General features: G+C 65.4%; 50 protein-coding genes, 1 tRNA gene and 13 pseudogenes (2 of these 64 only partly in view). 31 read left to right on the forward strand and 33 right to left on the reverse strand.

Annotated elements, in window-relative coordinates:
• Positions 1-743: the 5' portion of a DUF1570 domain-containing protein gene (locus KZO24_RS15405; RefSeq protein ID WP_486486567.1), read on the reverse strand. Its footprint begins 496 nt before the window's first position; the window shows 743 of its 1,239 coding nt (coding positions 1-743); its start codon is at positions 741-743; its stop codon lies beyond the left edge, outside the window.
• A gap of 148 nt (positions 744-891) precedes the next feature.
• Positions 892-1,566, reverse strand: coding sequence for a YiaD family glycine zipper/OmpA-like lipoprotein (locus tag KZO24_RS15410; RefSeq protein WP_008832505.1), 675 nt, complete (start codon positions 1,564-1,566; stop codon positions 892-894).
• 221 nt (positions 1,567-1,787) lie between these two features.
• On the opposite strand from KZO24_RS15410, the gene KZO24_RS15415 reads away from it, so the two are divergent.
• Positions 1,788-3,119 carry a hemolysin family protein gene (locus KZO24_RS15415; protein ID WP_285019654.1) on the forward strand — a complete coding sequence of 444 codons (1,332 nt, stop codon included), beginning with the start codon at positions 1,788-1,790 and terminating at the stop codon, positions 3,117-3,119.
• A 401-nt stretch (positions 3,120-3,520) separates the two neighbouring features.
• On the opposite strand, the gene KZO24_RS15420 is transcribed toward KZO24_RS15415, so the two are convergent.
• From KZO24_RS15420 to KZO24_RS15460, 9 genes and pseudogenes are all read right to left on the reverse strand, one after another.
• On the reverse strand, positions 3,521-3,937 hold the full coding sequence (locus KZO24_RS15420; protein ID WP_271182571.1) for a DUF3035 domain-containing protein: 417 nt from the start codon (positions 3,935-3,937) through the stop codon (positions 3,521-3,523).
• 16 nt (positions 3,938-3,953) lie between these two features.
• Positions 3,954-4,460: a signal peptidase II gene (gene lspA, locus KZO24_RS15425; RefSeq protein WP_271182572.1), complete on the reverse strand. Its 507-nt coding sequence runs from the start codon at positions 4,458-4,460 to the stop codon at positions 3,954-3,956.
• 8 nt (positions 4,461-4,468) lie between these two features.
• Positions 4,469-7,438: pseudogene (ileS, locus tag KZO24_RS15430) on the reverse strand (isoleucine--tRNA ligase).
• A gap of 229 nt (positions 7,439-7,667) precedes the next feature.
• The gene (locus KZO24_RS15435; protein ID WP_271182574.1) at positions 7,668-8,597 is read right to left on the reverse strand and encodes a bifunctional riboflavin kinase/FAD synthetase; all 930 of its coding nucleotides are present in this window, start codon (positions 8,595-8,597) and stop codon (positions 7,668-7,670) included.
• Positions 8,598-8,608: 11 nt separating this feature from the next.
• Positions 8,609-9,094 carry a dihydrofolate reductase gene (locus KZO24_RS15440; protein WP_271182575.1) on the reverse strand — a complete coding sequence of 162 codons (486 nt, stop codon included), beginning with the start codon at positions 9,092-9,094 and terminating at the stop codon, positions 8,609-8,611.
• A gap of 11 nt (positions 9,095-9,105) precedes the next feature.
• Positions 9,106-10,164 carry a 5-(carboxyamino)imidazole ribonucleotide synthase gene (locus tag KZO24_RS15445; protein WP_271182576.1) on the reverse strand — a complete coding sequence of 353 codons (1,059 nt, stop codon included), beginning with the start codon at positions 10,162-10,164 and terminating at the stop codon, positions 9,106-9,108.
• A gap of 130 nt (positions 10,165-10,294) precedes the next feature.
• Positions 10,295-10,749 (reverse strand): annotated as a pseudogene (purE, locus tag KZO24_RS15450) (5-(carboxyamino)imidazole ribonucleotide mutase).
• A gap of 27 nt (positions 10,750-10,776) precedes the next feature.
• Positions 10,777-11,463: a 2,3-diphosphoglycerate-dependent phosphoglycerate mutase gene (gene gpmA / locus KZO24_RS15455; RefSeq protein ID WP_211150728.1), complete on the reverse strand. Its 687-nt coding sequence runs from the start codon at positions 11,461-11,463 to the stop codon at positions 10,777-10,779.
• A gap of 61 nt (positions 11,464-11,524) precedes the next feature.
• Positions 11,525-11,719 (reverse strand): hypothetical protein, encoded by a 195-nt coding sequence (locus KZO24_RS15460; protein WP_008830757.1) that lies wholly within the window; start codon positions 11,717-11,719, stop codon positions 11,525-11,527.
• 128 nt (positions 11,720-11,847) lie between these two features.
• Here KZO24_RS15460 and KZO24_RS15465 point away from each other — a divergent pair.
• The 5 genes and pseudogenes from KZO24_RS15465 to KZO24_RS15485 all read left to right on the forward strand — a co-directional run bounded on the left by KZO24_RS15465 (position 11,848) and on the right by KZO24_RS15485 (position 16,782).
• Positions 11,848-11,922: transfer RNA gene (locus KZO24_RS15465), tRNA-Thr, on the forward strand.
• Between the two features lie 190 nt (positions 11,923-12,112).
• Positions 12,113-14,894 (forward strand): annotated as a pseudogene (locus KZO24_RS15470) (TonB-dependent receptor).
• Positions 14,894-16,024: a phytase gene (locus tag KZO24_RS15475; protein WP_271182578.1), complete on the forward strand. Its 1,131-nt coding sequence runs from the start codon at positions 14,894-14,896 to the stop codon at positions 16,022-16,024. The pseudogene KZO24_RS15470 and the gene KZO24_RS15475 overlap by 1 nt, the downstream one beginning before the upstream one ends.
• Positions 16,025-16,103: 79 nt before the next feature.
• Positions 16,104-16,412 carry a hypothetical protein gene (locus tag KZO24_RS15480; protein WP_486486568.1) on the forward strand — a complete coding sequence of 103 codons (309 nt, stop codon included), beginning with the start codon at positions 16,104-16,106 and terminating at the stop codon, positions 16,410-16,412.
• Entirely contained in the window at positions 16,336-16,782 is a 447-nt protein-coding gene (locus KZO24_RS15485; protein WP_486486569.1) for a lytic transglycosylase domain-containing protein, read from the forward strand. The genes KZO24_RS15480 and KZO24_RS15485 overlap by 77 nt, the downstream gene beginning before the upstream one ends.
• 161 nt (positions 16,783-16,943) lie before the next feature.
• On the opposite strand, the pseudogene KZO24_RS15490 reads toward KZO24_RS15485, so the two are convergent.
• A pseudogene (locus KZO24_RS15490) lies at positions 16,944-17,826 on the reverse strand (UTP--glucose-1-phosphate uridylyltransferase).
• Between the two features lie 157 nt (positions 17,827-17,983).
• Between KZO24_RS15490 and murA the strand changes: the two are divergent.
• The 3 genes from murA (at position 17,984) to KZO24_RS15505 (ending at position 20,212) form a co-directional block, all read left to right on the forward strand.
• Entirely contained in the window at positions 17,984-19,267 is a 1,284-nt protein-coding gene (gene murA, locus KZO24_RS15495; RefSeq protein WP_008832548.1) for a UDP-N-acetylglucosamine 1-carboxyvinyltransferase, read from the forward strand.
• 17 nt (positions 19,268-19,284) lie between these two features.
• On the forward strand, positions 19,285-19,533 hold the full coding sequence (locus KZO24_RS15500) for a hypothetical protein (protein WP_271182581.1): 249 nt from the start codon (positions 19,285-19,287) through the stop codon (positions 19,531-19,533).
• A 181-nt stretch (positions 19,534-19,714) separates the two neighbouring features.
• Positions 19,715-20,212, forward strand: a complete 498-nt coding sequence (locus tag KZO24_RS15505) for a metallophosphoesterase family protein (protein ID WP_486486570.1) — start codon at positions 19,715-19,717, stop codon at positions 20,210-20,212.
• Positions 20,213-20,312: 100 nt separating this feature from the next.
• Here the strand turns inward: KZO24_RS15505 and KZO24_RS15510 are convergent, their stop codons facing one another.
• Positions 20,313-20,546 carry a ribbon-helix-helix domain-containing protein gene (locus tag KZO24_RS15510; protein WP_271182583.1) on the reverse strand — a complete coding sequence of 78 codons (234 nt, stop codon included), beginning with the start codon at positions 20,544-20,546 and terminating at the stop codon, positions 20,313-20,315.
• Between the two features lie 178 nt (positions 20,547-20,724).
• Between KZO24_RS15510 and KZO24_RS15515 the strand changes: the two genes are divergently transcribed.
• The 3 genes from KZO24_RS15515 to KZO24_RS15525 are packed head-to-tail and all read left to right on the forward strand — an operon-like array spanning position 20,725 to position 22,394.
• Positions 20,725-21,105, forward strand: a complete 381-nt coding sequence (locus KZO24_RS15515; RefSeq protein ID WP_271182584.1) for a PadR family transcriptional regulator — start codon at positions 20,725-20,727, stop codon at positions 21,103-21,105.
• Positions 21,095-21,661 carry a DUF1700 domain-containing protein gene (locus KZO24_RS15520; protein WP_008832543.1) on the forward strand — a complete coding sequence of 189 codons (567 nt, stop codon included), beginning with the start codon at positions 21,095-21,097 and terminating at the stop codon, positions 21,659-21,661. Before KZO24_RS15515 ends, KZO24_RS15520 begins: the two co-directional genes overlap by 11 nt.
• 22 nt (positions 21,662-21,683) lie before the next feature.
• On the forward strand, positions 21,684-22,394 hold the full coding sequence (locus KZO24_RS15525; protein WP_486487186.1) for a GIN domain-containing protein: 711 nt from the start codon (positions 21,684-21,686) through the stop codon (positions 22,392-22,394).
• A gap of 191 nt (positions 22,395-22,585) precedes the next feature.
• Here KZO24_RS15525 and KZO24_RS15530 read toward each other — a convergent pair.
• Positions 22,586-23,531: pseudogene (locus tag KZO24_RS15530) on the reverse strand (L-threonylcarbamoyladenylate synthase).
• 49 nt (positions 23,532-23,580) lie between these two features.
• Between KZO24_RS15530 and KZO24_RS15535 the strand changes: the two are divergent.
• Positions 23,581-24,420, forward strand: coding sequence for a DUF815 domain-containing protein (locus tag KZO24_RS15535; protein WP_271182587.1), 840 nt, complete (start codon positions 23,581-23,583; stop codon positions 24,418-24,420).
• A 218-nt stretch (positions 24,421-24,638) separates the two neighbouring features.
• Here the strand turns inward: KZO24_RS15535 and KZO24_RS15540 are convergent, their stop codons facing one another.
• Positions 24,639-26,030, reverse strand: coding sequence for a PQQ-dependent sugar dehydrogenase (locus KZO24_RS15540; protein ID WP_486486571.1), 1,392 nt, complete (start codon positions 26,028-26,030; stop codon positions 24,639-24,641).
• A gap of 61 nt (positions 26,031-26,091) precedes the next feature.
• Between KZO24_RS15540 and KZO24_RS15545 the strand changes: the two genes are divergently transcribed.
• Positions 26,092-26,574, forward strand: a complete 483-nt coding sequence (locus tag KZO24_RS15545) for a GAF domain-containing protein (RefSeq protein WP_037521322.1) — start codon at positions 26,092-26,094, stop codon at positions 26,572-26,574.
• Between the two features lie 136 nt (positions 26,575-26,710).
• Positions 26,711-27,382 (forward strand): glycine zipper 2TM domain-containing protein, encoded by a 672-nt coding sequence (locus KZO24_RS15550; protein WP_271182589.1) that lies wholly within the window; start codon positions 26,711-26,713, stop codon positions 27,380-27,382.
• Positions 27,383-27,460: 78 nt separating this feature from the next.
• Here the strand turns inward: KZO24_RS15550 and KZO24_RS15555 are convergent, their stop codons facing one another.
• The 6 genes and pseudogenes from KZO24_RS15555 to KZO24_RS15580 all read right to left on the reverse strand — a co-directional run bounded on the left by KZO24_RS15555 (position 27,461) and on the right by KZO24_RS15580 (position 33,320).
• Complete coding sequence (locus KZO24_RS15555; protein WP_069708610.1) at positions 27,461-28,423, reverse strand: ParB/RepB/Spo0J family partition protein; 963 nt, start codon at positions 28,421-28,423, stop codon at positions 27,461-27,463.
• Positions 28,420-29,187: a ParA family protein gene (locus KZO24_RS15560; protein WP_486487187.1), complete on the reverse strand. Its 768-nt coding sequence runs from the start codon at positions 29,185-29,187 to the stop codon at positions 28,420-28,422. Before KZO24_RS15560 ends, KZO24_RS15555 begins: the two co-directional genes overlap by 4 nt.
• A 6-nt stretch (positions 29,188-29,193) precedes the next feature.
• A complete protein-coding gene (rsmG, locus tag KZO24_RS15565) occupies positions 29,194-29,835 on the reverse strand; it encodes a 16S rRNA (guanine(527)-N(7))-methyltransferase RsmG (RefSeq protein ID WP_271182590.1) in 642 nt (213 codons plus the stop codon).
• On the reverse strand, positions 29,832-31,679 hold the full coding sequence (gene mnmG / locus KZO24_RS15570; RefSeq protein ID WP_271182591.1) for a tRNA uridine-5-carboxymethylaminomethyl(34) synthesis enzyme MnmG: 1,848 nt from the start codon (positions 31,677-31,679) through the stop codon (positions 29,832-29,834). The genes rsmG and mnmG overlap by 4 nt, the downstream gene beginning before the upstream one ends.
• 67 nt (positions 31,680-31,746) lie before the next feature.
• Positions 31,747-33,022 (reverse strand): annotated as a pseudogene (gene mnmE / locus KZO24_RS15575) (tRNA uridine-5-carboxymethylaminomethyl(34) synthesis GTPase MnmE).
• Positions 33,023-33,059: 37 nt separating this feature from the next.
• Positions 33,060-33,320 (reverse strand): DUF6489 family protein, encoded by a 261-nt coding sequence (locus tag KZO24_RS15580; RefSeq protein ID WP_008832531.1) that lies wholly within the window; start codon positions 33,318-33,320, stop codon positions 33,060-33,062.
• Between the two features lie 101 nt (positions 33,321-33,421).
• Between KZO24_RS15580 and KZO24_RS15585 the strand changes: the two genes are divergently transcribed.
• Entirely contained in the window at positions 33,422-34,120 is a 699-nt protein-coding gene (locus KZO24_RS15585) for a dienelactone hydrolase family protein (RefSeq protein ID WP_271182593.1), read from the forward strand.
• 11 nt (positions 34,121-34,131) lie between these two features.
• Positions 34,132-35,100: a quinone oxidoreductase family protein gene (locus KZO24_RS15590; RefSeq protein WP_271182594.1), complete on the forward strand. Its 969-nt coding sequence runs from the start codon at positions 34,132-34,134 to the stop codon at positions 35,098-35,100.
• Positions 35,101-35,417: 317 nt separating this feature from the next.
• On the opposite strand, the gene rho is transcribed toward KZO24_RS15590, so the two are convergent.
• The 4 genes and pseudogenes from rho to hemE all read right to left on the reverse strand — a co-directional run bounded on the left by rho (position 35,418) and on the right by hemE (position 38,923).
• Positions 35,418-36,674 carry a transcription termination factor Rho gene (gene rho, locus KZO24_RS15595; protein WP_271182595.1) on the reverse strand — a complete coding sequence of 419 codons (1,257 nt, stop codon included), beginning with the start codon at positions 36,672-36,674 and terminating at the stop codon, positions 35,418-35,420.
• Between the two features lie 277 nt (positions 36,675-36,951).
• On the reverse strand, positions 36,952-37,287 hold the full coding sequence (locus KZO24_RS15600) for a hypothetical protein (protein WP_271182596.1): 336 nt from the start codon (positions 37,285-37,287) through the stop codon (positions 36,952-36,954).
• Between the two features lie 13 nt (positions 37,288-37,300).
• Positions 37,301-37,741, reverse strand: coding sequence for a CopD family protein (locus tag KZO24_RS15605; protein WP_008832525.1), 441 nt, complete (start codon positions 37,739-37,741; stop codon positions 37,301-37,303).
• Positions 37,742-37,898: 157 nt separating this feature from the next.
• Positions 37,899-38,923: pseudogene (gene hemE, locus KZO24_RS15610) on the reverse strand (uroporphyrinogen decarboxylase).
• A gap of 346 nt (positions 38,924-39,269) precedes the next feature.
• Here hemE and KZO24_RS15615 point away from each other — a divergent pair.
• The 10 genes and pseudogenes from KZO24_RS15615 (at position 39,270) to KZO24_RS15660 (ending at position 45,680) form a co-directional block, all read left to right on the forward strand.
• Entirely contained in the window at positions 39,270-40,118 is an 849-nt protein-coding gene (locus tag KZO24_RS15615) for a pyruvate, water dikinase regulatory protein (protein ID WP_008829261.1), read from the forward strand.
• A gap of 11 nt (positions 40,119-40,129) precedes the next feature.
• Positions 40,130-40,714 carry a Maf family protein gene (locus KZO24_RS15620; protein WP_211150741.1) on the forward strand — a complete coding sequence of 195 codons (585 nt, stop codon included), beginning with the start codon at positions 40,130-40,132 and terminating at the stop codon, positions 40,712-40,714.
• Positions 40,711-41,564, forward strand: a pseudogene (locus KZO24_RS15625) (shikimate dehydrogenase family protein). Before KZO24_RS15620 ends, KZO24_RS15625 begins: the two are co-directional and overlap by 4 nt.
• Positions 41,561-42,147: pseudogene (gene coaE, locus KZO24_RS15630) on the forward strand (dephospho-CoA kinase). The pseudogenes KZO24_RS15625 and coaE overlap by 4 nt, the downstream one beginning before the upstream one ends.
• 50 nt (positions 42,148-42,197) lie before the next feature.
• A complete protein-coding gene (gene dnaQ / locus KZO24_RS15635; protein WP_271182600.1) occupies positions 42,198-42,881 on the forward strand; it encodes a DNA polymerase III subunit epsilon in 684 nt (227 codons plus the stop codon).
• Between the two features lie 25 nt (positions 42,882-42,906).
• Positions 42,907-43,479, forward strand: a complete 573-nt coding sequence (gene hpf / locus KZO24_RS15640; RefSeq protein ID WP_008829266.1) for a ribosome hibernation-promoting factor, HPF/YfiA family — start codon at positions 42,907-42,909, stop codon at positions 43,477-43,479.
• A 76-nt stretch (positions 43,480-43,555) separates the two neighbouring features.
• Positions 43,556-44,052: pseudogene (locus KZO24_RS15645) on the forward strand (PTS sugar transporter subunit IIA).
• Positions 44,042-44,527, forward strand: a complete 486-nt coding sequence (locus tag KZO24_RS15650) for a PaaI family thioesterase (protein ID WP_036525646.1) — start codon at positions 44,042-44,044, stop codon at positions 44,525-44,527. The pseudogene KZO24_RS15645 and the gene KZO24_RS15650 overlap by 11 nt, the downstream one beginning before the upstream one ends.
• Positions 44,527-44,853, forward strand: a complete 327-nt coding sequence (locus KZO24_RS15655; protein ID WP_271182601.1) for a DUF1491 family protein — start codon at positions 44,527-44,529, stop codon at positions 44,851-44,853. The genes KZO24_RS15650 and KZO24_RS15655 overlap by 1 nt, the downstream gene beginning before the upstream one ends.
• Before the next feature lie 200 nt (positions 44,854-45,053).
• Positions 45,054-45,680, forward strand: a complete 627-nt coding sequence (locus KZO24_RS15660) for a cell wall hydrolase (RefSeq protein WP_271182602.1) — start codon at positions 45,054-45,056, stop codon at positions 45,678-45,680.
• A 91-nt stretch (positions 45,681-45,771) separates the two neighbouring features.
• On the opposite strand, the gene xth is transcribed toward KZO24_RS15660, so the two are convergent.
• From xth to KZO24_RS15675, 3 genes are all read right to left on the reverse strand, one after another.
• Positions 45,772-46,548, reverse strand: coding sequence for an exodeoxyribonuclease III (xth, locus tag KZO24_RS15665; protein ID WP_271182603.1), 777 nt, complete (start codon positions 46,546-46,548; stop codon positions 45,772-45,774).
• The gene (locus KZO24_RS15670; RefSeq protein WP_036525641.1) at positions 46,545-46,877 is read right to left on the reverse strand and encodes a HesB/IscA family protein; all 333 of its coding nucleotides are present in this window, start codon (positions 46,875-46,877) and stop codon (positions 46,545-46,547) included. The genes xth and KZO24_RS15670 overlap by 4 nt, the downstream gene beginning before the upstream one ends.
• A 121-nt stretch (positions 46,878-46,998) precedes the next feature.
• Positions 46,999-47,424 (reverse strand): CBS domain-containing protein, encoded by a 426-nt coding sequence (locus tag KZO24_RS15675; protein ID WP_008830916.1) that lies wholly within the window; start codon positions 47,422-47,424, stop codon positions 46,999-47,001.
• Between the two features lie 132 nt (positions 47,425-47,556).
• On the opposite strand from KZO24_RS15675, the gene KZO24_RS15680 reads away from it, so the two are divergent.
• Positions 47,557-47,853 (forward strand): hypothetical protein, encoded by a 297-nt coding sequence (locus KZO24_RS15680; RefSeq protein WP_008830917.1) that lies wholly within the window; start codon positions 47,557-47,559, stop codon positions 47,851-47,853.
• A 157-nt stretch (positions 47,854-48,010) separates the two neighbouring features.
• On the opposite strand, the gene KZO24_RS15685 is transcribed toward KZO24_RS15680, so the two are convergent.
• The 5 genes and pseudogenes from KZO24_RS15685 to KZO24_RS15705 all read right to left on the reverse strand — a co-directional run bounded on the left by KZO24_RS15685 (position 48,011) and on the right by KZO24_RS15705 (position 51,534).
• The gene (locus tag KZO24_RS15685) at positions 48,011-48,379 is read right to left on the reverse strand and encodes a (2Fe-2S) ferredoxin domain-containing protein (RefSeq protein WP_008830918.1); all 369 of its coding nucleotides are present in this window, start codon (positions 48,377-48,379) and stop codon (positions 48,011-48,013) included.
• Positions 48,376-48,807: an acyl-CoA thioesterase gene (locus KZO24_RS15690; protein ID WP_008830919.1), complete on the reverse strand. Its 432-nt coding sequence runs from the start codon at positions 48,805-48,807 to the stop codon at positions 48,376-48,378. The genes KZO24_RS15685 and KZO24_RS15690 overlap by 4 nt, the downstream gene beginning before the upstream one ends.
• Positions 48,808-48,962: 155 nt before the next feature.
• Positions 48,963-49,410, reverse strand: a pseudogene (locus KZO24_RS15695) (DUF2497 domain-containing protein).
• Positions 49,411-49,462: 52 nt separating this feature from the next.
• Positions 49,463-50,926: pseudogene (locus tag KZO24_RS15700) on the reverse strand (TolC family outer membrane protein).
• Positions 50,927-50,928: 2 nt separating this feature from the next.
• Positions 50,929-51,534 (reverse strand): protein-L-isoaspartate O-methyltransferase family protein, encoded by a 606-nt coding sequence (locus KZO24_RS15705; RefSeq protein WP_271182605.1) that lies wholly within the window; start codon positions 51,532-51,534, stop codon positions 50,929-50,931.
• A gap of 224 nt (positions 51,535-51,758) precedes the next feature.
• On the opposite strand from KZO24_RS15705, the gene KZO24_RS15710 reads away from it, so the two are divergent.
• From KZO24_RS15710 to KZO24_RS15720, 3 genes and pseudogenes are all read left to right on the forward strand, one after another.
• Complete coding sequence (locus tag KZO24_RS15710; protein WP_271182606.1) at positions 51,759-53,279, forward strand: fumarate hydratase; 1,521 nt, start codon at positions 51,759-51,761, stop codon at positions 53,277-53,279.
• 240 nt (positions 53,280-53,519) lie between these two features.
• Positions 53,520-54,847, forward strand: a pseudogene (locus tag KZO24_RS15715) (sensor histidine kinase).
• On the forward strand, positions 54,840-55,155 hold the 5' end (the start) of the coding sequence (locus KZO24_RS15720) for a LytR/AlgR family response regulator transcription factor (protein ID WP_036525632.1). The gene runs 440 nt beyond the window's last position; the window shows 316 of its 756 coding nt (coding positions 1-316); it begins with the start codon at positions 54,840-54,842; its stop codon lies beyond the right edge, outside the window. Before KZO24_RS15715 ends, KZO24_RS15720 begins: the two are co-directional and overlap by 8 nt.

A 55,155-nucleotide genomic window follows, 5' to 3' on the forward strand; every position in this document is an offset into this window, starting at 1 on the left:
TCCAGCGCTGCGGCGCGCTGGCCGCGTCCATTGGCAAGCAGCTCGGTGTAGCGGGTGAACTGGCCTTTGCGATCGCCGCCAAAGGTCAGGTAATGATAGAGCAGCCAGCTCTTGCCGTAGAAGGCGTCGTAGCTGGTGTGCTTGCGCTTGTCGTAATCGGTTGGGTCGAGCAGGTCCGCCGCCTTGACGTCCTGCGCATAGAGCAGTTCCCCCGCGCGGTGACTGGCGGGGCGGCCGAGCCAGAGCCCGCCGTCCGCCTCGAACTTGGCCGAGGCGAAAAACTCCGCCGACCCTTCGCTCAGCCAGCGTGGCATGGCCGAGACGTTGCTGGAAATCAGGAAGTGGTGGGCATATTCGTGCAGCAACACGATCATCGACCAAGTCACTTGCCCGCTGCCGCTCTGCACGGCGGGCACGATCGCCAGCGAGCCCCCTGCCCGTGGCACGTAGAAACCACCGACGAACTTGTTGTCGCCGCCATGAAGCTCGCGCACTTCGCGGGTGTTCTTCACGACATAGACGGTGACCCGGTTCGACGGGCTGGGCTTGGCGACTTTGGAGCCCAGCACATAGGCCATCCCCGCGTGATACCGCTCAAGCTGCTGCGCAAAGCGGGTGATGTCCTTGTCGGAATCGTTGGCGTAGATGACGAAGTGTTCGCTCGACGCCTCGGTCCAGGCCGCCTGCGCAGGCGTAACCGAGAACCACGCAGCCAGCGCCGCCGCCACAATCCTGAAACGCATCAAGTCCCCCCGAACCCTGTTCGCGGCCAGACTACGCCGATATTGCGGCGTTTCAAGTTACTCTATGGAAATCACGTGGTTACGAAGAAGGGGCCGGTGCGGTTTTCCGCGCCGGCCCCTTCCCCGATCCCGCTTCCTGCGGAAGGTCTTACTTCGCCGAGCTGGCGTCGTCGGTGGTGACCGGCGTGATCTTGATCTCGACACGGCGGTTGAGCGCGCGGCCCTCCGGCGTGTTGTTGTCGGCGACCGGGTAGTTCATGCCCATGCCCTGCGTCTGAATGCGCGAGGACGAGACACCTCGGCTGATCAGGTAGCGCGCCACCGAATCGGCACGGCGCTTCGACAGGTCCATGTTGTAGGCGGCCGAGCCGGTCGAATCGGTGTGGCCGTAGACGTCGACGAGGCTGTTCGGATACTGCACCATCGACTGCGCGACCTTGTCGAGCGAGGTCTGGAACGAAGGGCTGACGACGGTGGAATTCACCGCGAACGTCACGTCCGGCAGGTTCACCAAGATGCCGTCGCCCTGCTGGGTGACGTCGATGCCCGAACCGGCGGTCTGTTCCTTCAGCTCCTTGATCTGCTTGTCCATCTGGTAGCCGACGACGCCGCCCGCGACGCCGCCGATGCCGGCACCGACGATGCGTGCGGTCTTGCCGCCGATGACGCTGCCCAGCAGATAGCCAAGGCCCGCGCCGCCTGCGCCGCCGATCGCCGTGCGCGAAACCTTGCGCTCACCGGTGTTCGGATCAGTGACGCAGGCGGAAACCGAAACCAGCGCGAAGACCGCGGCGGCCGAAGTGATCAGGCGCGACTTTTTCATCTCTTGGGTGTCCCTTCCTCTTGATGTGCCCTTATACCGGACATCTGTGCGGTAGTGAACATGAACGGCGAATGGCTTGTGCGCCCTTCAACACACAGCATTACGTACGGTTCCCAGGCCCGCAACAGATTGCCTCACACATTGCAAAGCGTTGCCATGCGGCGTTTGGCCAACACGGGTTCTTCGCGCGGCGCACAATCTCTGCTAGCCGTGAAAGCACTGTGACACCCTTTCCCTGGACCGACGTCCTCATCATCATCGGGCTGATTCTGCTGAACGGCCTGTTCTCGATGTCCGAACTGGCCATCGTCTCCGCGCGCACGCCGCGCCTCAAGATGTCCGCCGACAAGGGCAGCCGGGCCGCCCTGACCGCGATGGAACTGGCAGCCGACCCGGGCCGCTTCCTCTCGACGGTACAGATCGGCATCACGCTCATAGGCATCATCGCGGGCGCTTATTCGGGCGCGAGTCTCGGCCAGCCGGTCGGCGATCGCCTCGCCACGCTCGGCGTGCCGGTCCGTTTCGCAGGCGAGCTGGGTTTCGCGCTGGTGATCATTGCCACGACATACGCCAGCGTCGTCGTCGGCGAACTGGTGCCCAAGCAACTGGCCCTGCGCATGGCCGAGCCGGTTGCGCTGGTCATGGCCCGCCCGATGAGTATCCTGGCGACGGCGATGGGTCCGTTCGTCTGGCTGCTCGACAAGTCCTCGGGCCTGATCCTGCGCCTGTTCTCGATCCGCAGCGGGGATACCGAGCGTCTCACCGCCGAGGAACTCCACATGATTTTCGCCGAGGCCACCCGCACCGGCGTGATCGAGGAGGAGGAGCGCGCGATGATGACCGGCGTGATGCGTCTCGCCGAGCGTCCCGTGCGCGAACTGATGACCCCGCGCAACCAGATCGACTGGATCGACGCCGACGCCGACGAGACCCAGCTGCGCGCCAAGATCGCCGCCTCGCCGCACTCGCTGCTGCCGGTGGTGGCGGGCGAAGGCGCACCAGACAACGTGGTCGGCATCCTCAAGGTCAAGGAAGTGCTCGCCGCGCTGGTCGAGGGCCGGACGGTCGAGGTCCGCGCGATGATGCGCAAGGCCGAGGTCATCCCCGACCAGCTCGACGCCATGGACGCCCTGCGCAAGCTGCAGACCGCCGAAGTGTCGATGGCTGTGGTCCACGACGAATACGGTCACCTCGAAGGCGTGGTGACCCCCTCCGACGTTCTGGCCGCGCTGGCAGGCAACTTCGTCTCGCATCAGGACGAGGGCGACGAGCCCATGGTGACCGAGCGCGAGGACGGATCACTGCTGGTCTCGGGCGCCATGCCCGCCGATTCGCTGGCGGATCGCCTTGGCATCACGCTGCCCGAGGACCGTGATTTCGCGACCCTCGCGGGACTCGTACTCCACGTACTGCGCAAGGTCCCGCGCGAGGGCGAGCACTTCATCGATCAGGGCTGGCGTTTCGAAGTCATCGACATGGACGGGCTCAAGATCGACAAGCTCCTCGTCAGCAGCGTCGAGGATGAGGACGACGGCGTCACCGGTGACGGTTGACAAGCCTGCTGGCCGGCTAAGACATGATTGAGAGGGCACGCGGTGCGACCCGCGTGCCCTTTTTCATGTCCAGAAAGAATTAAGGGCCGGCATCGCAGAACACACCTCGTCATCCCAGCGAAGGCTGGGGCCGCTCGCCGCGCAAAGCCCGACCCTCGACCGGACGCTTTGACGATAGCTAAACCTTGGATCGTCATTGCGAGCGTAGCGAAGCAATCCAGAGCGGCGCCGAACTGCCCTGGATTGCTTCGCTACGCTCGCAATGACGAAGGGTGGGGCAATCGCTATGGCAGTAACAGGCCAGCGGTCCCAGCCTTCGCTGGGATGATGGGTTGTGCCCTGCACGATACGAAAAAGGCCGGACTTTCGCCCGGCCTTTTTCGTATCGTTTCAGCGAGAGATCAGCTGCCCACGGCAGTCTGCGCGTCACGCCCATCGCCTTCCGGCGCGGCGAGAATCGCGCGTGTCAGCTGGCCCTTGGCGACCGTGTAGGTCTGCGGATCGCCCACCGTCGAGCGGATTGACGGATCGGCGGTGCCTGCCATGCTCAGCGCCGACTTCTCGATGTCGCTGCGGGCCTGCGGGCCGCCAAACAGCGCATCGAGCGTCTGCTGCTGCATCGAATCATCGGCCGGGCGAGGCTGGCCCTGCTTCGGCGGGCTCAGCGAGAAGTCGGGCGGCACCACCAGCGGGGTCTGGCGCTGCACGGCGAACTCGTCGGGGCGAGCACGGTTGAACAGGCCGGTGCTGCCGCAAGCGGACAGCATGACCGCGCCCGTCGCGACGAGGAGGAGGGCAGCGGTTTTCTTCATGCGCATCAAATTCAACTCGCGTTTAATCTGCAATCGGGGCGGGTTGCGCCTCTGTCTCGGGCTTGTCGCGCGAAAACAGGGAACGGGCAAGGATAATCAGGACGCCGATGGTGATGGCGGCGTCCGCAAGATTGAAGATCAGGAAGGGCCGCCAGCCTCCGAAATGCAGGTCGGCATAGTCGATGACATAGCCGACGCCGAAACGGTCGCGGATGTTTCCCGCCGCACCGCCCAGCACCATGCCGAGCGCCGCGATCTCCGGCAGCTTGCGCTCGCGCAGCAGCCAGACGAACACGAAAGCGGCAATCGCGCCGGTCATGGCGACCAGCGCCCAGCGTCCCTCGGGCGAACCCGCAGTGAACAGGCCGAGCGAGACGCCGAAGTTCTGCGTCCACGTCAGGTTGAAGAACGGCAGGACGTAGACCTGCCCGATCCGGTCGAGATCGATGCCTTCGGTGATCCAGCCCTTGATGCCCTGGTCGATCGCATAGACGACCACGGCGACCAGCAGGCCGATCACACGCTTCATCCAGGGGTTCATTCCACCGGCTCCACGACGTCGTCGCAGCGGTCGCACAGCGCGCCGTCCTCGGTCACTTCCGGGAGATGGCGCCAGCAGCGGCCGCACTTGTGGTCGGTGGAGGGGTGACGGTCACCTCCTCGCCCTGCCCGCGCGTGACTGTCCCGGTGATGAACAGCTCGGCGAGATCGGCCTCAGGTGCGCTTTCGGGCACCGTGACGACGGCGGCCAGGCTGGAGCCGATGATCTTCTCCCGCCGCAGCGGCTCGATCGCCTCGGTCACAGCCGCGCGCAGCGTGCGCAGTTGGGCCCACTTCGCATCGTCTGCCTCGACCGCCGGAACTTCCGGCCATTCGAGCAGGTGAACGCTGTCGCCGTCCGGATAGCGCGATCCCCACGTTTCCTCGGCGGTGAACACGATCACCGGCGCGGCGTAGCGGATCAGCGCGTGGAACAGCGTGTCCAGCACCGTGCGGTAGGCGCGGCGCTTGGGGTCCGTTGGCGCGTCGCAGTAGAGGCAGTCCTTGCGGATATCGAAGAAGAACGCGGAGAGGTCCTCGTTGCAGAAATCGAGCAGCGACCGGACGTAGGTGTTGAAGTCGAAGGCATCGATCGCCCCGCGCAGCGTCGCGTCGAGCTTGCCCAGCAGCGCAAGCACGTAGCGCTCCAGTTCGGGCATCTCCGACACGGGAAGGCGCTCCGCCTCGTCGAAGCCGTCCAGTGCGCCCAGCAGGTAGCGCAGGGTGTTGCGCAGCTTGCGGTACTGGTCGGCGACGCCCTTCAGGATTTCGTCGCCGATGCGGTGGTCCTCGGTGAAATCCACCGAGAGCGCCCAGAGACGAATGATGTCGGCGCCGTTGGTCTCCATGACCTTGAGCGGGCTGATCGTGTTGCCCAGCGACTTGGACATCTTCATGCCCTTGGCGTCCATCGTGAAGCCGTGGGTCAGCACCGCCTTGTACGGCGCATGGCCGCGCGTGGCGCAGCTTTCCAGCAGCGAGGACTGGAACCAGCCGCGATGCTGGTCGGAGCCTTCGAGATAGAGATCCGCCTTCGGGCCGGTATAGCCTTCGGGGCGCAGCAGATCGGGCCAACGGCCTGATTCCAGAACGAAAGCGTGCGTGGAGCCGGAATCGAACCAGACGTCGAGAATGTCGGCGACGCGCTCGTAATCGTCGGCGTTGTAGCCGTTGCCGAGCAGGTCCTGCGCGGCTTCGTCCGACCAGCCATCGACGCCCTTCGCCAGGATCGCGGCGCGGATGCGTTCGTTGACGGCGGGATCGACGAGGTATTCGCCGGTCTTGCGGTGCACGAACAGCGTGATCGGCACGCCCCATGCGCGCTGGCGCGAGAGCACCCAGTCGGGGCGCCCCTCGACCATCGCGCCGATGCGGTTGCGGCCCTTGTCGGGAACGAAGCGGGTTTCGGCGATGGCCTGCAGCGCCGCCTGACGAAGCGTCGGCGCGTCCATCAGGTTTTCCTCGGCGGGATCGATCGCCCCGCCCTCGTTCTCCCAGCGCTTGTCGGCCGGGGTCTTGGGCGAGATATGCGTCATCGCCTTGTCCATCGGCACGAACCACTGCGGGGTGCAGCGGTAGATCACCTTGGCCTTGGAACGCCACGAGTGCGGGTACGAGTGCTTGTAGTCCGCCGAAGCCGCCAGCAAGCCGCCCGCTTCGCGCAGGTCGGAGCAGATCGGGCCGTCGGGGGCGTTGAACTTCGGGTTGATGACCGAGCCCTGTCCGGCCAGCCACAGCCAGTCCTCGCGGTACTTGCCGTCGGCCTCGACCACGAACTTGGGGTTGATGCCGTTGGCCTTGCACAGATCGAAGTCGTCCTCGCCATGGTCGGGCGCCATGTGGACGAGGCCGGTGCCGCTCTCGGTGGTGACGAAATCGCCCGCCAGCAGCGGACGCGGCTCGGCGAAGAAGCCGCCGAGCGCGTGCATCGGGTGGCGAGCGATGGTGCCGGCGAGGTCGGTGCCTTTGCCGCGCCATAGTTCCGCATTGGCTTGGAAGATAACCTTGCTGTCATGACCAGCCGCTTTCAGCAGGCCAGTCAGATATGCGGACATTCGCTCTTGGAAGGACTTTTGCAGTTCCGCAGCAATCAGGAATTTCCTGCCGAACAATGCACGGCCGACGTTGGCATGAGAAGCTGATTCCTGCTCCCCCACCCAACTACGCCTAGTGAAGACGTCTGAAGAACAACATACTCAACCTCCGGCCCATAAGCCAAAGCCTGGTTCACCGGGATCGTCCAGGGCGTCGTCGTCCAGATCACCGCATAGGCGCCGACCAGTTCGGGCACGGCCGACTCAACGATCTCGAACGCCACGTCGATCTGGGTCGAGGTGATGTCCTCGTACTCAACCTCGGCTTCGGCGAGGGCGGTCTTCTCCACCGGCGACCACATCACCGGCTTGGCGCCGCGATAGAGCATGCCGTTCTCGGCGAACTTGAGCAGTTCGCCGACGATGGTGGCCTCGGCCTGGAAGTCCATCGTCAGGTACGGGTTGTCCCAGTCGCCGTTGATGCCCAGGCGCTTGAGCTGCTCGCGCTGCACGTTCACCCAGTTCTGGGCATAGGCGCGGCATTCGGCGCGGAATTCCTCCGCCGGAACCTCGTCCTTGTTCTTCTTTTTCTTGCGGTACTCTTCCTCGACCTTCCACTCGATCGGCAGGCCGTGGCAGTCCCAGCCGGGAACGTAAGGCGCGTCCTTGCCCAGCAGGGTCTGGGTGCGGACGACCATGTCCTTGAGGATGTGGTTCAGCGCGTGGCCGATGTGCATGTCGCCGTTGGCATAAGGCGGGCCGTCATGCAGCACGAACTTGTCGCGGCCGCGGCGGGCGTCACGGGTCTTCTCGTAAATCTTTTCCGACTGCCAGCGCGCAAGAATGCCCGGCTCCTTCTGGGGAGTCCGGCCTTCATCGGGAAATCGGTCTTCGGCAGGAAGACGGTGCTACGATAGTCGCGCTGTTCGGTCATGATCGCGGGGCACTAGAACAAATGCGCGATCGTTGGAAGTGCGAGGATTCGGTGAGGCTCGCCGTCCCCTGCCCGCGTCACCCTGAACTCGTTTCAGGGTCCATTGTGCCGCAAGCCCGGAAGCTGGAATGGTAAACTGCGACTGCGGCCTTGTGGAGCGACAGTCCGGCACCAACCGCCCGATGGACCCTGAAACAAGTTCAAGGTGACGGGGTGCCTGGCCGCGTCGTCAGAGACCCGCCAGCAGTTCGCGCGCTTTCACGCAGTCCCGGTCCATCTGCTCGATCAGCGCGTCGAGCGAATCGAACTTCGCCTCGGGCCGCAGGAAGTGGTGGAACGCCACCTCGATCTCCTGCCCGTAGAGGTCGCCTGCGAAGTCGAAGAAGTGCGGCTCCAGCAGTTCCTTGGGCGGGTCGAAGGTCGGGCGGATGCCAATGTTCGCCGCACCGTGGACCACGCGGCCATCGGGCATGCGGCCGGTCACCGCATAGATGCCGTAGAGCGGGCGCAGGTAGTTCGCCATGTCGAGGTTGGCTGTGGGAAAGCCGATGGTGCGGCCCAGCTTGTCGCCATGCTGCACCCGGCCCCGGATCGCAAACGGCCGCGTCAGCAGGCGTGCGGCCAGTTGACAGTCGCCGCTCTTGAGCGCCTCGCGGATGCGGCTCGACGAGACGGTGCCGCCCGCGTCGCTGACCGGACCGACGGTGCGCCCCTCCAGCCCGTGCGCCGCGCCGACTTCCCGCAGCAATTGCGGATTGCCGCCCTTGGCGCGGCCGAACGTGAAATCCTCGCCGGTGACGACGCCGACCGCGCCCATGTGACGCACCAGCATCTCCTCGATCCACTGCACGGCGGGCATCGCCGCCATCGCCGAATCGAAGTGCAGCACCAGCATCGCATCCGCGCCGGCGGCCGCGAACAGTTCCTGCCGCTGCTCCAGCGTGGTCAGGCGGAAGGGCTCGGCATCGGGCTTGAAGTGGCGGACGGGGTGCGGGTCGAAGGTGGCGACGATGGCCGGGCGGCCCTGCGCCTTCGCCCAGCCGATCGCCTCGCCCACCACGGCCTGATGGCCTTGGTGGAACCCGTCGAAGTTGCCCAGCGCCAGCACGGCACCGCGCAGGGATTCGGGAACGGGTTGGCGGTTGTCGAGGCGAATCATGGGCGTCTCGGCTATAGGGCGCGTGTGAGAGTCACGAAAGCATGTGCCGGTCGGGCACCGTCCGCCGCATGGGCGTCGCGCGCAATTTCAACCCACTCGGGGCCGACTTCGGGCATTACGGTATCGCCCTCGTAATCGCCCGCGATCTCGGTCAGTTCGATCCGGGCGGCGAGCGGGAGGAAGAGAGCATTGATCTCGGCCCCGCCGATCACCGCGACTTCGCCTTCTCCGGCAAGCGCCAACGCCTCGTCCACCGAATGCGCGACTTCGGCGCCTTCCGCGCTCCAGCCGGTGTCGCGGGTCAGCACGATGTGACGGCGGCCGGGCAGCGGCGCGGGAAAGCTGTCGAAGGTCTTGCGGCCCATCACCATCGGCTTGCCCATGGTCAGCGCCTTGAACCGCTTGAGGTCCGCCGGGAGCCGCCAGGGCAGCGCGCCGTCGCGGCCGATCACGCCGTTTTCGGCGCGGGCGTAGATGAGGAAAACCTGCGGCATCATCTTTGGGGCCATCAGTCGAGGATCAGCCGCGTGACATGGCCCATCTTGCGCCCCGGACGGGCGGCGGCCTTGCCGTAGAGGTGCAGGTGGTTGGCCGGGTCGGCGAGGATCGTCGGCCAGTCGTGCGCCTCGTCACCGATAAGGTTGCGCATCTCCACGCCCTTGGCGGCAAGGCCGGTGTCGCCCAGCGGCAGCCCGCAGATCGCGCGGACGTGGTTCTCGAACTGGCTGGTGACCGAGCCCTCGATGGTCCAGTGGCCCGAGTTGTGGACGCGCGGCGCCATTTCGTTGAAGACGGGGCCGTCCTTCGTCGCGAAGAATTCCAGCGTCAGCACGCCGACATAGTCCAGTGCATCGGCAACCTTGGTGGCGAGGGCCCGCGCGGCAGGCACCTGCTCCAGTAGGTCGGCGGGCGCGGGCACGGTGCTGAGTGCCAGGATGCCGCCCTCGTGGACGTTGTGGGCGCTGTCGAAGAAGCGCACCCCGCCGTCCGCGCCGCGGCACAGGATCACCGAGAATTCGGCAAAGAAGGTGACGAAGCCCTCGTAGATCAGCGGCGTCGCGGGAAGGTCCAGCGCGGCGGCGTCCCCGGGCGTCATGATGCGCCACTGGCCCTTGCCGTCATAGCCGTCGCGGCGGGTCTTGAGGATGCCCGGCGCGCCGATCGCGGCGATGGCCCGCGCAAGGTCTTCGGCACTGTCCACCGGGGCGAAGGGGGCAGGGGTGCCGCCGAGGCCAGTGACGAAGCGCTTTTCGTTCAGGCGGTCCTGCGCGGTTTCGAGAGCACGCGCGTGGGCGAGCAACGGCGTGTCGCCCAGCGCCGCGAGCGGGCCAACGGGGACGTTCTCGAACTCGTAGGTCACCACCGCGCAGTCGGCGGCGAACTTCGCCATGGCCTCGGCATCGTCCCAGGCGGCGCACGTGAACTGGGCGCAGACGTCGGCGGCGATCGAGTCCGCCTCGGGCGCGTAGACGTGGCAGCGGTAGCCAAGCTGCGCCGCCGCCATGGCGATCATCCGCCCGAGCTGGCCGCCGCCAAGAATGCCGATGGTTTCGCCGGGAGAGATCATTACGCCTTTACGCCTGCCTTGTGCCGGTGCCCTTCGACAAGCTCAGGGTGAGCGGACTTAGTGCTGAAATTCTAAAACCCAACCCCGCTCGTGCTGAGCGTGTCGAAGCACCTCAGCCAAGCGGGAAACATCAGACCGGCTTTTCCGCTACACCCGCGGTCTGCGCCGCACGGAAGTCCTTGAGCCGTCCCGCCAGCGCCTCGTCCGAGGTGGCCAGGATCGCCGCCGCCAGCAAACCGGCATTGGCCGCGCCCGCCTCGCCGATCGCCAGCGTGCCGACGGGGATACCCGCAGGCATCTGCACGATCGAGAGCAGGCTGTCCTGTCCCGACAGCGCCTTGCTCTGCACCGGCACGCCGAGCACCGGAAGATGCGTCATCGCGGCAATCATGCCGGGCAGGTGGGCAGCGCCCCTGCCCCGGCGACGATCACCTTGAAGCCTTCGCCGTCCGCGCCATGCGCGAAGTCCACCAGCCGCTCGGGCGTGCGGTGCGCCGAGACGATGCGAGCGTCATAAGCGACGCCCAGCTTGTCGAGCATCTCGGCGGCCTTGATCATGGTCGGCCAGTCGGACTGGCTGCCCATGACGATTGCAACTGGTGCAGTCACGGATCAGCGCTCCGAGAGGTAGTAGCGGTCGAGCACCTTGAGATCGTTGTCGAGCTCGTAGACGATCGGCTGGCCGGTCGGGATTTCCAGACCGGTGATCTCCTCGTCGGAGATACCCGAGAGGTGCTTTTCCAGCGCGCGCAGCGAATTGCCGTGCGCGGCGACCAGCACGGTCGAACCGGCATGGAGGTGCGGCACGATCGAGCCTTCGTAATACGGCAGGACGCGGGCGATGGTGTCCTTGAGGCTCTCGGTCATCGGCGTGTCGATGCCCGCGTAGCGCGGTTCGGCCGAGAGGTCGAACTCGCTGCCCTTGTCCATGACGGGGGGCGGAATGTCGAAGCTGCGGCGCCAGACCTTGACCTGCTCGTCGCCGTGCTTGGCGGCGGTCTCGGCCTTGTCGAGGCCGGTCAGGCCGCCGTAGTGACGCTCGTTCAGGCGCCAGTCCTTGGTTTCCGGGATCCACAGGATGCCGGCGGCTTCGAGCGCGAAATGCAGCGTCTTGATCGCGCGGGTCTGCAGCGAGGTGAAGGCGACGTCGGGCAGCAAGCCCTTGTCCTTGAGCAGCGCACCGGCAGCGCGGGCCTCGGCCTCGCCCTTTTCGGTGACGTCGACGTCCCACCAGCCGGTGAAGCGGTTTTCAAGGTTCCACTGGCTCTGGCCGTGGCGAAGCAGGATCAGGCGAGGCAATGTAGGCTCCCTATACTGTCAAGGACCGACGCGGTCTTGCCGCTGTTCGAGATATGGGCCCCTAGCTTTCCGGCGGCGATTTGGCCAGTGGCGGTTTGCTGTCGGGCGATTCGCCCTCCTCGACCGCTTCGCCGAGCGCGGATACGGCACGAGCCTGCGCCTTGCGGCGACGCAGGTTCTCGCGCAGCTTGGCGGCGAGACGCTCTTCCTTCGTGGGTTTTCGAGGCGATTGCGGCGCGTTCATCGCCCGCTGCATTGCCGCTCCGAAAAAGAAAGCACAAGAGGCGCTTGACAATCGAACGCCGCGCGGACAATAGCGCCCCCTGTCTCGGGGGCTTCTGGCCCGGCAGACAGACGCCCCGGTTACCCGGGCCTGGAATATGTGCTGCTGTAGCTCAGTGGTAGAGCGCGTCATTGGTAATGACGAGGTCGGGAGTTCAATCCTCCCTAGCAGCACCATTCCCTTCCCTTTCTCTCATCGAAGATAGCGCATTGCCGGGGCATTCAGCCACCGCGTCTTCTGGCGTGTTTTGCTGCAATGCGGCGACTGTCATCGAACTGTCTTCGCTCTATCACGCGAGCGTCATGGAACAGGCCTACGGGCCGCCCTCAAGGACACACAACGTCGCTTCAGGGAACCATTCCAGCTATGAATCGCTCGCTCCAGCTCGTCGCCGGGCTGCTTGCCTCGGCCTCCTTCGCCACTATCGCTCACGCCGGTGAAGTTGCCGGTCACGTCAACGACGCTACCGGCACCCGCGCGCTACAGTCGGCCACCGTGCGCATCGTGGAACTCAACCGCCAGGTCGAGACCGACCGCGCCGGTTCCTACGTCTTCGGTGACGTGCCCGCCGGCACCTACACGCTCGAAGCGCGCTACGTCGGTGCGGAAGTGACGACCCAGACCGTCAACGTCGCTGCGACCGGCCGTATCGAGGGCAACTTCGACCTCGCGGCGATCGGCGGCGGCGACATTCTCGTCACCGGCATGACCGCGAACATGACCAGCGCCCTGTCCCGCCAGAAGGCCGCGGACGGCGTGGAATCGGTCCTGACCCGCGACGCGGTCGGCCAGTTCCCCGACCAGAACGTGGCGGAATCGCTGCGCCGCCTGCCGGGCGTCAACATCCTCAACGATCAGGGCGAAGGCCGCTACGTCTCGGTCCGCGGTCTCGACCCCGAACTCAACGGCACCTCGGTCAACGGCGTGCGCCTGCCCGCCCCGGAATCGGATGTGCGTTCGGTCGCGCTGGACGTCATCTCATCCGACACCATCAGAATCGATCGAAGTGAAGAAGAGCTTCACCCCCGACATGGATGGCGACTTCATCGGCGCCTCGATCGAGATCAACACCACCAGCGCCTTCGATTCCAAGAAGAACCGCTACTCGGTCAGCGCCGAGGGCAGCTGGAACGACTATTCGGGCAAGGTCATGCCCAAGGGCTCGTTCGACTTTACCCAGAAGCTGGGTGACGACTTCGGCATCGCCGGATCGGTCAGCTACTACAAGCGCAAGTTCGAGACCGACAACGTCGAGACTGGCGGCTGGAGCCTCGACGACGCCGGCAACGCCTGGGCCGAATCGGTCGAATATCGCGACTATGACGTGGAGCGTACCCGCATCAACGCGGCGCTGTCCGCCGACTGGCGCGTGTCGGACACGACCAAGGCCTATATCCGCGGCAACTGGGCGCAGTTCGACGACCACGAATACCGCCGCCGCACCACGCTCGACTTCAGCGATTTCGAGGACGGCCCGACCTCCAGCACCGACAGCGGCGCGACTTTCGACGGCGACGACGAGCGCATCACCGTCAACCGCGACCTGAAGGACCGCTTCGAGCGCCAGCGCATCCGCTCGGTCTCGATCGGCAGCGACACCGACACCGGCGTGTGGAAGTTCAAGTGGATGGGCAGCTACGCCAAGTCCACCGAGCGCGAGAACTTCTCGATCGACCCGACCCGTTTCCGTGCGCGCTTCACGGAAGGTACCGTGGTCGACATGGATTACGCCAACAAGTACTATCCGACCTACTCGGTGACGCAGGGCGCGGACAGCTTCAACGATCCCAGCGAGTATGAATTCAACCGTACCGAGCTGACCACGCTGTCCGACAGCCGTGACCAGGAATGGGCGATCAAGGCAGACCTCGCCCGCACCTTCGCAGGTTCGAACGGCGACTTCACCGTGCAGGTCGGCGGCAAGGCCCGCTGGCGCAAGAAGTCTTACGACTTCAACATGACCTACTACGAACTGGCCGACGATGCGCCGGACTATACGCTGGCCGACGTGCTGGGTTCGCAGACCTACCGCCTGGTCAACATGGGCCCCGTCGCCAGCAAGGGCGGCCCGGCCGACTACCTGCTCGCGAACCCCGGTTCCTTCGTGGTCAACGATTACGAGACGGACTTCAACTCGGCGACCAGCGACTACTCGGTGCGTGAGGACATCGCGGCCGGTTATGCGATGGCGCGCTGGGACAGCTCGACGCTGCGCGTGATCGGCGGCGTGCGCATGGAGCGTACGTACAACGAGCTGAACGGCCAGTACGTGACCGACAGCGACGACGTCGTGGTCACCCCGGTCAGCTTCACCCGCAGCTACACCAACTGGCTGCCCAGCCTGACGGTGCGCTACAGCCCGCAGCAGAACATCGTGGCGCGTCTGGCGGGTTACAAGACCGTCGTGCGTCCCAAGCTCTCGCAGATGGCTCCGCGCAACACCATCAACGATGACCTCGAACTGGAAGTCGGCAACCCCGAGCTGAAGCCCTATCAGGCCTGGAACCTCGACGCCGGGTTCGAATACTACTTCTCGAACAATGGCGCATTCTCGGTTGGCGGGTTCTACAAGTCGATCAAGGACTACACTTACACCCAGCGCACCCGTGAGGCCGGCACCTATCAGGGCGTCGAATATAGCGAGCTGACGATGCCGGTGAACGGTGACACCGCCGAGATCGTGGGCCTCGAGGCCAGCTTCAGCCAGTCGTTCTCGATGCTGCCCTCGCCGTTCGACGGCCTGCTGACGCAGATCAACTACACCTACACGTACGCCCGCGGCACGGTGCTGGACGGTGACGACGTGGCGCGCCGGATCAACCTGCCCAACGCCTCGAAGAACACCTTCAACGTCGTGCTGGGCTACGAAAAGGGTCCGATCAGCCTGCGCGCTGCCGGCACCTTCCGCGACAAGTACCTCGACGAAGTGGGCGACGATGCCGAGACCGACCGCACCGTCAACCAGCACTTCCAGCTGGACCTCTCGGCCAAGTACAAGCTGACCGACAACATCAAGCTGTTCGCCGACTGGGTGAACGTCAACAACGCCAAGTACTTCGCCTACCAGAACCTCGGCGGCGCCAAGCGCGTGCTGCAGTACGAGGAATACGGCTCGACGGTGAAGTTCGGCGCAAGGATGTCGTTCTGATGAAGCGCAACCTCACGCGCATCGCCGATGTCGTGAAGCTGGGGTCGGGAGCTTTGCTCCCGGCCCTCCTGCTTTCCGCCTGCGCGACGACCTCAACCATTGGCACCACCGGAGCACCCGAAGCTCCCCGTCCCCGCTATCCCGCCATCGACATTCCCGCCGAGGGCGAGACCACGCCGGTCGGCACCGGCAATGCCGATGCGGCGGACGATCCGGCGATCTGGCGCAATGCGGCGAATCCCGCCGCCAGCCTGGTCCTGGGCACCGACAAGAAGGCCGGGCTCTACGTCTACGCCCTCGACGGTACGGTGAAGGACTTCTCGCCCGCCGGTGCGCTCAACAACGCGGACCTGCGCGAAGTGCGCATGGCCGACGGCTCCACCCGCATCCTCGTCGGCGCCAGCGACCGTACCGACCGCGCCGAGCCGCGCATCGCGCTGTTCGGCCTCGACGGTGCGACCGGCAAGCTCTCGGTGCTCGGCTCCGGGACGTTCCTCCCCGCAGACCATGCCCCGGCGGAGGCCTACGGCTTCTGCATGGGTGCTCCGCTCGCGGCGGGCGAACTCGCCCGCGCCTACGTCGTGCTCAAGGACGGTACGGTCGCCGAGAGCCGCATCGTCGAGAACGCCGGCAAGGTTTCGGCCGAGCACTTGCGCGACGTCAAGTTCGCGACCCAGTCCGAGGGCTGCGTCGTCGATGACGTGACGAAGACGCTCTACGTCGCCGAGGAGGACGTGGCGATCTGGAAGGTGCCGCTCTCACCGGCGACGCTGACCGCATCCTCCTACGCCCGCGTCGGCGAAGCGGACGGTCTGGTCGACGACATCGAGGGCCTTGCCATCGCCCGCAACGCCGAAGGCCGCGCCTGGCTCGTCGCCTCCAGCCAGGGCGACAACGCCTATGCGCTGTTTGATCTCGCCACCGGCAAGCCCGCAGGCCGCTTCCGTATCAACGGGGGCGCCATCGGCGGGACCAGCGACACCGACGGCATCGAAGTCGTGCTCGGCGACTTCGGACCGCAGTATCCCGAAGGACTGTTCATGGCGCAGGACGGCGACAACGCCCCCAAGGCGCAGAACTTCAAGCTGTTGTCGTGGCGCTCGATCCGCACCGCGCTGGGCATCCGGTAACCCGACTCTGCCGCATCCGCGTGTGACTCGATCTCGCGGATGCGGTAGAACGGCGACCATGGTGAGGGAAACAGAATCGATGAGGCGGATCGAAGCACTGGCTGTGCTCGTCATCGTTTCCTGCGCGGCATTGCCCGCGGTGGCCCAAGCAGATGTTCTGCAGATCGGCACCTCAGGCGCCGAATGGGTCGCCGGTGGCCCTGCAACCCTCCCCGCCGCATCCGACCTCGCGCAAGTAGATCAGTCGTCGGGCGTCGGCTTCATCGGCAGCACTGTTGCAAAGGCGACCGAGCAGGTCGAGATCGACCCCGATGGAGATCGATTCCGGGCTGCACCCTCAGTCGATTACAGAAGCACTCGACGCGGCAGGCCCGACCCGCTGGCGTGAGCGCGTCGCCCAGCTTGCCGCCAAGTACGACATCAGCCCGACGCTGCTGGAAGCGGTGGTCTGGCAGGAAAGCCGCTGGAACGAACTGGCGCTCTCGCCGGTCGGCGCGCGTGGGCTGGCCCAGCTGATGCCCGGCACCGCCGCGCAGATGGGCGTCGATCCCGCCGATCCCATGGCCAACCTAGAGGGCGGCGCGCGCTACTTGCGCATGCAGCTCGATGCCTTCGGCGGCGATCTGGAAAAGGCGCTGGCGGCCTACAACGCCGGTCCCGCCCGCGTGCTCAAGGCCGGGGGCATTCCCAATATCCGCGAGACCCGGGCCTACGTCGCCTCGATCATGGCGCGGCTGACGGACCCGGTTCGGCAGTAAACACCCACATCGTCATTGCGAGCATAGCGAAGCAATCTAGGGCCGAGTAAACTGCCCTAGATTGCTTCGCTATGCTCGCAATGACGACTGTTCTGATGGTGGCGTCCGCAAAAAACGCGCCACCTTCCGGCAGCGCGTTTTTTACCGTCCGAAGTGGCGGATCAGCCCAGCAGCTTCTGCGCGATCGCGCGTACATCGTCGCGCATATCGGGACGGTCGAGCGCGATAGCCAGCGTCGCTTCCACGAAGCCGACCTTCGAGCCGCAGTCGAAACGGCGCCCGTTGAAGGTTACCGCATGAAACGGCTGCTGGCCGATCAGCTTGGCCATCGAGATCGGTCAGCTGAATCTCGCCACCTGCGCCCTTCCCCTGCGTTTCAAGCAGACCCATCACTTCAGGCTGGAGGATATAGCGGCCCGAGACGATCTTGTTCGAAGGCGCCTCGTCCACCTTGGGCTTCTCGACCAGACCCTTGACCTCGGTGAGATTGCCCCGGCTTTCGCCGGGCGCGATCACGCCGTAGCTCGACACTTCCTCATGCGGCACTTCGAGCACCGAGACGAGGTTGCCGCCCACTTCGTTGTAGGCCTCGATCATCTGCGCCATGCAGCCGGGCGTGCCGTACATCAGTTCGTCGGGCAGGAAGATCGCGAAAGGCTCATCCCCCACGACGGCGCGGGCGCACCATACCGCGTGGCCGAGGCCCAGCGGCACCTGCTGACGCACGGTGACGAGGTTGCCGGGCTGGATGCGGGTCGGCTCAAGCGGGTCGAGCGACTTGCCGCGCCCGGTCATCGTCGCTTCGAGTTCGTAAGCGGTATCGAAATGCTCGACGATCGCGGTCTTGCCGCGGCCCGTCACAAAGACGAATTCCTCGATTCCGGCTTCGCGCGCCTCGTCGACGGCGTATTGGATCAGAGGCCGATCGACGACCGGAAGAAGTTCCTTCGGAATCGCCTTGGTGGCGGGCAGGAAACGGGTGCCGAGACCGGCGACGGGAAAGACGGCTTTTCGGACCGGCTTGCGAAAGTTCGAGTCACTCATGGGTCTGGATAATGCCTCGCTCATGTTGCGGTTGCGTTTAAAGCCCGGAAATAGTCTTAGCGCAACAACCCCATGTTAATCTTACCGAACCCTTAATCCGCCGCGAAATTGCATCCGATCCCGTTGAAGCACGCGCGTTTGGCGCTAAAGGACGGTGATGGACAAGATCATCATCGAGGGCGGCAAGCGCCTTTCCGGCACCATTCCCGTTTCCGGCGCCAAGAACGCCGCGCTCACGCTGCTGCCCTGCGCGCTGCTGACCGAAGAACCGCTGACGCTGCGCAATCTGCCGCGTCTGGCGGACATCGACGGTTTCCAGCACCTGATGAACCAGTTCGGCGTCTCCACCGCGATCGCGGGCAGCCGTCCGGAAGACTTCGGCCGCGTGATGACGCTGCAGGGCACGCGTATCACCAGTTCGGTCGCGCCTTACGACCTCGTACGCAAGATGCGCGCCTCGATCCTCGTCCTTGGACCGATGCTGGCGCGCATGGGCGAGGCGACCGTGTCACTGCCCGGCGGCTGCGCCATCGGCAACCGCCCGATCGACCTGCACCTCAAGGTCATGGAAGCACTGGGCGCGACGATCGAGCTGGCCGCCGGTTACGTGCGCGCCATCGCCCCTGACGGCGGCCTGCCGGGCGGGCGCTACTCGTTCCCGGTCGTCTCCGTGGGCGCCACCGAGAACGCGCTGATGACCGCCGTGCTGTGCAAGGGCAAGTCCACCCTGCACAATGCCGCGCGCGAGCCGGAGATCGTCGATCTGTGCAACCTGCTCGTCGCGATGGGCGCGCAGATCGAGGGTATCGGCACAAGCGACCTCACCATCCACGGCGTCGACCGCCTGCACGGAGCGACCTACATGGTCATGCCCGACCGCATCGAGGCGGGTTCCTACGCCTGCGCCGCCGCCATCACCGGCGGTGAAGTGCTGCTCAAGGGCGCGAAGATCGAGGACATGGAAGCCACCGTGCAGGCGCTGCGCGATGCAGGCGTCCACGTCGAGCCCAAGGCCGACGGCCTCCATGTCGCCTCGGACGGCAAGCTGCGGCCCGTCACGATCTCCACCGCCCCCTACCCCGGTTTCGCCACCGACATGCAAGCGCAGCTGATGGCCCTGCTGTGCATGGCCGAAGGCTCCAGCGTGCTCACCGAGACCATCTTCGAGAACCGCTACATGCACGTTCCCGAACTCAACCGCATGGGCGCGCGGATCGAGACCAAGGGTCGCACCGCGATCGTCCACGGCGTACAGGGCCTCACCGGCGCCGACGTCATGGCGACCGACCTCCGCGCCTCGATGAGCCTCGTGATCGCCGGTCTCGCCGCAAAGGGCCAGACGCAGGTGCACCGCCTCTACCACCTCGACCGCGGCTACGAGCGCCTTGAGGAGAAGCTGGCACTGGTCGGCGCGCAGATCGAACGCGTCGGCGGCGACTGAGGAAACTCCGAAGGCCCATGGCGCGTTTGCCTCTCGAACTGCCGAGAGGAGAGACGAACATGGGCCTCATCAAGTTGGCGGCCGCCGGAGCGGTCGGCTACGCCCTCTACAAATACGCGACCGAGAAGAAGCAGGAAGCCGAGTTCGCAGGCGGCGTGCGCGATTCCGGTCCGGAGCATATGAGTTCGCCGCCCAAGAGCTGGGACAAGACCGACGAAGCGATCGACGAGAGCTTCCCGGCGAGCGATCCTCCATCGACATACTGATCACCAGTCGCGGTCGCTAGAAAGGGCGGGAGAAGCAAAGGCTTTCCCGCCCTTTTGCCATCCGTCGCAAATTCCCGCGGCCTGGCTGATTCCCCGCATCCTGGCTGGAACGAATTGTTTACCTAACCCGTTGAAACCCTTGTCGGAGCGCCGGGATGGCCGCCTCCGGGACGGGAAGAAGATGATGGCGATCCACTTTGTCGCGGACCTGAACTTCAACGGCGAGAGCGCCCTTCACGCGATTCCCTACGGCTTTCCCGATAGCGCCGAGATGACCCGCCGCATCTGCGAGGTCTGGCGTGCCCGCGTGGCCGACGACGACAACGTCTGGATTCTCGGCAATGTCGGAAACCCCGTCCATCTCGGCAGCCTTCCCGGCAACAAGCACCTTGTGCGTGGACCGAATGACCCGCAAGCGTGGAATTGTCTCGCAACGGGCCGCTACGCCAGCGTCTGCGACATGCAGCGCCTCGATACGGCCCACGGAACTCTGACCCTCATCAACGACCCTGCGAAGGCGCTGGAAGGCGATGCGCTCGTACTCCACGGCCATACCCGGTACGCGTGGAGCCGCCCCGGTCACAACTGCGTGGCCGCGCACGGACTGGGATGGGGGCCGGTCAGCCTCGACATGCTGATGCGCAAGCCCGCCGAACCGAGGCTTAGCCGCGCCGCCTGAAGGCGCCATTCGTCATTGCGAGCATAGCGAAGCAATCTAGGGCGACCCAAGACTGCCCTGGATTGCTTCGCTATGCTCGCAATGACGAATGGGAAACACTCTAGCCCAGAGCCGAAGTCGCCAGCCACACCCTGACCGCCCCGGCCAGCCCCGGCGGCGTTTCAGCCTCCAGTCGCTCCGCATCGATCCGCGCGACGAGCGCGTTCACCGGCAACCCCTCATGCGCGGCGGCGCGCTTGAGCAGGTCCCAGAACACCGGCTCGAGGCTGATCGAGGTCTTGTGCCCGGCGATCTCCACCGAACGTTTGACCGGAGGATGGTAAGGCGTGGTCATCGCGCGGCAACCTAGCTGCCCTCCGCCCCGCCGAGAACCCCGGAAATCAGCCGAAGTCCATTGATCGATACCTATCGATAGCAAGGTATCTTGCCTCGACCTGTACTTTTCTAAACAAGGTATCTTGCAACACACAGTAGCTGGTTATATACGATGGACATCCGCAGGAGATGATTCGATGTCCGAAATCGAAATCCAATTGAAGAAAGGGGTGCTGGGGCTCTGTGTCCTGGCGCTGCTCTCGCGGGGGGACAGCTATGCCTACGAGATCGCGAGCCGCATGGCCGACGCGGTCGACATGGGCGAAGGCACGATCTACCCGCTGATGCGCCGCATGCAGTCCGAAGGTCTGGTGAAGACCTACCTTGAGGAATCGCCCTCCGGCCCGCCCCGCAAGTACTATAGCCTCACCGACACCGGCCGCTCGCGTCTTGCCGAGCAGGTCGCCGAATGGCGCGGCTTCACCAAGGCCGTGGACACGCTGCTCGACGATGCCGCAGAGCCGACTGCCGTTCAGGAAGGCCCGATTCAGGAAGGAGAGCCCAGCCATGATGCGTAACGAATTCATCAAGCGCCTGAAGGCGGGCCTCAAGGGCATGCCGCAGGACGCCATCGACGACATCGTCGCCGACTACGAAGAGCACTTCGAAGCCGGCCTTGCCGAGGGCCGCAGCGAAGAGGAGGTTGCGACGGCCCTCGGCAACCCGAGCCGCCTTGCCCGCGAACTGCGCTTCGAAACCGGCTTCCGCAACTGGAAGAGCGATCGCACGCCGTCGTCCGCCTGGGGCGCGATCCTTGCCTTCATGGGCCTCGCCACGATCGACATCCTGATCCTGCTGCCGATCGTGCTGCCGGTTCTGGGCGTGGTCTTCGGCCTGTTCGTGGCGGTGCTGGCGGCCTTCGTCGGCGGCGGCTTCATGCTGATTGCCGGGCCTTTCTCCGGCTTCCCCGGCGGCCCGCTGATCGCGATCCTGCTGGGCCTCGGCACCATGAGTGCTGCGGTCGGCATCGGCGCCCTGCTCACCATCGTGGGCATCGGCGTGGTCAACGCCCTCATGTGGTTCGGCCGCCTGCACTACCGTGTGCTCGAACCCGCCATCCATCCCGAAGACTGACGACGACAAGGAGGACCAAGTGATGCTCAGGAAACTGCTCATCGTATTCGCCAGCGGCCTGATCCTGTCGATCGCCGCCTTCGCCCTCGCCTGGACTTTCGGCGGCGAGAAAATGAAACAGGAATTCGAGACGAAGGGTTGGTACTTCGACGGCGGCGACGATCACCACGAACAGGGTCCGCGCAAGTCCCGCGTGTTCGCCATCCAGTCGGGCAGCCAGCTCGCCATGGAAGTGCCGGTGGACCTTGAGTTCACGCGTGGTGACAAGGCCGAGATGACCGTCGAAGGCCCCGCCAGCGTGGTCGACCGGCTGGTCTGGGCAAACGGCCGCCTCTCGCTTAACGGCAGCGCCCGGATCCATCGTGGCCTCAAGGTGCAGATCACCGCTCCCGAGATCGCCGGGCTGGACCTCGATGCACCGGGCGACGTGGATCTACACGGTCTCGACCAGGAATCCTTGCGCATCAACGCTCGCGGCGCCATCGACCTCGACGCATCGGGCAAGGTCGCCCGGACCTTCGTGACCTCCGACGGTGCCGGCAACATCGACCTCGGCAAGGTGCAGGGCCGCGACGCTACGATCCGCATCAACGGCGTGGGCGACGTCACCATCGGCGCCACCGGCGTGGTCGACGTGGAAATCAACGGCGCGGGCAACGTCACCCTCGTACGCAAGCCCGAGACGCTGCGCAGCCGGATGAACGGCATCGGCGATATCGACCACGACTACTGAGAAACGTTCCACGTGGAACATACGAGGCCCGCATCGTCAGCGACGGTGCGGGCCTTTTCCTTGCCTGCCTGCCTGCCCCTGCCTCCTCGTCATTGCGAGCGTAGCGAAGCAATCCAGGGCAGTCTCAAGCCGCTCTGGATTGCTTCGCTACGCTCGCAATGACGAGGAGTTGGAGGAGCCGACGAAAAGCCTCAGGCTGCCGCCCGGCGCAGGCGATCGTTGATGGCAGCGCCTATATCGCCCTCCGGGATCGGCGCCACGGCGATGCGCGGCTGCGCTGCGGCCGCTCCGGCATGAAGCAGCGCATAGAGCCGCGAGGCCGCCTCGATCAGATCTCCGCTCGCCGACAGGGTTACCTCCCCGCCACTGCGCCGAAACCGATGTGAAATTCGTCAGCCTCTGCCTCGATCGCATCGAGCCGCACCGGCTTGCCCGGCGCGTAATGGCTGGCAAGTTGCCCCGGCGCCTCGATGGCCTGCGAAGTCACCGGCTCGCTCGCGCCGCCGAGTACAGCGGCAATGCGATCCTCGGCGATGGGGCCGGGACGCAGGATCTGCCAGCGCCCCCGTCCCGCAACGCGACGATCGTGGATTCCAGCCCTGCCTCACAGGCGCCGCCATCGACCACCGCATCGACATTCGCCCCGAGCGAGGCGACGACATGCCCTGCCTCGGTCGGGCTGACCCCGCCGCTGCGATTGGCCGAAGGCGCCGCGATCGGCAGGCCCGTCGCCGCGATGACCGCCCGCATCACCGGGTGCGCCGGACAGCGCAGCGCGATCGTAGGGAGCCCGGCGGTGACCGCAGCGGCAATCGGCGCGCCCTTTCGCAATGGCAGAACCATGGTCAGCGCGCCCGGCCAGAACGCCTCAGCCAATGCCAGCGCGCGCTCGTCGAACTCCGCCAGCATCTGCGCCGACGCGAGATGTTCCACGTGGACGATCAGCGGATTGAAACTCGGCCGACCCTTGGCCCGGTAAATCGCTGCTACGGACTCGTCCCGGTCCGCTCTTGCCGAAAGGCCGTAGACCGTCTCCGTCGGAACGGCGACAAGGCGCCCTTCCCGTAACAGACGCGCGGCGGCTTCGATCCCGTCGGGACCGGCTTCAAGCATCTCGGGCTGGCTGGCGTGCTCCATACCCCGTCGCTATAGCCCCACGGCGACGAATGCCAAGGACATGCAAAAGATGACGACCCAGCCCGCGGAGCACACCCAGGTTCTCACCCGCATCGCCGAAGCGCTGGAACGCCTCGTGCCACCCGCCCCGACCGCGACCGACTGGCTCGCGCATCCCGCCTACGTATGGACGGGCAGCGCCGCGCGATCGGTCGCGCAACTCGACGCCCCTGCCCTGACCCTGCTGCGCGGCATCGACACGCAGAAGGACCGTGTGGTCACCAACGTCGAGCGCCTTGCCGCCGGACACGCCGCGCATGACATGCTGCTCTGGGGCTCGCGCGGGATGGGCAAGTCGGCCCTGCTGCGCGCCGCCATACGCTCCGCCGACACGGCGCATTCGGGACGCATCGCGCTGGTGCAGGTGGCCCAGGAAGCGCTCTCCGGCGTGACCGACCTCTTCGCCGCACTCGGCAAGGTCGACCGCAGCTTCCTCGTCTTCATCGACGATCTCGGTTTCGAGGAAGGCGACGGGGCCGGGCCGCGCATCCTGCGCTCGTGGCTGGAAGGCGGCGTCGAGGCACGCCCGGCGAACGTGCGCCTCGCCGTCACGTCGAACCGCCGCGCCATCGTCGGCCGCTCGATGTCGGAGCAGGACGATCCCATCAACGCCCGCGACGCGGTGGACGAAAAGCTGGCCCTGGCCGATCGCTTCGGCCTCTCGATCGGCTTCCACAACTGCGACCAAGATTCCTACCTCGCCATCATCGGCGGCTATGCCGGTGAATTCGGGCTGGAGTGGGAGCCGTCGGACGCGCTGGAATGGTCGCGGCGGCGTGGCGCGCGGTCTGGACGCGTGGCGTGGCAGTACGTCAATGAATTGGCTGGAAGAGCAGGGAAGACGATATAAACGCAGGGGTCAACACCCCTGCACCCCATTACCGTCGTCGTCGTGCGCGCATCACGTTAGCTGAGCGCACGGCGACAACGTGGGGGTCTGGGGCGATGGCCCCAGGACTTCTCTTTCTACTTACTGCGGCAACAGCCGATCGTCTTCCTTCCGGAATCCACCCATCAACTTCGCCGCCTCTTCCGGAGAAGTCGGGTCCTTGATGTCCTCACGCGGCTTCATGTGCTCGGTAACGACGGGCTTGATCGCCGGTGAGGGCTGCGCCCCGGCGACACCACGCGCCAGACGATCCCCGCCGTGTCATCGCTGACGAGCAGCGCGCCGCCCTTGTCCCACGTGACCCAGGTGGGACGGCCGTGGGTATCGCCGTTGTCCTTGAGGAACCCGGTGAGCACCGGCTGCGGCTTCACGTCCTTCGGATTGCCGTTGGCATCGAAAGGAATGAACACCACGTCGTAGCCCGCCGAGGGACGGCGATTCCAAGACCCATGGCGGGCGATGAAGACGCCGTTCTCATAGCCCTTGCCCATGCGGTTGCCGCCATTGGCGAACGTCAGCCCCAGCGCCGAGACGTGGGCGCCCAGCGCGTATTCCGGCTTGCGGGTATATTCGATCATGTAAGTCTGCATCGGCCACTGGACGCGTTCGTCGAAAGTGTCCTTCCAGTAGACCCACGGCCAACCGTACTGCGCGCCGACCGGCACATTGGTGAGGTAGTCCGGCACGAGATCCGGGCCAAGCATGTCGCGCTCCTGCACCGTCGCCCACATCTCGCCGGTCGAGGGGTTCCAGCCCAGACCGTTGGGATTGCGCATGCCGACCGCAAACTGGCGGCGGCGGGCGGTTTGAACGTCGACCTCCCAGATCATCGCACGCCCGGTCTCTTCCTCCATGCCGTTCTCGGCAACGTTGCTGGCAGAGCCGACCGCGACGTAGAGATGCTTGCCGTCCTCGCTCAGAAGCAGGTTGCGCATCCAGTGGTTGCCGGCGGGCGGCAGGTCGATCATCGTGCGCAGCGGCCGCCCTTCCAGCTTGGTCTGGCCGGGCGTGAAGGCGAATTCCAGCACCTTGTCGTGGTTCGCCACGTAGAGCTTGCCGTCGCGGTAAGCGAGGCCCGAGGGCGAGTGCATGTCCTCGCTGCGCAGCGTCGTCTTCAGTTCGGCCTTGCCGTCGCCGTCGGCGTCACGCAGCAGCACGATGCGATCGGGCGAAGCCTCCCCGGCGCCGACGCGGTTGAACATCAGGCCCATGACGAAGCCGGTGATCCCACCCGGCTTGTTCCCGGCCGGAGCATTCGTCTCCGACACCAGCACGTCACCATTGGGCAGCGTGAGCATGGTGCGCGGATGATCGAGCCCTTCCGCGAAGCGGGCAACCGTCAGTCCCTGAGCCGCCTTGGGCGCCTCGCCCGCAGCCCAGCCCACCGGCTTGGCGAGCTTGATGCTGGGGATCCACTGCGCCTTGGGTTCGACCAGCTGCGGGTTCTTGCCTGCCGTCGCATCGCTCGGCAGCTCCGAGGTGTTGGAGTTCAGGCCCCAGTACACGAACCCGGCGGCAGCCAGGACGATCACGGCGGAGGCGATGGCGGTCTTCTTGACGATCGGATTCATGCGCCAAGAGATAGAGCCGCACCGGCTGGCCGACAACAAAGACTTGCGCTAAATGCGCGGCATGTACGACTTTGCCGCAGACGCCGATCTCCCCAAGCCCGAACTCTACAGCGCCCTCGCCCGCGCCGCCGATGCGCTGGTGCAGGGAGAACCCGATCCCATCGCCAACATGGCCAATCTGGCTGCGGTGATCTGGCAGTTCGTGCCCGACCTCAACTGGGCCGGTTTCTATCGCACGGTGGAGGACGAGCTGGTGCTCGGCCCGTTCATGGGCAAGCCCGCCTGCATCCGCATCCCCTTCGGCCGCGGCGTGTGCGGCACGGCTGCAGCGCTGGGCACCACGCAGGTCGTGCCAGACGTCCACGCGTTTCCCGGCCACATCGCCTGCGATGCCGACAGCCGTTCCGAACTGGTGGTGCCGGTACTGCGTGACGGCAAGGTCATTGCGGTGATCGACCTCGACAGCCCCACGCCGGGCCGCTTCGATGACGAGGACGCTGCCGGGATGCAGCTTCTCGCACAGGTCGCCTCGCTGGCCATCTGAGCCCGCACCAAAACGGGACACCGACAGCACATCCGCGCAAGACGCTTGGTTTTGCGCGGATCACGATGCTAAATTTCGCGTTAACTGACGGGGCTGACTTTCATCGCCCCGCGTTTCTCGCGAAAGGGTGCCCTCGATGCGTCTTCCCCTGCATGCCGTCGTCGTTGCGACGCTGTCTCTCGCCGCATCTCCGGCGCTCGCCCATGATGGCCCGCACGGCGAATCCGAAGCCCGTCCCTACGGTTATGATCAGAGCTATGACGGGCGTGGATATGATCGACAAGGCTACGATCCGCGCGAAGCCTGGCTCGCGGATTGCCATCAGCGCCTGTCCTCGCGCGATTCCGGCGTCGGTGGCGCGGTCATCGGCGGCGTGGTCGGAAGCGTTGCGGGCAACCGCATCGCGGGGCGCGGCAATCGCACCGTCGGCACCGTAGCAGGCGCGGCCGTAGGCGCCGTCGCCGGAGCCGCCATCGACAAGGCCGAGGATCGCGGCCGCAACCGCGACGAATGCGAAGCCTATCTCGACGACTATTATGCCCACTACGAGCGTGGCGGCGCTTACCCCGGTTACGCGCCGCAGGGCTACTACCCCGCCTACGGCTACCCGGCGCAGGGTTGCTGCATGGCCCAGCCCATGATGATGGTCCCGCTCGCCCAGCCCAAGCAGAACTGCACCGAGACCGTCGAATACGTCTACGAGGACGTGCCGGTCCGCCCTGCCCGCCGCGTCATTCCCCGCCGCAGCAAGGTGGTCCCGGACAAGCGCGTGAAAATCGTCCCCGACAAGCGAGTGCCGATCAAGTAAATCGGCCGTGCCGAAACGAAGGAACCCAGGACGGCGTAAGCTGCCCTGGGTTCCTTCGTTTTACGCAATGACGAAAGTTCAGATCGCGCCGCCGGTCAGCCGCTGGCAGATCAGGTCGAGCTGATCGAGCGTCGCGTAGCGGATCGTCACGGTGCCGGTCGAAGGATCGGCATCGGCGCTGATCTTCACCGGCAGGCCGAGGAATTCCTCGAGATGGTTCTGCACCGCCGCGATGTCCGCATCCTCCGAACCACTGCGCGCCGCGCGTGCGGAACGGCGGGGCGCCACATCGCCGCGCTGCTTCTTGCGCACCAGCTTTTCCACGTCGCGCACCGACATCTGCTTGGAGACGGCAGCCACCGCTATGTCCTCGGCGTCGTCGCAGCCGATCAGGGCGCGGGCATGGCCCATCGACAAATCGCCCTTCTCGACCAGCAGGATCACGCCGTCGGGCAGAGCAAGCAGGCGCTGGAAGTTGGCGACATGGCTACGGCTCTTGTCGACCATGCGGGCGATCTCGGCCTGAGTCATGCCCTCCAGTTCGGCAAGGCGGTTGTAGGCCCGCGCCTCTTCGATCGGGTTGAGGTCCTCGCGCTGGAGGTTCTCGATCAGCGCCAGCGCCATGACCTCGCGGTCGGACAATTCGCGGACCAGCGCCGGAATCTCGTGAAGCTGCGCCTTCTGCGCCGCACGCCAGCGACGCTCACCGGCAACCAGCTGGTAACGGCCATTATCGAGCGGGCGCACGATGATGGGCTGGATCACACCGCGCTGCGCGATCGACGCAGCGAGTTCCTCCAGCGCCGATTCCTCGAAATAGCGACGCGGCTGATGCGGATCGGGCTTGATGTCGGAGATCGACAGCACCGCCAGACCACCGCGCGTCGGAGCGACCGTGCCGCCCTCGCCCGTCGCCGGGACCGGCTCCTCGCGTCGGCTTTCGCCCAGCAGCGCGCCGAGGCCACGGCCAAGACCCTTGGGCTTCTGCCCGCCCGCCTTGGGCTGGGGTACGCTGAAGCGCACGATGGAGTCGTCGTTCATGCCGCTTTCCTCTTTTCGGGCAATCGGGTGATCAGCTCGCGCGCGAGCGCCATGTAGGCGCGGCTGCCGGCGCAGGCGTGATCGTAGATGAGCGCCGGAACCCCATGGCTCGGCGCTTCGGAGAGGCGCACGTTGCGCGGAATGACGGTCTCGAACACCAGCTTGCCCAGCACCGATCGCACGTCGTCGGAAACCTGCTCGGTCAGGCGATTGCGGCGGTCGTACATGGTCAGCGCGATGCCGATGATGCCGAGATCGGGGTTGAAGCGCTGCTGCACCCGCTCCACCGTCTGCAACAATTGGCTAAGCCCCTCGAGCGCGAAGAACTCGCACTGCAGCGGCACCAGCAGGGTATCGGCGGCATTGAGCGCGTTGAGCGTCAGCAGGCCCAGCGAGGGCGGGCAGTCGATCAGGCAGACGTCGTAGCCGAGGTCCGGGGTCAGCGTGCGCTGCAGGCGATGCGCGCGGTCGTCGGCGCTGACCAGTTCGACCTCGGCCCCGGACAAGTCCACTGTCGCAGGCAGCAGATCGAGATTCGGAATCCGCGTCGGCATGACGCACTGCGACACCGGCACCTTGTCGACGAGCACGTCGTAGGACGACGCTCCGCGTTCCGATGCCCCGACCCCGATTCCCGTGGATGCGTTGCCCTGCGGGTCGATGTCGATCAGGAGTGTCTTCCACCCGGTAGCGGCAAGCGCGGTCGCGACATTGATTGCCGTCGTCGTCTTTCCGACGCCGCCTTTCTGGTTGGCGATGGCAATGCGAGATCACCCGATCTTACCCTTCCCGTCGGCAAGGGTGCCGACAATGATGCCCGCCTGCGGGTCCGTCAGGGACTGTTCCACGTGGAACACATGCCGCCACTTGCGAAGGTCCTGCAATTCTTGACCGGCAGACCGCCCTTTGGGCAACAGGAACACGGTGTCACTTGTGGAAAATCGCGCGGATAACGTCAGCAATTTGTCGAGAGGCGCAAAAGCACGGGCGGAGATGACGGCTGCCTGACGACTTTCGACCAGTTCGAGGCGTTGTCCGGCAATCGAGGCGCGAGTCAGTCCCATCGCGATTCGCGCGCGGTCGAGCCATTCGATTCGCCGCGCGCGCGATTCGACCATCACGACTTCGCATTCGGGTCGAAGCGCCGCGATCACCAGTCCGGGGAATCCTGCGCCGGTGCCGAGGTCCATCCAAGGCGTCGATGTTTCACGTGGAACATGCGGCAGCAACTGCGCGCTATCGACAATATGCCTCAGCCAGACCTGATCGAGACTGGCGGCCGATACGAGGTTCTGGCGCTGGTTCTCTTCCGCCAGCATGGCGACGAGCAGTTCCAGTCGCTCCATTGCCATCGCATCGCATTCGGGCAGCGCACGCAGCCATTCGCGCGCCCCATCTTCGGTCGTGATCACGCGGCCTCCCTGCGGGCATGGACAAGCAGCGCCGCCAGCGCCGCCGGAGTGATTCCCGGAATCCGCCCTGCTGCCGCCAGGGTCGCGGGACGCGCCCTAGTCAGCCGCTCAACCATCTCGCGGGAGAGGCCGGCGATCCGGTCATAAGGAAAATCGTCGCCAAGGCTCAGCGCTTCGCTGGCGCGCAAGTCCCGAAGTTCGCGCTCCTGCCGTTCGAGGTAAGGCGCATAAGCCGCGTCCTCGGCCATCTCCTCGACGAGATCCGCGTCGGCGCGAAGGGCGGGATCGATCCACGGCGACAGTCCCGCAATATCGACGCCGCCAAAGCGCAACCAATCGCGCAGCGGCAGACGCCCGGCATCGGAGCGAACCGGCAGTCCCGCCGCCGCAAGTTCAGTCGAGGCCAAGGGCGCATCTAACGCCTGGCCCAGAGCCGCCCTCGCCTCCTCGCGGCGAGCGAACCAGTCCCGGCGCGCAGCGGTCACGGCCCCGGCTTCGATTGCCAGAGGCGTCAGGCGGGTCGTCGTATTGTTGGCGCGCAGACGCAGGCGATACTCCGCGCGCGCGGTCAACATGCGGTAAGGCTCGCTGACGCCATGCAGCGTAAGGTCGTCGACCATCACCGCCATGTAGCTGTTCGCCCGGTCGAGCGCAGGCGCATCGCGGCCGAGCACAGAAGCCGCAGCATGAAGCCCGGCGACCAGACCCTGCGCGGCCGCTTCCTCGTATCCGGTCGTGCCGTTGATCTGGCCCGCGCAATAGAGGCCGGGAATCTCGCGCAGTTCCAGACTGGTCCGCAAGGCGCGCGGATCGATGTGGTCGTACTCGACGGCATAGCCGGGCACGACCATCTCCACCGTCTCCAGCCCGTCCATTGTGCGCAGCATTTCCAGCTGAACGTCGGCAGGAAGAGAGGTGCTGATGCCATTGGGATAGACGAGGTGCGTCGTCAGCCCCTCGGGCTCCAGGAATATCTGATGCCCGTCGCGGTCGGCGAAGCGGTGGATCTTGTCCTCGATCGAGGGACAGTAGCGCGGCCCCTGCGCCCCGATCGCGCCGGAGAACAGAGGGGACCGATGGAGGTTCGCGCGGATCACGTCATGGCTGCGCGGGTTGGTCCGGGTGATCGCGCAGAACACCTGCGGCACCGCGCGCCGCTGCTCCATCGGCGACATGGTCCAGGCCTCGCCGTCCGAAGGCTGCTCGCCCAGACGTGACCAGTCGATGGTGCGCCCGTCGAGCCGGGGCGGCGTGCCAGTCTTGAGCCGCGCCATCGGCAGCGCCGCATCGCGCATCTGCGCGGCGAGTCGCTGCGCCGATGCCTCGCCGATGCGACCCCCGACCAGACGCTCCTCACCCCGGAACAGCGTGCCGCCGAGGAACGTGCCGGTGCACAGGATCGTCGCGGGCGCGCTCAGCCGGGTGCCGTCAGCAAGATCGACACCGACCGCGCTGCCGCCTTCGAGCACCAGCGCAGACGCTTCACCAGCGACGAGCGTGAGATCGCCCTGCTCCTTGAGCAGCCGCTGGATCGCCGCCTTGAACAGTACGCGATCCGCCTGCACGCGCGGGCCCTGAACCGCACTTCCCTTCGACCGGTTGAGCATGCGATAGTGAATCGCCGCCGCATCGGCCGCTCGCGCGATCAGTCCATCGAAGGCATCGACCTCGCGAACGAGATGGCCCTTGCCCAATCCGCCGATCGCCGGGTTGCAGCTCATCGCCCCGACCGCGTCGAGGTCGAAGCTGACGAGCGCCACGCGCGCGCCCATGCGGGCGGCCACTGCCGCCGCCTCACAGCCGGCATGGCCGCCGCCGATCACGATCACATCGAAGGAGTGCATGACGTCGCCTTACCGCGTCGCGGATTTCACGTCAAAGCACCTCGGCATGTTCCACGTGGAACATCGCTCATTTTCCAATGCAGAAACGGCCGAACAGAGCGTCGAGCATGTCCTCGGTCGTCGCCCGGCCGACGAGCCCGTCGAACGCCACACGCGCGCGGCGCAGGCACTCCGCGACCAGCAACGGGTCGGTCTCATGACGTGTCGCGCGCAAGGCCAGTTCGGCATCGGTCAGGAACGCATGCTGCCGCGCATTGAGGGCCGCATCACCGGGTCGCGGCATCGCGTGCCGCGCAGTCTCGATAAGGTCATCGCGCAGGGCATCGAGGCCCTCGCCGGTCACCGCTGAAATCGCATGGCGCGCCGCCGGGTTCGGGCGAGCCGAGGGTGTGTCGATCTGCGGGGTCACTTCCCACGCCGCGTCAGGCCCCTCCCCGCCGCTCCAAGCCAGAGCACGAGGTCAGCCCGGTCCAGCGCCGCACGGGCGCGATCGATACCGATCGCCTCGATCACATCGTCCGTCTCGTCGCGCAGACCGGCGGTGTCGGCGAAGACGAACGGCACGCCGCCGATGGCGACGGCGCGTGTCAGGACGTCACGGGTGGTTCCGGCGAGTGGCGCGGTGATCGCCGCCTCGTCCTCTACCAGCGCATTGAACAGGGTGCTCTTGCCTGCGTTTGGCGGACCGGCCAGCACCACGCGAAAGCCCTCGCGCAGAGTCTCCGCGCGGGGACGCGAGAGCCAGTCGGACACTTCGGTCGCCAGGGCGTCGATGCGAGCGATGAAGTCGGCAGGGAGGTCCGCGACATCGTCTTCGTCCCCGAAATCGAGAACCGCCTCCACCGATGCCGATGCGGTGAGCACCCGCATGCGCCAGTCATCCACCTGCCGGGACAAGGCCCCGCCCGCCATGGCGATGGCGCTGCGCCGCTGCAGTTCGGTCTCGGCCGAGAGCAGGTCGGCCAGCCCCTCGGCCTCGGCAAGATCGATGCGGCCATTGGCGAAGGCACGGCGGGTGAACTCCCCGGGACGGCGCGGCGCAAACCGGGAAGATCGGCCAGCGCCCCCTCGACCGCAGCGACGACGGCCTTGCCACCATGCAGATGCAGTTCGGCCAGGTCCTCGCCGGTTGCCGTGTTCGGCCCGGGAAACCAGAGAACAAGCGCATGGTCGAGCACTGTTCCACGTGAAACACTCAGGCGCTTATAGCTGGCGCGCCGCGGTGTGGGGATGGCCCCGGCAAGGCTCGACAGCGCCTCCCCGGCCCTCGGCCCGCTTATCCGGATTACGGCGATGGCGGCAGGCGGAGAGCCGCTGGAAAGCGCGAAGATCGTATCGTCCATATGCCCACCCTCCCCTAGCAGGGAGGCGGAGCGGACGCTACTCGCCCTTCTTGGGCTTGGCGCCGCTCATCGCCATGGCCACGCCGTTTTCAAGGAACTGCTGAAACAGCTTCAGCCCCATCTGCCCCATCGGCGCGACCTGCTTGGCCAGTTCGTTCATCTGGTCGAAGTTGGTGGTGCCCTGCATCGCGTTGGTCAGCGCATCGACGTAAGCCTCGTTCGCACGGGTGACGTCGGGCAGGCCGAGGAAACGGCGCGCCTCTTCAGGGGAGCATTCGACCTCGACATTGACCTTCATCGCTCGGCTCCCGCTGAATTATCGCAGCATGACTGACACATGCGCTTGGCAAAGTCCAATCCAAGTGCCTTACTCGCCGCAAAGCGAACAGGAGAACAGACATGGCCACGAACACCGAGATTCCCACCCTCGACGGTGACGGCACCTTCCCTGCTTACGTCGCCGCTCCCGAAGGCACGCCGCGCGGCGCGATCATCGTGCAGCAGGAAATCTTCGGCGTGGACGAAGGCATCCGCCGCAAGGCCGACCAGTGGGCCGCGAAAGGGTATCTCGCAGTCGCCCCTGACACGTTCTGGCGGCAGAAGCCGGGCATCGAGCTGAGCCCTTACGTAGAGGCGGAAATGCAGGCCGCGCTGGGCCATATGATGAGCCACGACTTCGACCTCGGCATGCGGGATATCGAAGCCGCGATCCACTGGATCCGCCGCGAGAAGCAGGTCGAGAAAGTCGGCTTCGTCGGCTTCTGCATGGGCGGCAAGATCGCTTACATGGCCGCCGCGCGGACCGACATCGACGCCTCGGTCGGCTACTACGGCGTGATGATCGACCAGATGCTGAACGAGAAGCACGCGATCGCCCGCCCCCTCATGCTGCATATCCCCACCGCCGACCACTTCGTCAGCCCCGAAGCGCAGAAGGCGATGCACGAAGGCCTGGACGATCACCCGAAGGTCACGCTGCATGACTACGAAGGGCTCGACCATGGCTTCGCCGCCGAGATCGGTGCGCGCCGCGACGAGGTAGGCGCCGAACTTGCCGACGGTCGCACCGAAGCCTTCTTCGCCGCGCACATCGGCTGAGAGGACGGGACATGACCAGCAGCTATCGCATGATCGTGCGCGCCCACGGTGGCCCGGAAGTCATCGAGCGGGAGGACTTCGCGATCCCGTCGCCTGCTCCCGGCGAAGTGGTAATCGAGACCGAAGCGGTCGGGCTCAATTTCATCGATACCTACTATCGCAAGGGCCTCTACCCCGATGCCCTGCCGCTTAGCCTCGGCTCCGAGAGCGTGGGCCGGATCGTCGCCATAGGTGACGGCGTGACCGACCTGGCGGTAGGCGAGCGCGTCGGCACGACGCAGAACGGCGGAGCCTACGCCACGCATCGCGCGATCCCCGCAGCCAAGGCCATGCGCATCCCCGAAGGCATCGCCCCGGAGGTGGCGGCCGCCGTCATGCTCAAGGGGCTGACCGCTTGCTACCTTGCCGAAGACACCTTCCCGGCGAAGGCCGGCGACGTCGCGCTGGTGCACTCGGCCGCTGGCGGTGTCGGATCGCTCCTGGTGCCCTGGCTGCTCGACAAGGGCGTCACCGTCATCGCCCACTCGGGATCGCCCGATAAGGCCGCGCAGGTGCCCGCAGAACATTCCCTGTCCTGCAGATTCGCCGACCTGCCCGCGGCGGTACAAGACATCACCAACGGCGCCCTGTGCCATGTCGTCTACGACGGCGTCGGCGCGGCAAGCTGGGATGCCTCGATCGCGTCCCTGCGCAAGCGCGGCCTGATGGTGAGCTACGGCAACGCCTCGGGCGCGGTGCCGCCCATCGGGATGCTCGACCTGATGCGGGGCGGATCGCTCTACGCGACAAGGCCGACGCTGGCGGACTACATCGCTACGCCCGAAATGCTGGCGACGAATGCGGAAAAGCTGTTCGGGCGGATCGCCTCGGGCGTGCTGGCGCCGAAGATCGGGCAGACTTTCGCTCTGGCGGATGCTGCGGAGGCCCACCGGGCACTGGAGAGCCGGGCGACTACGGGGTCTACCGTTCTCATTCCTTGAAGATATTGGAAGATAAGGGAATCTGGGGCCCCTTCGACAAGCTCACAGGACTCCCATACCCCGGAAATGTCGGCGTTGAGCGTGCAGCAGGGTTGTGCGCAATAGCTTTACCCACCTCGTCATTGCGAGCGAAGCGAAGCAATCCAGAGCAGTTCGGAACCGCCCTGGATTGCTTCGCTTCGCTCGCAATGACGAAGGGATGGTTCGTAGAGGTTTTGCATCGCTGGCTTTGTCGATCTCGAAAATGAAAAAGGCGCCGCTGCACGCGCAGCGACGCCAATTTCGGGGTCTGGGGCAACGGCCCAGGACCTTCCCTTTTACTGGTTCATCGTCGAGAAGAAGTCTTCGTTGGTCTTCGAATCCTTGATCTTGTCGAGCAGGAATTCCATCGCGTCGATGGTGCCCATCTGCATGAGGATGCGGCGCAGCACCCACATCTTGGTGAGCTGATCCTTCGCCACGAGCAGTTCTTCCTTGCGGGTGCCGGACTTGCCGACGTCGAGCGCCGGGAAGATGCGCTTGTCGGCCACCTTGCGGTCGAGGACGATTTCCGAGTTACCGGTGCCCTTGAACTCTTCGAAGATGACTTCGTCCATGCGGCTGCCGGTGTCGATCAGGGCCGTCGCGATGATGGAGAGCGAGCCGCCCTCCTCGATGTTGCGCGCGGCGCCGAAGAAGCGCTTGGGGCGCTGCAGGGCGTTGGCATCGACACCGCCGGTCAGCACCTTGCCCGAGCTGGGCACCACGGTGTTGTAGGCGCGGCCGAGGCGGGTGATCGAGTCCAGCAGGATGACCACGTCGCGCTTGTGCTCGACAAGGCGCTTGGCCTTTTCGATCACCATTTCGGCGACCTGGACGTGGCGCTGCGCGGGTTCGTCGAAGGTGGAGGAGATGACCTCGCCCTTCACGCTGCGCTGCATGTCGGTGACTTCCTCGGGGCGCTCATCGACGAGCAGGACGAGGAGGAACACCTCGGGGTGGTTGTCGGTGATGGCCTTGGCCATGTTCTGCAGCAGCACGGTCTTACCCGTACGCGGCGGCGCCACGATCAGCGCGCGCTGGCCTTTGCCCTGCGGCGAGACGAGGTCGATCACGCGGGCCGACTTGTCCTTGACCGTGGGATCGAGGGTGTCGAGGCGCAGGCGTTCGTTCGGATAGAGCGGCGTCAGGTTGTCGAAGTTGACGCGGTGGCGCACCGCGTCGGGATCGTCGAAGTTGACGCTCATCAGCTTGGTGATGGCGAAGTAGCGCTCGCCTTCCTTGGGGGCACGGATTTCGCCTTCGACGGTGTCGCCGGTGCGCAGGCCCCATTTACGGACCTGGTTCGGCGAGACGTAGATATCGTCGGGCCCGGCGAGGTAATTCGCCTCTGCGTTGCGCAGGAAGCCGAAACCGTCGGTCAGCACTTCGATGGTGCCCTGTCCGATGATTTCCTCGCCGTCTTCAGCCACTTCCTTGAGGATGGCGAAGATCAGATCCTGACGGCGCAGCGTGGAGGCGCTTTCGACGCCCAGTTCCTCTGCCATTTCGACCAGCTCGGCCGATGACTTCTTCTTGAGTTCTTTGAGATGCATTTTCGTGAATTCCAGATGGATTTGTAGTGTCGGCCGGCGGGATCGATGGGCTTGGGGAAAGCAGATCCAGGCAGGAGACAAAGGCTCGCGCCCTGTTGCCGGAACGCCGCTCAGATACGCATTCGCGGCGGCTCGGTCAACGAGTCAATCCGCAGGGCGGCAGGCCGGTGGGGTGAATCGAAATCGAGGCGCGAAAGCCCACCCCAACCCCTCCCGCAAGCAGGAGGGGAGCGAGACTTGCTGAGCCGAAGGCGAAGCTAGTCGCAGCGGGGTGGGCCTAGCGAGCGCCCTCGTACTTGTCCTTCCACGCCTCGAACTGCCCTGCGAGCGGGTCCAGCTGAGCATGACAGCGCGCCTTGTCGGCCTGATAGGTCTGTGCCCCGTACCCCGGCGCCTCGAGGATCGCGTCCAGCGCGGCAGTGATGTCCAGTTGCGGGGAACGCGCCTGAATCCGGCCGAAGTAGTACAGCGCGCCGCCGTCCACTTTCGTCCGCAAGTCCCCCTGCACCTTCCCGGCCGCAACCGAGAGATAGGCCAGACAGTGAAGATCGTCCTGCTCCGCCTGCGGCAGCGCGGAGAGAGACAACGCGGCGGCAAGCAGGGAAACTATCATAACCTCACTCCGTTCAGAACGGCTTCACGACCACCAGAATGACGATCACCACCGCCGCCAGGCCCGGAACCTCGTTCAGCAGGCGCAGCTTCTTGCCGGTCAGCGGCCGCTCGCCGCGCGCCAGCTTCTTCGCATAGCCGACCAGCCAGCCGTGATAGCCTGAGAGAGCCACCACGAAGAGCAACTTGGCATGAAGCCACCCTTGATCGAACGCACCGATCGAAAGCGCTGTAAGCACCCCCAGAACCCACGTGAGCACCATCGAGGGCGTCAGGATGATCGACCGCAGCTTCGCCTCGCGATCGACCCAGCGCGCCTCTTCCGCCGAGCCGGGATCGCTCTCCTGGTGATAGACGAAATAGCGCGGCAGCATGAACAGCCCCGCCATCCAGAAGATCACGAAGATGACGTGCCCGGCCTTGAGCCAGGGATAGAGACTTGCGAGAATTGCCATGGTGGAAGCCCTTTAGCGCGTCGTCATGCCAGTCTCAACCAAAGCCTTGAATCGTCATTGCGAGCGGAGCGAAGCAATCCAGAGTCGCGTAAACCGCCTTGGATTGCTTCGCTCCGCTCGCAATGACGAAGGGTGGTTCAATTCAATCCCGTCGCGCTCAACGCTCCCAGCTGCGAACGATCGCCAGCAACTGCTCGACATTCGCGATCGGGGTGAACTGGCCGATGCCGTGGCCGAGGTTGAACACGTGGGGACGGTCCGCGAAAGCGTCAAGCACCGCGCGGGCCTGCCGGTCGAGGTCCTCGCCGCCCGCCAGCAGGAGCAGCGGATCGAGATTGCCCTGTACCGGCAGCCCTTGGGGAAGTTCGCGCGCAGCCCAGATCGGGTCGATGGTCTCGTCGATTCCGACCGCGTCGACTCCGGTTTCGCGGGCATAGGCGGGAAGTTTCTCGCCCGAGCCCTTCGGGAAGCCGATGATCGGAGTCTCGGGGTGACGCGCCTTCACGGCAGCGGTGATTGCGGCATTGGGGGCGATCACCCAGCGCTCGAACTGCGCGGGCGAGAGACTGCCTGCCCATGAATCGAACAGCTGCACCGCTTCGGCGCCGGCCTCGATCTGGCCGCACAGGTATTCCACGGTCACCTGAGTCACCGCATCGATGATTGCTTCGAAGGCGTCCGGATCGCGATAGGCCATGGCGCGGGTGTCGTGCTGGTCGCGACTCCCTCGCCTGCCACCATGTAGGTCGCGACGGTCCAGGGCGAACCGGCGAAACCGAGCATCGTCTTGTCGTCATCAAGCTGGGCGCGAACCTTCCGCACGGTCTCGTAGATCGGCGAAAGACGCTCAGGCACCCGAGTCAGCCCCTCCAGCGCATTGTCCACAAGCCGCGGAGTCAGTTTCGGCCCCTCTCCGGCGAGGAACTGGAGGTCCTGCCCCATCGCGTAAGGCACGATCAGGATGTCGGAAAACAGGATGGCGCCATCGAAGCCGAAACGGCGGATCGGTTGCAGGGTGATCTCGGCGGCGGCGTCCGTATCGTAGACGAGCGCGAGAAAACCGCCCTTTTCGGCGCGCAACTCGCGGTATTCGGGGAGGTAGCGGCCAGCCTGGCGCATGAGCCACAGCGGCCGCCTGCGCGCGTTGTTTCCGCGCAGAGTTTCGAGGAGGATTCCGGGCATCGCGTCACGTCCCAACAAAAAAAATAGAAATTTTATATAAGGATGATGGAGTCTGTTGGCCCTGTGGATATCGGGGATTGGCTCGCCTTGCCCGATTTACCCCCGGATGAACAGATTGAAGAGTCAGATGCGACTCTTGGACGAGAGTGAGTCAACGAAAGGTTGTTCGCCTTGTCCACAGGGTGTGGGAAGAGTCGGCCCGCCTGTCCAGAAACTGACTCGGTGAATCCCCATAGCGGGCAGGAAATGCCGCTGAGGAGTTTTCACCGAGTTGTCACCGGGCTCCTCCCATGGTTTATGCCGCCACATATCCACACCCCTTGCCCTTCGGAGGCCCTGAGCCGGCATGGCGCGTTTCCACCTGCACCTCCTGTCAGATTCCACCGGCGAAACGCTGGAGATGATCGCCAAGGCGGCCCTCGCGCAGTTCGACGACGACGGCGAAGTCCTGCGGCATTTCTGGCCGATGGTCCGCTCGCAGCAGCACCTCGATCGGATCATGGGCGAGATTTCCGCGAACCCGGGCCTCGTCTTCTTCACCCTGGTGAACGAGGAGACGCGCGGGCGCCTCGAAGAGAGGTGCCAGCAACTCGGCCTGCCTGCGATCGCGGTGCTCGACGGGGTGACCGACGCGCTCGAGGCGCTGCTGGGGCAGGAGGCGAAGGGACGTCCGGGCCGCCAGCACCGGCTCGACGACGCCTATTTCGCGCGCGTCGATGCGATCCAGTTCACCATCGCCCATGACGACGGCGTGTTGTGGGAAGAGTGGGAGGAAGCCGATATCCTGCTCGCCGGGGTGTCGCGCACCAGCAAGACGCCGACCTCGATCTATCTCGCCAATCGCGGGTACAAGGTGGCGAACATCCCGATCGTCGTCGAAAGCCCGCCGCCGCAGATGCTGTTCGGACTGCGCCATCCGCTGGTGGTCGGCCTGACGACCGCGCCCGACCGGCTGATCCAGATCCGCCGCAACCGCCTGCTCTCGCTCAGCCAGTCGCCCGACACCGACTATGTCGCGACCGACGCGGTGGAGAGCGAGCTGAAATATGCGCGGCGCATGTTCGCGGACAATTCCTGGCCGGTGATCGACGTCACCCGCCGCTCGATCGAGGAGACCGCTGCGGCGGTGATCAACCTCTATAACGAACGCAAGGCAGCGGGCCAGACCGGCCAGGTCGGCCCGAAGCCCATCTAGCAGAGTTTTCCATGATCGTTCTTGCATCCCAGAGCGGCTCACGCCGCGCCATGCTCGAAGCGGCGGGCATCGCCTACCGCGCCCAGCCCGCCCATGTCGACGAACGCGGGATCGAGGCGGCGCTCGGCGATGCCTCCGCGCCCGAAGTCGCGTTGGAACTTGCGAAAGCAAAGGCCCTGAATGTTTCACGTGAAACATCGGGTGCGGTCGTGCTCGGTAGCGATTCCCTCGTGTCCTGCGGTGGGCGGCGGTTCGACAAGCCCGCCAGCCGGGAGAACGCGGCCGAGCATCTGCGTTTCTTCTCGGGCAAGGTGATGGAGCTGCACAGCGCGGCTGCCCTCGTGCGCGATGGCGAAGTGCTCTGGGCGGAGAATGCGGTGGCGCAGTTGCATGTCGCGGATTTGTCCGATGCCTTCATCGAGAGTTACCTCGACGCGGAATGGCCCGAAGTCGGTGCCTGCGTCGGCGTCTTCCGGATCGAGGGGCGCGGCGTGCAGCTGTTCGAGAAGATCGACGGCGATTACTTCACGATTCTGGGCATGCCGCTGCTCAAGGTCCAGGCGGCGCTGCGCGGATTGGGAGTCCTGACGCGATGACACGCTATGCCGAAGTGATCGGCGATCCGATCGCGCAGTCCAAGTCGCCAGCGATCCACAATTTCTGGCTTGCCGAACTGGGGATCGAAGGCCGCTACGACCACTGCCTCGTCAAGCTGGAGGACCTCGGCGACTATCTCGCGAAGCGCCGCGCCGATCCCGACTGGCGCGGCTGCAACGTGACGATGCCGCACAAGCTGTCGATCCTGCCGCTGATGGACCGGCTCGACCCCTCGCTGCGCAGATCGGCGCGGTCAACACCGTCGTGCGCGAGTCCGACGGCACCCTTACCGGCTACAACACCGACGCGCCGGGATTCCTGGAGCCGGTGCGCGATGAACTGGCGAAGACGCACCTGTTCCGCATGGCGCGCATCCTCGGGACCGGCGGCGCGGCGCGGGCGATCATCGCGGCGCTGGCCAACGAGCATTTCGTCATCGTCCTCGCGGGCCGCGATCCGGCCAAGGCGCGCGCCATGCTCGACGAACTTGCGCCGGGCGGCGAGCACCACGCCATCGGCCTCGACCACTTCGCCGATGCCACCGACTTCGCCTTTGACGACCGCGAGCAGTGCTTCGACCTCGTCGTCAACGCCAGCCCGCTCGGCATGACCGGGCAGCCGCCGCTGGCCTTCGACTTCAGCCACGCCCCGCCGCGCAGCGTGGTCTACGATATCGTCACCAGTCCGCTCGACACGCAGTTCCTGCAGGATGCACGCGGCGCCGGGTTCGAGACGGTGGACGGCCTCGCCATGTTGATCGGCCAGGCGGACTCGGCCTTCACGCATTTCTTCGGCGCCCGCCCTCCCCGCGACCGCGATGCCGCTCTGCGCGAGTTGATTCTCAAATGAAAATTCTGGGCCTCACCGGATCGATCGGCATGGGCAAGTCGACCGTTGCGCAGATGCTGCGCGACCTCGACGTGCCGGTGTTCGATGCCGATGCGGCGGTGCACGAACTGCAGGGTCCGAACGGCGCGCTGGTGCCGCTGATCGAGGCGGCCTTTCCCGGCACTACGGATGCGTCAGGTGTCGTTAGACCCCTGCTGGGTGCCGTCGTGTTCCAGGACAAGGACAAGCTCGCGACTCTGGAGCAGATCGTCCACCCCGCCGTCGCGGCGATGCGGGGGACTTCCTGCGGGACAATGCCGAGGCGCCGCTGGTCGTCTTCGACATTCCGCTGCTCTACGAAAAGGGTAGCGAAAAGGGCCTCGATGCCGTCGCGGTAGTGTCCGCCCCGGCCGGGGAACAGCGTCGCCGGGTGCTCGCGCGGCCGGGTATGACTGCGGAAAAATTCGAGCAGATTCTGGCACTTCAGGTGCCCGATGCGCAGAAACGCGCGCGTGCCGACTACGTGATCGACACCGGCTTGACCCTTGATGCGACGCGCGAACAGGTGGCCGGTATCGTGCAGGCGCTGAGGCGAGCCGAATAATCCGCTCCAGCCCCTTGCGCATGGGGGCGCACAGGCAGATATGGAGAGGGATGAGAGAGATCATCTTCGACACCGAAACGACCGGCTTCGACCCGAAAAACGGGGACCGCATGGTGGAAATCGGCTGCATCGAGATGGTCAACCGGGTGCTGACCGGCCGTACCTACCACGCCTATTTCAACCCCGAGCGCGGCATGCCTGCGGAGGCCGAGGCGGTGCACGGCCTGTCCGACGCCTTCCTCGCCGACAAGCCCCTGTTCTCGGCCTGCGCGCAGGAATTCCTCGACTTCATCGAGGACAGCGCGATGGTGGCGCACAACGCCAACTTCGACTTCAACTTCATCAACGCCGAGCTGAAGCTATGCGGGCTTCCCGAGGTTTCGCGTGAGCGCATGGTCGATACCGTGGCGCTCGCCAAGGTGCGCCATCCCGGCGCCAAGCTCTCGCTCGACGCGCTTTGCAGTCGCTACGGGATAGACCGCAGCCACCGCACCAAACACGGGGCGCTGCTCGACTCCGAACTGCTTGCCCAAGTTTACGTGGAACTGCGGGGAGGTCGTCAGATCGGCCTCGAACTTTCTGCAGAAACCACTGAGATCGTGACGGAAATCAAGGTTCTCAACACGAAGAACCGTATTTTCCGTCAGCCGCGTCCCCACGCGGCTACCGAGGCGGAACTCTCTGCGCACGCAGAGTTTCTCAAGTCGGTCGATACCCCGCTCTGGGGTGCCTGAACTCTAAGTCTAAGGAGAAACGCCCATGGATATCCGCGTCTCTGGTCACCAGGTCGAAACCGGCGAGGCCCTGCAGGTCCACGCCAACGACAAGCTCACGGCGATCATCGAGAAGTATTTCAATCGGGCGCTGTCGTCTCACGTCACTTTCGGCCGAGCGCCGGCCGGGGCGTTCAAGTGCGACATCATCATGCACGTGATGCAGAACCTCGTGCTCAAGGGCAGCGGCATGGCGCAGGACGCGCATGTCGCCTGCGATCAGGCCGCCGAGAAGATCGACAAGCAGCTGCGCCGCTACAAGCGCCGCCTGAAGGACCGCTCCGAACAGACGGCCCATGCCAATGCGGCCGAGGACGCCGCCTACACGATCTTCGAGGAGAACGTCGCAGACAACGACACGGACGACCTCGAAGCCGACGCCCCGGTGGTCATTGCCGAAACCCGGGTGGACGTTCCCGAAGCCACCGTTTCGGACGCGGTAATGATGCTCGACTTGCGCAATACTACGGCTCTCTTCTTCAAAAATGCTGGCACCGGGCGGCATAATATGGTCTACCGCCGCGGTGATGGGTCGATCGGCTGGGTCGAACCGCACTGACGCTTTTCGCGCACAGCTTCTGATCGCAACGAGAGGAAGAAACGAACCCCCGGTTTTCCGCCGGGGGTTTCGGAGCATGCAATGTTGGCAACCGGTCAAGTATCAGAAACGCAATGAGTGGGCTTTTTCGCTGGCGCCCGAGGCTGTCATCACCCTCGACGCGGACAGCAAGGACATCATCCTGGACCGCCTCGCGGCTCGGTTCGCTTCGGTCTATGGTCTCGACCATCAGGCCGTGCTGGCGCGCATCACCGAGCGTGAGCAGCTCGGCAGCACCGGGTTCGGGCGACGCATCGCCATCCCCCATGCGCGCATGGCGGGGCTGACACGTCCCGTTGCCGTGTTCATGCGCCTCGCTTCCCCGGTCGAATTCGAAGCCGCGGACGGCGTGCCGATCGACCTCGTGTTCGGCCTGCTCTCCCCGAAGGCGCGGGCGCGACACATCTTCATGCTCTGGCGGCGATCTCGCGCATGATGCGTGACGAGCGCATGCACGAAGCTCTGCTGGCCGCTCCGGGCACCGAAGCGCTCTACAGCCTGCTGAGCAACGTCATCGACCGCGATGCCGCCTGAAGACACTGCCGAAGGCCAGAGTCAGGGCGGCGCCGGGCTCCACTGGCGCGCGCTGGAGGGGCTCTATGCCTCCGCCCCCATCAACCAGATGTTCCGCTCAAAGCTGGAAATCGTCGGCGACGGGCATGCGCGCATCACGTTCCTGGTCGAGCCCGACTGTTTCCATGCGGCCGGTGCGGCGCACGGGACCATCTATTTCAAGATGCTCGACGATGCGGCTTTTTACGCCGCCAACACTCACGTCACCGATCGCTTCCTGCTGACGACCTCGTTCAACCTGCACTTGTCCAAGCCCATCAAGGGCGGCCGTATCGTGTGCGAGGGCCGCTGGGTGAGCGGTCGCCGCCGCGTACTGGTGGCCGAGTCCTGGCTGATCGACGAGGACGGCGAGGAATGCGGGCGCGGCACCGGAACGTTCATGCGATCGCGCATCGCGCTCTCCAGCCTGCCCGGCTATTCGATTCCGCAAGCCTGATGGATTCCCGCCTCCCCGCTCACCTCGAGGTTTCCGCACTGATTCGCCGCGTCAATGGCGAGGGCGGATTCGCGACGGTGCTGGCTAAAGGCGAACAGGACGCCGGGACGATCCTTGTCGTTCTTTCGCACAATGGATCGAATGTGCGCCTTCATGAACGGATGCCCGAACTCGACGGCACCCGGCGCTGGCGCTGCTCCAAGACTCAGGATCCTGAAAACCCGTTCGAATTTCAGGAGTACCTCGACCGGCGCAAGCGTCAGGACCCCGACGTGTGGATCATCGAACTCGATGGCGCAGACGCCGAACGTTTCATCGGGGCCTGACCCGGTGCGGGTTGACTTGCCCGGCCCACAGCCTAAAGGCCCCCTTCACTGACGCGAAAGCGGCTCGGACAGCACTTCGGCTTGTCCGGCTAGCACGCAGACGGGGAATCGTCGGCAGGCTCGACGGAAACAGAACGTCACTTCGTGGCATTCCGTTCCAGCCTGTGTCGGACCGGTTCACCGCCTTTGATCAAGTTTGAATGCGAAAGAAAGTTGAGTGGGCGAGCGCGATTGCGCTGGCCGCGACGGTTCTCACCGCTCTTCTAGGCGCCACGGGCTCGGGCGCCGCCGCATCGGATTTCATTCCGACGCTGGTAGAAACGAAGCCCGCCCCGCAGTTCGTTTCCGAACCGGTCGTACAGGCGCTTCCCGCCGCCGAGACCGAGACCGAGGAAGCAGACGCCCCCGATGCGGATTCCCTTCAGCAACTGGTGTCTCAGCAGGAGACGCCGGACGACATGTCGCGCGACATGCGCTGCCTTGCCGGCGCGATCTACTTCGAAGCACGCGGTGAATCGCTGGAAGGCCAGCTCGCCGTTGGCCGTGTGATCGTCAACCGCACCAAGTCGGGCCGCTTCCCGACGAGCTATTGCGGCGTGGTCTACCAGCCCTCGCAGTTCTCGTTCATCCGCGGCCGTTCGATGCCCGCCGTGCGCGAGAATTCTCCGAGCTGGCAGGAAGCCGTCGCGATCGCCCAGATCGCCGAGGACGGCGCCTGGAAGAGCAAGGCCAAGGGTGCGCTGTTCTTCCACGCCAAGCGCGTCTCGCCGCGCTGGAGCAAGCTGACGAAGCTGGCTCAGGTGGATAACCACATCTTCTATCGGTAATTCTCGTTCGTCATTGCGAGCGAAGCGAAGCAACCCAGGGCGGTTTACGCCGCCCTGGGTTGCTTCGCTTCGCTCGCAATGACGAAGAGTTTCAGGCGGCCTTCAGTTCGACCCACACAGGCGCATGGTCGCTGGCCTTTTCCCGCCCGCGATGAACCTTGTCGACACCGCACGCCGCCAGCCGGTCCGCCAGTTCGGGCGAGAGCAGCGAGTGGTCGATGCGGAAGCCGTGGTCGCGCTGCCAGGCGCCTGCCTGATAGTCCCAGTAGGTCCACACCCCGCCGCGCGGATTGTGGGTGGCCAGCGCGTCGGTCCAGCCGTCTCCTAGGAGGCGGAAGTAGGCGTCCCGCGATTCCGGCTGCATCAGCGCGTCGGAGGCCATTGCAGAGGGCGTCCAAACGTCGCGGTCGGTCGGGATGACGTTGTAGTCGCCGGTGATGATGGCCGGCACTTCCTCGGCCTTGATCACGTCCATGCGGCGGCGCAGGCGTTCCATCCAGCGCAGCTTGTAGTCGAACTTGGGGCCGGGCAGCGGATTGCCGTTGGGCAGGTAGATGCACACGACCCGCACGCCGAAGACCTGCGCTTCGAGATAGCGCGAATGTTCGTCCTCGGGCTCGCCATCGAGGCCGCGCTGGACTTCGACGGGCATTTCCCCGTCGGCGAGGATGGCGACGCCGTTGAAGCCCTTCTGGCCGTGCCAGATGCCCTTGTAGCCCAGCTTCTCGAACTCGGCGATGGGGAAGCCTTCGTCCTGCGTCTTGATCTCCTGCAGGCAGGCGACGGCGGGGCGGGTTTCCTCCAGCCATTCGAGCAGTCGGGGCAGGCGTGCCTTCACGCCGTTGATGTTGAAGGTGGAGATCTTCATACCGAGAAGCTGGACCCGCAGCCGCAGCCTGCCGCCGCGTTCGGATTCTCCACCCGGAATGCCGCGCCGCCCAGCGACTCCACGAAATCGACGACGCAGCCCTGGACGAGGTCGAGGCTGACCGAGTCGACGAGGAGCTTCACCCCGTCGGTCTCGGCCACGCTGTCGTCCGCGTCGGGGGCGTCGGCGAGGCCGAACTTGTACTGGAAGCCCGAGCAGCCTCCGCCTTCGACGGCAAGCCGCAGGATTGCGGGCTTGCCCTGCTTGCTCGCGATCGCGGCGACGCGCGCGGCGGCCGAGGGGCTGAGAGTCACGGTCTGCTGTTCCATGCGTCCGATGTAGGCGCGGCCTGACCCTTCGACAAGCTCGGGGTGACCCTTCGACAGGCTCAGGGTGAGCGGACGTGGCGCCACACCTCCAACTCCGCTCAGGTTGAGCCTGTCGAAGCCCTTACGCCGTCTGGATGTAATCCCGCATCGCGGCAGCCTCGTTCTCGATCTTGTCGATCCGGTATTTCACCAGATCGCCGATCGACACGAACCCGACCATGCGCCCGTTCTTCACCACGGGCAGGTGGCGAATGCGGCGGCGGGTCATCAGCGACAGCGCCGCCATGACCGAGGTTTCGGGCTCGATGGTCACGGGCAGCGCGGTCATGATGTGGCCGAGCGGCATGTCGAGCATGTCGGCGCCCAGTTCGCGCAGTTTGTAGATTACGTCGCGTTCGGAGAAGATTCCGGCGATTTCGCCGTTTTCCATCACCGGCACTGCGCCGATTCTCTTTTCGGCGAGGATTCCGGCGGCCTCGCGCACGGTCATGGCAACGTCGCAAGTGACTACGGCATCGCGGCCTTCGATAATTCGACCGATGGTCATCGTCAGCTCTCCCTGTTCCTGAAAGGAGCCTCTGTTCCCGCAGCTTGCCCCCGGGGCGGAGCGTATCACAGCCGCGTCGGACTCGTCACGTCATGCTTGCGATGAGACGCCGTCAGGCCCAGATAGGGCGCGATGATACCGTCTTCGCCCCTCGACGATCCCGGCAAGGCCGCCCATGCCTGGGCGCGCTACCTGCGCATCATGCGCTGGATGATGACGATCACGGTCGGGCTGGTGATCGGGTCGATAATCCTGCTGTACCGCTCCAACGGGATGGTCTCGATCCACTTCTACATCGCGACCGCGCTGGGCATCGGTTTCACCATGCTGCTGGCCTCGGCGCTGATGGGCCTCGCGTTCCTGTCGAGCGGGACCGGGCATGACGAGGCGATCGTCGATCCGCTCGAGGATGATGATCCTTACAAGTAAGGGCCCGCCGTCAGCCCCACCCCGCTGCGACTAGGGAGCAAGCTCCCAAGTCTCGCTGCCCCTCCCGCAAGCGGGAGGGAGATGTGCGTCAGCCCTCCCGCTTGCGGGAGGGTCGGGAGGCTCGAGAGCGTAGCGAACCAGCCGGACGGGGTGGGCCTCAACCTCCCGGCGCGTGCAGGCGAAATTCCTCGACCGGCTCGCCGCCGATGAGGTGCTGCTGGATGATCCGCTCCAGCACGTCCTCGTCGCACGAGTGATACCAGACTCCGTCCGGCCACACGACCGCGACCGGCCCGGCGTGGCAGATGCGCAGGCAGTCCGCCTTGGTGCGGGCCACGCCGCCCTTTCCGTCCAGCCCGAGCTGCTTGAGCCGCTTCTTGAGGAACTTCCACGCGGCCTGCCCCTTCTCGGGCGAGCAGCATTCGCCCTTTTGCGGTTCGGCGCATATGAAGATGTGGCGGCGGATCATGTCGCTGCCGGTCTTGGCGAAGGCTTCCTCGGCCTTGGCGATGGCGTGGTGGCTCATGGCCGCAGTTTCCATTCCTCGGTCTGGCTGGCGAAAGTGGCTGGCATCGGCGCAGGGCCGTCCTCGCCGACCGTTACCATCGTGGAGCGGGAGAACGCGACGATCCGGTCGTCCTGCGTCACCAACTGGACGAGGCCGTGGCTGGAACGCCCGACCTGCTCGATGGCGGTATGGACGGTCAGGGCATCGGGATAGTGCGCCTCGCCGAGATATTCGATGCCGATGCTGACGATCATCGAGGACAGACCGACAAGTCCCTCGCGATAGCGACTGGCACGGTGAAAGCGCACGCGGCCATCCTCGAGGAATCCGGCCATCGCCACGTTGTTGATGTGCATGTTGACGTCGAGATCGCCGAAGCGCGGCTCGATGCGGCAGGAAAACGGGTAGCGCGCGGGATCGAGCAGCGCGGGATCGGGTTTCGGCATACCCGGTGAAGGTAGGAAGTGTGGGCCTTGAGGTCCAGCCCGTCCGGGCGATGGGGCTTCGACAGGCTCATCCGTGACCCGTCGACAAGCTCAGTGTGAGCGGGTGTAGTTGTAAACCTCTCAACGCCGCTCAGGCTGAGCTTGTCGAAGCCCCATCAGCCCTTCTTGCCGACGATCCGCGCGATTTCGGCAGCGACGAGGCGTTCGACCATAGCCGGCAGGTTGCGGTCAAGCCATTCGGTCAGTGCCGGGCGGAGAAGCTCCTTGGCGAGCGCCTCCAGCGAGGTTTCTCCCGAACGGACGATCTGCGGCTGCGCGCCGGGCTCGGACAGCATGGCGAGCGCGGCGAGCGATTCGCGCATCGAGATCGCGCGCCTGATCGTGCAGCAACGGGCCTTCGTCGGTCTCGCCCGCTGCGGTAATCTGCGAGGCTTCCTGGAGTTCGAGGACATCGTCCTCATCCTCGTCGGCGTAGAGCGGTTCCGGCTCGCGCATCAGGCGTTCGGTGCGGCTGGTACGGGTTTCGAGGCGGGAATCGCGCGCGATGACCTGCTTGATCGACTGGAGGATCTCCTCGACCGAAGGTTCACCGTTCTGACGCATCTGCCTAAATCCCTGTAGTCCCGCGCATCCAAGTCCTTATCCGCAAACGGGATCAGGGCTCCTGCGAAGCGGGAATGTTGCCGTCCTGCACCGGCGTGTCAACGGTGCGCGTGGACCGGGCCACTGGCGCATCGTCGTCGTCCCAGTCGAAGAACTTGCCGCGCACGCGCTCGTAATTGACGTCGGGATCGTAGAGGGTGCCGCCGTCGAGGCCCAGATCGCGCGCCTCGGCCTTGCCCATCGCCGCGAGCAGGGAGAACCCGGCGACGTAGGCATTGCGCCGCGCCGTCACCAGCGTGACCTGCGCGTTCAGCAATTCCTGCTCGGCATTGAGGATGTCGAGGATCGTGCGCCGACCCACCGAATTCTCTGCCTTCACGCCTTCGAGGCTCAGCGTCGCCGCATCCACTGCGACTTGCGAGGAGCGGATCAGGTCGTTCGACGCGACGTAGGAGGTGAAGGCCGAGCGGACTTGCGCGATCACGTCGCGTTCGGTGGCGATTTCCTGCTCCAGCGTGGCCGAAGCCGTCGCCTGTGCCTGGCGACGCTGCGCGGCGGGAAGGCCGCCCTGGAAGATCGGGATCGACAGCTGCGCCCCGGCCTGCGCAGACGAGATCGCTTTGCGCCACGCTCGCGTTCACCGCGCCGCGCGCCAGCGTGTTGAAGTAGTTGTTGTACGTGCCCTGGCCGAAGAGCCGTAGCGTCGGCAGGCGGCTGGCGCCCGCGACGTCGATGTCCTTGTCCGCGGCCTTGCTGCGTTCGCGTGCGGCGATGATGTCCGGGTTCGCATCGAGCGCGATCGTCGCCGCTTCGCTGGCGTTGGCGGGCAGGTTCGGCAGCGGCGGCGGCGCGTCGAGCGCTTCGGGTGCATGACCGACGAACCGGATGTAGGTTTCGCGCGCGGCGGCAAGGTTGGCTTCCGCCGTCAGCAGGTCGCTCTTCGCAGTCGCTAGGCGCGACTGCGATTGGGCGACGTCGGTGCGCGTGAGGTTGCCGATCTGGAACCGGTCGTTGGTCGCATCGAGATTGGTCTGGAGAACCGCCACGTTCTTGCGGTTAAGTCCGGCGATCGCTTCCGTGCGGATCACGTCCATGTACGCCGCGACGACCTGCGAGAAGACGGAAGCCTCCGTGCCGCGCAGATCGGCCTGACCGGCGCCGACGCGCAGCTTGGCAGCCTTGACGCGGTTCTTGACCGCGCCGCCCGAATAGATCGGCACGCCCAGTTGGGCATCCGCCGTGAATATCTTCGACGGAGCCGTGAGCGAGTTTTCGCTCTGCTTCAGGTTCTTGGTGTAAGTTTCGGTCGTGCTGAGGCTGGGTAGCCCTGCAGCCTTGGCGATCGGCACGCCTTCGTCGGTGGCGCGCTGCTGGGCGCGCGCCGATTCCAGCGTGGGATTGGTCTGATAGGCGGAAACGAGCGCATCGCGCAGGGTGTCGGCCCGCGCAGGCGCGCCGGCCGTCAGTATCAGACATCCCCCGCGAGCAGCCCGGAACGCCACGCGATCCGGGCCATGCTCAGAAGCTCCAGCGTTTGGGAGCGGCGAATTCGGGAAGCACGGGAATCCCCAGCTCCGCCAGCGGCAGCAGCGAGGTCACGCCGCCTGCCTTGGTGCCGGCCGCAAGGCGGGTCACGCCGCGATCGGTCACGCCGGTGACCACGCGGCCACCCTCGGCGAGACGTGCGGAGAGGGCATCGGGGAGCACTTCGATGGCGCCGTCGATGACGATGAGGTCGTATGCGCCCGAAGCGGCTTCATCGGCAGCGGCAGGTGCTACCGCGTCGAGCGAGCCGACCAGCGGACGCAGCAGCGTGGCGAGGTAGCCTTCGCCGTCGCCGACGATCAGCGCCTTGTCGGTCTTCGCCGGAGCGGCTTCCTGCAGCATCTTGCCCTGCACCAGCGGGGCGCCGAGGAACTTGCCTTCGCCCAGCGGCACGGCGCGGTCGATATAGGCGGCGTCGCGCAGCTCGGCGGGCACGAAGTTTTCACGTGGAACACCGGCCATCGCTTCCAGCACCCAGGGCTCGTTCACGCCGCTGGTGCGCAGCTGGCTGACGATCATGGCGCGACGGGCGGCAGAAAAGTCGGTGGCAGGAGCCGACCGGTCCTCGGTCAAGGTCATTCGTGTATTCCCTCACTCGCTCGCGGGGCTTGCGGCAGATCGCTGCAATCGCGAAGACGACACTATGGGGCCGCTTCTATGCGAACCGGCCTCTCAGGCCAAGCCCCATGAAACAACGCCCGTCGATCCGATCAAGCACTTTGACGATCACGCCCATGCGGCTTATGGAGCGGCAAAAATCCGACGTTATCCGCCAGATCGGGCCAAGAAGACCGGAGAATTCCATGACAGAAATGGTGACCATCCGCGAAGAGGACCTCATCGAGTCCGTCGCCGACGCATTGCAGTATATCAGCTACTACCACCCGATGGATTACATCCGCGCGCTGGGCGACGCCTACGAAGCGGAGCAGGGCCCGGCGGCCAAGGACGCCATCGCCCAGATCCTGACCAACAGCCGCATGTGCGCCGAGGGTCACCGCCCGATCTGCCAGGACACCGGCATCGTCAACGTCTTCATCGAGTGGGGCCAGAATTGCCGCCTCGAGTCCGAGCGCAGCTTGCAAGACGTCGTCGATGACGGCGTGCGCCGCGCCTACAACCACCCCGAGAACAAGCTGCGCGCCTCGGTGCTGGCCGACCCCGCCTTCACCCGCCGCAACACCAAGGACAACACTCCTTGCGTGCTGTCGGTGGAGATGGTCCCGGGCTCGAAAATCTCGGTCGACGTCGCGGCCAAGGGCGGCGGGTCTGAGAACAAGTCCAAGTTCAAGATGATGAATCCCAGCGATTCCATCGTCGACTGGGTGATCGAGATGCTGCCGCAGATGGGGGCTGGCTGGTGCCCGCCGGGCATGCTGGGCATCGGCATCGGCGGCACCGCCGAGCATTGCGTCAAGCTCGCCAAGCAGAGCCTGATGGAGCCGATCGACATGGCGCAGCTGAAGCAGCGCGGCCCACAGAACGACATCGAGGCGCTGCGCATCGAAATCTTCGACAAGGTCAACGCGCTGGGTATCGGCGCGCAGGGCCTCGGCGGCCTTGCCACGATCCTCGACGTCAAGATCCTCGACTGGCCGTGCCATGCCGCGGGCAAGCCCGTCGCGATGATCCCGAACTGCGCCGCCACCCGCCACGCGCACTTCACGCTGGACGGTTCCGGCCCGAGCTTCCTCGAGACGCCGAACCTCGACGAGTGGCCCAAGGTCGAGTGGAAGCCGAGCAAGGAAGCGATCAAGGTCAACCTCGACACGCTGACCGCTGAGGAAGTCCAGAGCTGGAAGCAGGGCGATCGCCTGTTGCTCAACGGCAAGATGCTGACCGGGCGCGACGCCGCGCACAAGCGCATCGCCGACATGCTGGCCAAGGGCGAGGAACTGCCGGTCGATTTCAAGGGCCGCGTGATCTACTACGTCGGCCCGGTCGATCCGGTGCGCGAGGAAGTCGTCGGCCCGGCCGGCCCGACCACCGCCACCCGCATGGACAAGTTCTCCGACACCATGCTCGACCTCGGCCTGCTCGCCAGCATCGGCAAGTCCGAGCGCGGCCCGGCGGCGACCGAGTCCATCGCCAAGCACAAGTCGGCCTATCTGATGGCGGTTGGCGGCGCGGCCTACCTCGTCGCCCGCGCGATCAAGGAAGCCAAGGTCGTCGGCTTCGCGGACCTCGGCATGGAGGCGATCTACGAATTCACCGTGCAGGACATGCCGGTGACCGTGGCCGTCGATTCCGAAGGCAAGAACGTCCACACGCTGGCCCCGCCGGTGTGGAAGACGAAGATCGCCGAGGAACACCTGCTGGTGTGATTTCTTTCCCGTGACCCCGGCGCGCGCCGTCGGGGTCACGGAACTGCCCTCACACACCCACCTGCGTCATTGCGAGCGTAGCGAAGCAATCCAGGGCCGCGTAAACCGCCCTGGATTGCTTCGCTACGCTCGCAATGACAAAACGGGGGCGTGAGCTGCCAGCCCCCTTCGACCAACGACAATCTCCGTCCGATGGAAGGTGTGGTGCGACGAACCGTTTTCGCGCTAGACCGGGCGGTAATGTCCGAAGCAGCACCCCCTCCCCGCGTTCCGGCGCGGCTCGTCCTCCTGTCGCTGGCGGCCTTGTGGGCCTGCTACTTCATCGTGGCCAGCTTGCGCGGTCTGGTCATGGGGTTCGACCTCGACTGGTCGTTCCTGTCGCGGCGCCTGACGATCTGCATCGTCTCGATGCTGGTAATGGCCGCCGTCTGGCCGCTGCTGCAGCTGCTGGATCGCAAATCGGGCCGGGTCCGCTTCGCCATCGTGCTGATCGGCGCGTTCCCGCTGTCGCTGGTGCTCAGCATCGTCAACGACGTGATCTTCTCCGACATTGAACGCCCGGCAGCCTACGGCAGCGAGGAAGATGCGGCAGCGGTGGCTGCGGGCAACGTGCGCATCACGCAGGACGAGGCCGGCAACATCCTGGTGGACCTGCCCAAGATCCTGCCGCCGCCCGCTCCCCCGCCCCGCCAGCACCTGGCTCCAGCGAGGTTCCGGACGAGCCGACGGATGCGCCGAGCGAGGAAAGCGGCGCAGCCTGGCCGCAGCATTCCTCGGCGATCACGATCAAGACCAACTCTGCCCTCGGCGCCAATTTCGGGCGCTGGGCGAACATCGCCGACACGGCGTTCGGACGCTACTTCCTCGTGCTCGCGTGGGTGGCGCTCTACTTCGCGCTCGCCAAGGCCGAGGAGGCCCGCGCGGCAGAACGGCGCGAGGGCGAATACCGCCGCGCCGCCGAACAGGCCGAACTGCGTTCGCTGCGCTATCAGGTGAATCCGCATTTCCTGTTCAACACGCTCAATTCGCTGTCGGCGCTGGTCATGGTCGGACGGCAGGACGATGCCGAAGAGATGATCCAGACGCTGTCGACGTTCTACCGCCGCACTTTGTCAGGTGATCCCACCAACGATCTTTCGCTGGTTGACGAGATAGAGCTGCAGCGCCTTTACTTCGCGATCGAGGCAGTCCGCTTCCCCAATCGATTGCTAACGCATATCGATATTGACGAGGCCGTTCTCGATGCGAAAGTTCCGGGCATGATATTGCAACCGCTCGTCGAGAATTCCGTGAAGTATGCCGTCGCCGCGACGCAGCGGCCGGTGACCATTGCCATCGAGGCGCGGCGCGAGGGTGGCCAGCTCGTCGTCGCCGTCCATGACGATGGACCCGGAGAGATGAGCGGCGAGTTGAAGATCAAGACCGAGGGCTGCGGCATCGGCCTCAACAACGTGCGCGACCGCCTGCGGGCGCGTTACGGGGAGGCTGCGACGATCTCCTACGGCAAGCGCCCGAACGGCGGTTTCGCGACGATCCTGCGCATGCCGCTGGAGGCGGGTAATGTCTGAGCCCGAAGGCGCCGCGCCCGCCGCTCCCCTGCGCACCCTGATCGTCGACGACGAGCCGCTGGCTGTCGAGCGCATGCAGGTGATCTGCTCCCGGATCGAAGGGATTTCCGTGATCGGCACGGCGAGCGACGGCCAGGCCGCGTTGCGCCTGATCGATGCGCTGACGCCCGACCTGGTGCTGCTCGACCTGACGATGCCGGAGACCGACGGGCTCACCGTGGCGCGCACGCTGGGCGGCCGGCCGGACGCTCCGGCGGTGATCTTCGTGACCGCGCACGATGAGTTCGCGGTCGAGGCGTTCGATCTCG

The sequence above is a fragment of the Novosphingobium sp. NFX11 genome (assembly GCF_057376415.1).

Excerpts from the sequence above, each read along its gene's own strand:
- KZO24_RS15550 (WP_271182589.1), top strand. The coding sequence starts at position 26,711 with ATGCGTCTTCCCCTGCATGCCGTCGTCGTTGCGACGCTGTCTCTCGCC.
- KZO24_RS15510 (WP_271182583.1), bottom strand. The coding sequence starts at position 20,546 with ATGACCACGCCTTACCATCCTCCGGTCAAACGTTCGGTGGAGATCGCC.
- dnaQ (WP_271182600.1), top strand. The coding sequence starts at position 42,198 with ATGAGAGAGATCATCTTCGACACCGAAACGACCGGCTTCGACCCGAAA.
- KZO24_RS15535 (WP_271182587.1), top strand. The coding sequence starts at position 23,581 with ATGACGACCCAGCCCGCGGAGCACACCCAGGTTCTCACCCGCATCGCC.
- KZO24_RS15710 (WP_271182606.1), top strand. The coding sequence starts at position 51,759 with ATGACAGAAATGGTGACCATCCGCGAAGAGGACCTCATCGAGTCCGTC.
- KZO24_RS15445 (WP_271182576.1), bottom strand. The coding sequence starts at position 10,164 with ATGATCTCTCCCGGCGAAACCATCGGCATTCTTGGCGGCGGCCAGCTC.
- lspA (WP_271182572.1), bottom strand. The coding sequence starts at position 4,460 with ATGAAGCGTGTGATCGGCCTGCTGGTCGCCGTGGTCGTCTATGCGATC.
- KZO24_RS15485 (WP_486486569.1), top strand. The coding sequence starts at position 16,336 with ATGGAGATCGATTCCGGGCTGCACCCTCAGTCGATTACAGAAGCACTC.
- hpf (WP_008829266.1), top strand. The coding sequence starts at position 42,907 with ATGGATATCCGCGTCTCTGGTCACCAGGTCGAAACCGGCGAGGCCCTG.
- KZO24_RS15540 (WP_486486571.1), bottom strand. The coding sequence starts at position 26,030 with ATGAATCCGATCGTCAAGAAGACCGCCATCGCCTCCGCCGTGATCGTC.
- KZO24_RS15500 (WP_271182581.1), top strand. The coding sequence starts at position 19,285 with ATGGCGCGTTTGCCTCTCGAACTGCCGAGAGGAGAGACGAACATGGGC.
- KZO24_RS15435 (WP_271182574.1), bottom strand. The coding sequence starts at position 8,597 with ATGATTCGCCTCGACAACCGCCAACCCGTTCCCGAATCCCTGCGCGGT.
- rho (WP_271182595.1), bottom strand. The coding sequence starts at position 36,674 with ATGCATCTCAAAGAACTCAAGAAGAAGTCATCGGCCGAGCTGGTCGAA.
- KZO24_RS15600 (WP_271182596.1), bottom strand. The coding sequence starts at position 37,287 with ATGATAGTTTCCCTGCTTGCCGCCGCGTTGTCTCTCTCCGCGCTGCCG.
- KZO24_RS15705 (WP_271182605.1), bottom strand. The coding sequence starts at position 51,534 with ATGACCTTGACCGAGGACCGGTCGGCTCCTGCCACCGACTTTTCTGCC.
- KZO24_RS15655 (WP_271182601.1), top strand. The coding sequence starts at position 44,527 with ATGGATTCCCGCCTCCCCGCTCACCTCGAGGTTTCCGCACTGATTCGC.
- KZO24_RS15580 (WP_008832531.1), bottom strand. The coding sequence starts at position 33,320 with ATGAAGGTCAATGTCGAGGTCGAATGCTCCCCTGAAGAGGCGCGCCGT.
- KZO24_RS15480 (WP_486486568.1), top strand. The coding sequence starts at position 16,104 with ATGAGGCGGATCGAAGCACTGGCTGTGCTCGTCATCGTTTCCTGCGCG.
- KZO24_RS15590 (WP_271182594.1), top strand. The coding sequence starts at position 34,132 with ATGACCAGCAGCTATCGCATGATCGTGCGCGCCCACGGTGGCCCGGAA.
- KZO24_RS15680 (WP_008830917.1), top strand. The coding sequence starts at position 47,557 with ATGATACCGTCTTCGCCCCTCGACGATCCCGGCAAGGCCGCCCATGCC.
- KZO24_RS15420 (WP_271182571.1), bottom strand. The coding sequence starts at position 3,937 with ATGCGCATGAAGAAAACCGCTGCCCTCCTCCTCGTCGCGACGGGCGCG.
- KZO24_RS15515 (WP_271182584.1), top strand. The coding sequence starts at position 20,725 with ATGTCCGAAATCGAAATCCAATTGAAGAAAGGGGTGCTGGGGCTCTGT.
- KZO24_RS15520 (WP_008832543.1), top strand. The coding sequence starts at position 21,095 with ATGATGCGTAACGAATTCATCAAGCGCCTGAAGGCGGGCCTCAAGGGC.
- KZO24_RS15685 (WP_008830918.1), bottom strand. The coding sequence starts at position 48,379 with ATGAGCCACCACGCCATCGCCAAGGCCGAGGAAGCCTTCGCCAAGACC.
- KZO24_RS15460 (WP_008830757.1), bottom strand. The coding sequence starts at position 11,719 with ATGCAGCGGGCGATGAACGCGCCGCAATCGCCTCGAAAACCCACGAAG.
- KZO24_RS15525 (WP_486487186.1), top strand. The coding sequence starts at position 21,684 with ATGCTCAGGAAACTGCTCATCGTATTCGCCAGCGGCCTGATCCTGTCG.
- KZO24_RS15670 (WP_036525641.1), bottom strand. The coding sequence starts at position 46,877 with ATGGAACAGCAGACCGTGACTCTCAGCCCCTCGGCCGCCGCGCGCGTC.
- KZO24_RS15675 (WP_008830916.1), bottom strand. The coding sequence starts at position 47,424 with ATGACCATCGGTCGAATTATCGAAGGCCGCGATGCCGTAGTCACTTGC.
- KZO24_RS15555 (WP_069708610.1), bottom strand. The coding sequence starts at position 28,423 with ATGAACGACGACTCCATCGTGCGCTTCAGCGTACCCCAGCCCAAGGCG.
- KZO24_RS15585 (WP_271182593.1), top strand. The coding sequence starts at position 33,422 with ATGGCCACGAACACCGAGATTCCCACCCTCGACGGTGACGGCACCTTC.
- KZO24_RS15410 (WP_008832505.1), bottom strand. The coding sequence starts at position 1,566 with ATGAAAAAGTCGCGCCTGATCACTTCGGCCGCCGCGGTCTTCGCGCTG.
- xth (WP_271182603.1), bottom strand. The coding sequence starts at position 46,548 with ATGAAGATCTCCACCTTCAACATCAACGGCGTGAAGGCACGCCTGCCC.
- murA (WP_008832548.1), top strand. The coding sequence starts at position 17,984 with ATGGACAAGATCATCATCGAGGGCGGCAAGCGCCTTTCCGGCACCATT.
- KZO24_RS15650 (WP_036525646.1), top strand. The coding sequence starts at position 44,042 with ATGCCGCCTGAAGACACTGCCGAAGGCCAGAGTCAGGGCGGCGCCGGG.
- KZO24_RS15615 (WP_008829261.1), top strand. The coding sequence starts at position 39,270 with ATGGCGCGTTTCCACCTGCACCTCCTGTCAGATTCCACCGGCGAAACG.
- KZO24_RS15605 (WP_008832525.1), bottom strand. The coding sequence starts at position 37,741 with ATGGCAATTCTCGCAAGTCTCTATCCCTGGCTCAAGGCCGGGCACGTC.
- KZO24_RS15475 (WP_271182578.1), top strand. The coding sequence starts at position 14,894 with ATGAAGCGCAACCTCACGCGCATCGCCGATGTCGTGAAGCTGGGGTCG.
- KZO24_RS15545 (WP_037521322.1), top strand. The coding sequence starts at position 26,092 with ATGTACGACTTTGCCGCAGACGCCGATCTCCCCAAGCCCGAACTCTAC.
- KZO24_RS15440 (WP_271182575.1), bottom strand. The coding sequence starts at position 9,094 with ATGATGCCGCAGGTTTTCCTCATCTACGCCCGCGCCGAAAACGGCGTG.
- KZO24_RS15505 (WP_486486570.1), top strand. The coding sequence starts at position 19,715 with ATGATGGCGATCCACTTTGTCGCGGACCTGAACTTCAACGGCGAGAGC.
- KZO24_RS15620 (WP_211150741.1), top strand. The coding sequence starts at position 40,130 with ATGATCGTTCTTGCATCCCAGAGCGGCTCACGCCGCGCCATGCTCGAA.
- KZO24_RS15660 (WP_271182602.1), top strand. The coding sequence starts at position 45,054 with ATGCGAAAGAAAGTTGAGTGGGCGAGCGCGATTGCGCTGGCCGCGACG.
- KZO24_RS15690 (WP_008830919.1), bottom strand. The coding sequence starts at position 48,807 with ATGCCGAAACCCGATCCCGCGCTGCTCGATCCCGCGCGCTACCCGTTT.
- mnmG (WP_271182591.1), bottom strand. The coding sequence starts at position 31,679 with ATGCACTCCTTCGATGTGATCGTGATCGGCGGCGGCCATGCCGGCTGT.